The organism is Rhizobium skierniewicense Ch11 (assembly GCF_023757665.1).
In the GTDB taxonomy this organism is placed as follows: domain Bacteria; phylum Pseudomonadota; class Alphaproteobacteria; order Rhizobiales; family Rhizobiaceae; genus Agrobacterium; species Agrobacterium skierniewicense.
This window is the reverse complement of sequence record NZ_RXPG01000009.1, coordinates 1-53655: the sequence shown is the minus strand read 5'-3', so window position 1 is coordinate 53655 and position 53655 is coordinate 1. Positions and strand designations below refer to the sequence as shown.

Below are 53655 nucleotides of genomic sequence, written 5' to 3'. Positions count from 1 at the left end.
GTTGCGCACACCACGCCGGATTGTCGGTTCGCTCATGCCAGACCGCCTTTGCGAACCAGCGTCCGCATGAAACCGCGCATGGCGTTGACGTTGGTAACGACTTCCGCAGGCGGGTGTCCGTCCGCGCCGCGCGTGGCGACAAGCAAGGTAAACTCCATTTCAAGAAGCTCGACACCCTTGAGAAAACCCGAAGCGCGAAGGACGCGGCGGATATCCGTCTGACTGCGGTAGAATACAAAACTCGGCACCTGCAACAGCCATTGCGCCCGCTTTGCGTCCGTTTCGCAGTATTCCAATAGTTCGATAATCGGCAGCATCCCCGTCATGCCCGCCCCCTTTTCCATGTCTGAAAGTCGGCCCGCAGGTCGATAAACGCCGTCTGCGCCCGCTCTTGTCGGTTGAGTTGTGTTTTGCTGGTGATGCCGAGCAGCCGTTTTAAAACGGCGTCGGCCTGTTCCTGATTGTGGATGGCGGACCCGCCCCGGTTACGGCGCTCAAGAAACCGCTGAAACAGCGGTTCTGCGCACAGGATCGCCGCGTTGGCGGCAAAGTCGCCGTCGCGCATGCGTGTGGCCTGTTGCCCGTCCTGCGCTGGCTGTCCTTGCTTCAAGGCGATGATGGCGCGGCGACGAATATCGAGGAACATGAACACGTTTTCCAATGCGCCGCTGATCAGCTCGATTTCGTCCGGCGATGCGGTCCTGTAGATCGTGCAGATCACGTCTTGTTCACCAGACGACCGTTGAGCGATGATGTTCGTCTCGCCACCGTCGATATCAATTGCCCACCGGTCGCCGTGGCTGCGGTTGGCGATATCGATCAATCTGGAAACCCGTGCTTTTTCTCGGTCCCGCGCGCCTTGCGCCCCCGCCGTCATACCGCCACCTTCCTTGCCTTCTCATCCAGCAGATCGGCATAGCGAGCGTGAATTTCGTCCGGGTATAGAACCGAGCTTTCAAAGCCATAGAGGCCAGACACGTTGCGTCGGATGAACGAAAGGCGTTCCGCCTCGTCATTCGTCAGCATGCGTAACGGCCAGCCTTTGACGTATTTCATTTCGGGCGTGATATGGGCCTCAAGTTCGCGCCGGACCGCCGCGAGTCGCTTGGCAGACGCCAGCCGTTTTGAAAGATCACCCTCAAGCAGCTGCGGCGCGACATCGCCAAGCCAGCGCGCACCCTGAAATGCGAAACCACTGTCCGCCTCAAGTGCCACCATGCGGCGATACAGATCGTGGCTTTGAGGTTGAGCGGAAGCCGCCGCCAAATCCGAGACATTCGACATGATACAGAAGCGGCACGACACGCGCCCCATGCCAAACTCACGATAGGCAGGATGGGGCCGTAACCCACTGGCATCTATGGCTGCGAAGACTTCCTCTTCGCTCCAATCGAGAATAGGACGCCAGTTCCAAACCCGGCCTCTTGCATCACCGTCGCATACCGCCATGCGCGAGCGATTGCGGCTTTCGGCGCGGCGAATACCGGTTACGTTGATGATTTCCTGATCAGGATAACGCTTTTTTAGATCAGCAATGATGACGTGGGTTTTGAGTTCCGAAGTACAGAACCGCATGTCCGGGGTTGACCAGCATGGCACGAGGGTGACTGTTGATAGAAGCTCGTACCGAACTCTGCTGGATACCCAACGGCTTTCCCAGCGCTCCATCAATCCACCGGCCTTGCGCCGCACAACGATGAGGTCACACCGCAGATGGTCTGCAAGTTCTTCGCAAATCGGATGGCTTTCGTTCCATTCGACCAATCCAAGATCGGCATGGATAAGAATGCGAGGGCCAGTATGGCCGATGGCGTCGAGATGATGGAAAGTCGCCAGAGCCGCCGCTTGGCTGTCCTTGCCGCCTGAAACGCCGATAGCGACAGGACAATTGCGGGCAATCAATGCATCAATCTCGGTAGCTCGAGAGACGTACATTACGCCACCTCGCTTTCCGGCGATCCGGCTTGATTACCCCAAAAATCCCACATGCCGTTCAGGCGAATATCGCCTTCGGCGAGGCTGCCCTTGCGTTGGAAAAGTTCGAGCTTGCGCATTCCCGGCCACAGCCGGTCTATCTGTTCGGCATACCAAACCGGCTTGCGGCTATGCTCCGTCTTCGGTTCGGCGTGAACACTTTGCGGCTGCGTACCCGGCAAGGGTGCGAGCGAAATCGTGCCGCGCTTGCCGATCAGCAGGATTTCGTGGCGGTCGCGCGTCCACCGGCCCATGCCGATGTTCACCTTGTCCCAAACCAGCGACGTGACAAATTCGAAGCCCCATGCTTCCAGAACGGCGATGCCATCTGGCAGGCGGTTGGCAGTCACCCAAAGCAGAAGCACCGCGTCACGTGTGAACGGCGATTTGTCGCCAGCGCACAACGCCTTGATGGCCTCAACCGTCATGGACGGATATTTCAGCCCCTTGTCCTGCCCTGTTTCATCGCTCCAGGCCTCTTGTTGCCAGGGCGGGTCCGCATAACCGATGGGATAGGCGGCGCGCGGCATGGCATAACCGGACTTGCGTCCATGATCTGCAATCAGGTTGACCATGCGCATCCGCGATTCGCGGTTGCTGGCCTGTTCCGCCGTGCGCATTTCCTTCGTTTCGGCTTTTTTCGCACGGTCCGACGCGATAAGTTCGCGCGCAAACACCATTTGTGCTTCCGGCGTTTCCAATCGTTTGAGCTTGTCTAGGGTCACACCCTTATCGTGGACAGTTCCGCGCAGCATCTGGATTGCGGCGACGGAAATCTTTTCTCCGCGCTCGACATCGCGACGAATGGTGCGCTCGTCCTGTCCGGTTGCTTGCGCCGTCGCCGCCGTAAAGGTTTTGGCGTCACGGACAATTTGTCCGCCACGTCCTTGTGCTGCGTTCGAGGCGTTCGCCTGCGCCGCTCCCTTTGCCGTTTCAGGGTGCTTGATCAGATAGATTTCCTTGCGCCGCGCCAAAAACAGCGCCTTGTCGGATGGCGTTAGGTCCGCACGGATGAGGTTTTCGTCAATCTCGCAAAGCTGGCGATCCAGTTCGTCGCCATCGGCATGGAAGCAAAGAACCTTGATGCCGAGACGGCGGCTGGCTTCTAGTCTGTGCCCACCAGCACCGAGGCGAACCACGGCATCAGCCTCCCTGCCGTAGACTACAATAGGCTGTTGCTGGCTGTAGGCCTTGAAGGATTCCATCAGCGCGAGAACGGTGCCTTCATCCAGATTGCGCAGTCGGTTTCCGGCATCGACGGTTTGCGGATCGCGAACCGTCGCCACCTTGCGTTCCGGCAGGCTGGCAGCATCTGCATCAGGCAGTTTGCCGAGCGTCCGCGCCCGGTCCAGCAAATCAGCAGCATTGTCGCCGGGGCGGAACAGATTGCTGTCCTTTGCATCCCGCGTCAGATAACGGTGCGCCATTGCAGACGCAGCCGAAACACGGTCATTGTGGCTTTTGCAATGAAACTCGCCGTCGCGGACAGCTGCTGCAACAATGCTCAATCCATTCGCACCAAGCATAGGGTGGGTTTGAGCGGCCATCACGCACCACCCTTCCGGGCCATCAAGCCCAAATCAGTAATCGCGATCCGGGCCGCGCATCCCTGTTCGGTTGCGCCGCGCCGCAAGAGGCGTTCCGCCATGCCAGGGTGAAACTCGAATGACGCAGCGTTGATGGATTGACGAACGGCGGGCGGCAACGCGTCGAACCGCGACATGCGCGCATCACGGGTTTCGGGCTGGAACATCGCAGCGGTCATCTCGCACCGCCTTGCTTGGCATTGACGATCAACTCTTTCAGTTCGCGGATCGCCTCGTGCGCCTCTTTGGTGATGCGCTTAGCCACAGCCGCCGTTCCGAGCGTTCCGGTCTCTTCCGCTTCTTTCACCACGCGGATTACATCCATGACTTCGGTCATCAGGTCGATAGAATCGGACTGGCAGATGGCGCGGCGCTCTTGTTGGATTTCGTCATCGACGATCAGCCGGTAGCCAAGCTTCCGGGCCATAGCACTTATGATAACGGGGCTTTTCGCGCGGCGATCCGCTTCGATTGCGACATCAATCGGAATGAAGTTTTCCTGATTTTCGTCGTTGAAGCTGGCGTACTTCGAGAGCGTCGAAACATTGACGCGCGTGAGATGCGGGAAGTCGGTCACGCCACCACCCAACTTGTAGGCGGTTTCTGTCGCGCTTTTCAGCTCGCGTCGTTCTTCATCGGAAATAGTGCGCACGGAAACACCCCTGAAAGTTCGTCAAGGAAAGAAAATCGGAAAAGGATTCGGTGAACGGCAGATCAGTCAGCCGTAGAAAGGACCATCAACGCGAAACAGGAGGCCCACATGCAAAACGAGAGTTACCCGCGCCGGAATATGGCATCGCTACCGATCCGGCGCGGGTCGCAGCGGGCTGGAAGGAGTCCCCGCGCGAAGGAGAGAAGAGGCCAGTCATTCGGCGGCCTCCTGAAAATTGGATTGCTTTGGGCGAGGTATTTTATCCGGCCAAGCAGCATCCTCCGGCCAATTGTCTGAAAACCAGCTCATCGCCTTTTCAAAGGTCGCTGTGTTGATGTCACTGACGCCCTCAGCAATGCGATCAAGCGTTGATCCCCTATTCAGAACAATCGTCGAAACACGTTGTCGCCCAATCCGGCGCGATAGTCCGTAGGCATCGGAAACAGATATGAGTTGCGAGCAGAGCTTCGATATGATCATGAGGGCGGAAAATACGGAAAGATTTCCGCCTCGTCAACGGAATTGTTTCCGCATTCCCAACTTTCAAAATGCGGATAATATTCCGCATATGAGCGAAACTTTTCACGAACGATTCACACGGCTTGTCGAGGCTAGCCCGTTGAAACCCCAAGCAATTTCAAAAGCGGCGGGCCTAGATAAGGATACTGTTCGAAAGTTACTTGCTAACCCTGAACAGAAACCTTCGGTCAAATCGCTTTCGGGTTTGGCTGATGTTTTGGGGGTTTCAGAGCAATATTTACTCAAGGGGATCAATGACGGTGAGAGAAAACTGATCTCTAGCTTCGATCCAGATGCGCCCGAATCACGCGGGCAAGACGCAGATTGGGATGACGGTTTGCCCTCCATGGGCGTTATTGATGGTCGGTTGCAATATAAAGGCCGAGTAGCCGGGGCGTCACCCGAAGTCCCTGCCGCCGCTGGCGCTGGTCAGGGTCACATCATTGAGGATCGTTTAGCTCGTATCGAGACCAACGGTATTGCTTCTGGTCACCCAGTAAGCAGCGAATGGCTGATACCTGCGGATTTCGTTCGGCACGGGCTGGGTGCCCAACCTTCGCAGATAATTATCGTTCCGGTTGTCGGGCACTCTATGGAGCCCCGCCTATACGCTGGCGACCGGGTTATGGTCGATATTTCTCAAGCAGCCTATGTTGGTGATGCAATCTATGTGTTCAGCGACGGTGATGACGTACTGAAAGTCAAAACACTAAGCAAAATGTCCGGATCAAACCCAGCGAGATTTCGGATAATCTCTGAGGCATCCCCCGACCGCTATGACGAATTACAGCATGACGAATTCAGAATTTTAGGCCGCGTCGTCGGTCGCTTTTCGAGGATGTGATGATGAGGCAAGAATATGACTACGAAAAAATTCTAGTCAACGTTGAGAGCCTAACTCCTAAACTTAGAGAACCAGCCTCGGAGGGTGACTTACTTAAGGTTTACACCGCAATGGCACTACAACAAGAAGCAATACTCGATGCAATGGGCGCATTGAGCGCAATGGTATCAAACGTGTCCTTGGATGAAAAGCTCAGAAAATTTGGCGAGACATTCCAAAACTCAAGCAACTACATAAGCATACAGACACAGGAATTGCTTAAAAAAGCGAACGTCGAAGTCGCTGACCATGAGTGAAAACAATGTCGTGAACCTTTTTACCAGACTGCACGACAGCCAAGAAGCTAAGCTAAAGGAACTGACAGAGATAAAAACCTTGAAGTCGGGCGGTGGCGGTGGCACATTTGACGGCATGGAACCACGCGTAAGAGCCCTCGAAGATGACATGAAAAGGCTACTGCAAGACACTGCCGAAATTAAAGGCATGTTGCGGTCGGCTCCATCCGCCGTAGCTTTCGGGGAATTAAAAGGCCGAGTCGATAGCCTCCCAACTACTGCAAAAATGGCCGCAATAATTTCCTTAGCGGTCGGTGTATTGACACTACTTACGCGCTGGCACGACATAGTAATCTTCTTCAGCTAGAATTGAATGTTGAATATCTGAGTCAACCCCGTCTAACCAACGGGGTTTTTTCATACATTAAAGGCGGAAAGATTTCCGCTATTCGATATTGACGCGGAATTATTTCCGCCTTATGTTCGCTCCATCCCAAGCCAGAAAGCGGCATGGGATCAGCCGGGCGGCATCCTCCAGCAGAAGGTCCACACCCGCCCGGCTCCCTCAAAGGCGACGGAGACAGACATGCAGGAACGCACGCAGGACGAATTGAAGATCATCAGCAGCATGGCAGATACCATGTTGGACCTTGGTGAAGGCTGCACAGAAGAGCAGCTAGCCAACCGCTTTACCCGCGCAGAAATCAAAACCTACAGCGAAGAGGCCCGCACGGTCGCTTATCGCAAGGCTGACCGCATCGCGGCCTGACCTTCATCCGCTCCGGTTTCCGCCTCACGTGAGGCGGTTTCCCGAACGGTTGAACGGAGAACGAACCATGTTCCGCATTTCCCCCATGATTGAAACACCACCGAGCATCCATCAAATCCGCATGCTGCAAACCATTATCGGTGTCTGCTCTGCTGCACTGCTGTCCGCGCTTGTCGCCATGGGTGGCCTGTAATGGCTGGCCGCACAGCACATTGCCATGGCGGGAAACTGCCAGACGGTGAAACCCTGCAAAAGCTAGTCAATGATGGCTACGGCAAAAAGCAGATCGCCGAACGCTATGGCGTGACAGCTGATCACGTTCACCGCCGCCTGAAAAAGCTTGGCGTCACATCGCCAATGGACAGCAAGCCACAACCGGCCCGCACCTATCCCGTCATGCAGCTTCGCGGCCCGCAACGCCGCATCACCCTGCCGCATGTGTCCATCCTCGCGCAAATGGAGAAATACGCATGACCAAGGCATTTTCCAGAATAATCGAAATTGAAGGTACGTTGGTCGATCCCAGGTCCATTTCGTCAGAGGTCATACTCGCGGAGTATGCCCGGCGAGGGCTGGAAAGCCGAGTGCGGCCTACGCCAACCAGTGAGATCAACGAAGCCTATCGGCTGATCGCGGAAAACCGGAACAGCGATGCGATGGACGTTCTTGCCCGCGCATTCCAGCTTGCCCCCCCCGTCCCACGAACGCAGGATCGTGGACCTGCTGTCTTACGGTAAGGCGTAACAACATGGCTGAACTGTATTTCCGCGTCCATCGCACGGAATTGCTTGCAGCGCTTGGTGCTGTGAGCGGCGCGATCCCGCGCAAGGATGAAATCCCGATTCTGCAAAATGTTCTTTTGCAGCCGGACGGCGAACGGTTGATTGTGCGCGGCACCAATCTTGATCTTGAGGTTGAGACCCGCTGCGATCTGCTGGAAGCCGGGAACGGCGATGCGCTGACGATTGGATTCAAGGAGCTTTTCGACATCGCGAAGAACATGCCGGAAACTGCCGAGATTGCCATTCACGAGGGTAAAGCGCAGGGACAGGTGACGATTTCAAGCGGTCGTTCGCGCTACAATCTGCACGTCCTGCCTGCGCTGGATTTTCCGTCCATGGGAAAGCAGCGCCCGCCCCTGGCATTTTCAATTGTTGGAACGGTGCTGAACGCGGCGTTCAAGAAAACGCTCTACGCGGTCAACACCACCACGAAGGACCGCCCGCATCTTTCCGGCACCTACATTCACGCCTTGCCGGACGGAAAGCTGGCTGTCGTGGGTTGCAACGGCATCAAGATCGCGGTCGCGCGTATCAATCCGACAGAGATGGTGGATTTCGAGCCGCCCATCATTGCCATCGACACGGTGAAGAGCTTCTCGAAGCTGATGGGAGAGGCAAAGAACGAATGCCAGGTGTTCATCAGCGAGAACAAGATCGTCTTCGAATCCGGTGACACTATCATTGTTTCCAAGTTGATAGATGGCGTCTTTCCGAATTACGAACGCATCATACCGGAACGCCACGATATCAAGGTTCATGCAGACCGTGATGCCGTCTTGCGGGCCATCAACCGCGTCATGGCGATAGCTGGCGACACCAAGTCGCAGGCAACGAAGTTCCTGATGTCCCGTGGTCAGATGCAGATCGAATACGCCACCACAAACGGGCAGACTGCCGTTGAAGCGCTCGATATCCAGTATGACGGTGAAGACTTCTATCGAGGCTTCAACGGCGCGCTTGTCAAAGACACGCTGGAAAGCATTTCCAGCTCGTCATTCCTGATGTTCGGGGATGACCCGGAATCAGCGGGTCACTTCACACCAGCCAACGATGCAGATGAGGATTATATCCTCATGCCTATGAGGGTTAAATCATGACCACCCAATCCGCACCCATCCGCCGCATCGTCGGCCCCACCATCCTTCTCGGTTCCGGCACCTATTTCAATTTCGAGAACCCGGAGGCATCCGAGCTGACGATTGAGGACGTGGCCTACAGCCTCGCCTTTCAATCCCGCTTTACCGGCCAGTGCGTCAGTCGCAAAACCGGCAGGCGCGTCTATTATTCCATCGCCCAGCACTGCGTTATCATGGCTCACTATGCCGACCAGCCGCACAAACTGGCAGCGCTCATGCATGATGTGAGCGAGGCAACTTGCGGCGACCTCAACTCTCCGCTCAAAGCCATCTGCCCCGATTACAAGCGTGTGGAGAAGCGCTGCGAAGCCGCAGGCCTTGCCCGCTTTGGCGTCACGATGCCCGACCCGGCCTATATCAAGCATCTGGACACACGCATGCTCATCACCGAGCGCCGCGACCTGATGCCGTGGAATGGCGAAGAATGGGTGGAATCCGCAGAGCCGTTCGAACACGAGATTTTCCCATGGGAGAACCCGCACATGGCGGCAGATGTTTTCCTTTCCACGTATCGCGGACTGACGGAGCGCCGCCTATGACCAACACCTATCACCATGATCCGGCATTTCTCAAAGCCGTCGAAACCCTCATTCAAACGATCCAGTTCGATGTCAACGGAACCGCAGGCAAAGGCGGCAATGGTGGCCTGACCTCCGACAAGGCCATCCGCCAGTCCGGCGAACTCAACATCATGATGGACCGGATCAAGAAGCTGGAAGCAGCTACGCCCCCGGTCGACAGCTTACAGGACCGCGTTCAACCTTGGATGATGGCTTGCTTCGGCCCCGAAATATCAGCGGACAAGCTTGAGCGCGCCGACCGGCTCCTGGAAGAAGTGTTCGAGCTATTACAATCCGGTGAATACCCGCGCGAGCGCATCAGAGCGCTTGAAGAATACACATTCTCCAGAGAGCGCGGCGAACCAGCGCAAGAGGTTGGAGGCGTCATGATTACGCTTGCGGCTTATTGCTTAGCGCACGAGCTAGATATGCACCATGCAGGCGAAGTGGAGCTTTCTCGCATTTGGACGAAGGTCGAGAAGATCAGAGCAAAGCAGGCAGCTAAACCAACGGGTTCAGCCTTGCCAGTTGCCATGACCGCCCACTCCGCACGGGTGCAGGAAGTGCCGGTATTCGGACCCTTCGCGCACTTGAATGGTGTTCACGGCCTTTCAGAAGAATACTGGACCGTCGATAACGACCCCGGCACCGACGATGATGAGCTATTCTCCATTCCGCTCTATTCGCTTGTCGATCCCTTTACCGCAGCGCCCACGGCCATCCCAGAAATTGAAGTGGGAGAAGAGCCGGAATGCTGCGTTGCCTGCGACGTGCCGCTTGAGGTCGGTGACCTTGTGTATTGGTGCAGCAGTGACGATAGCGGCCACCTCCACGCAGACTGCTGCGGCCCGGATCGCGAAAGCTACGTGCACCCGGATGGCTCACCACTGAAAGACGATGAGCCGATCCCAGCGCCCTTCGCTTGGAAGCCAGACAATGTCGCGCCTTCCGACGCGCATGAGGATGGTCGCTTTGAGGAGGTGAAGTGATGCCGGAATCGCAAACAAACAGCGAAAACAAAGCATCTGTACCGACCGCCCTCACGCTAGACGAACTCAGGGAAGAAATGCGGCTAGCCGCAGCCTCAATCCGTCAATGGATGCCCGAGACGTTGCCAGCCAGCGATGACGGAAAAATCCATTTCGCCCGCTTGCTGGCGGAAAGCGCAGCCGAGTCGATTGAACAGTTCCTCGCCACCACGGGGGGCGCATGAGCCGCCGCCAATCCATCTTTGATAAGATCATGAGCCGCGTTGAGATCAACCCGGAAACAGGTTGTTGGACATGGACCGGCCCCAATTCCGGCAAGGAAGGGCGCGGAGCTGGTTATCCGCGAATGTCGCTGGGCGGGCAAACCGTCGCCGTGCACATCGCCATGTGGACCAACGAGCACGGGTACATTCCCGGCAAAAAAGAACTTGATCACAAATGCCGCAATCGCCTTTGCGTCAACCCCAACCCCGATCATCTGGAAATGGTGACGCGCAAGCGCAATGCGATGCGGCGCGAGGAAGCAAGGCGCATGCGCTGCGAAGAGGTGGAGCTATGACAACCACAGACCCACAAACCAGAAAGAGTCGCCGCCCGACACTCCGGGTGCGCGACGTGAACGCCACTCTGGAAGCTTTGAAAAAAGGTGGCATGACGCCGACTGCATTGGACACATTGCCAGACGGCACCTTTCGATGGCACTTTACGCCACCGACACAGAGTGACGACTCTGAATTAGATCGCGAGCTGGCGGAGTTTGATAAAAAGAATGGTTACAGTTGAGCTTAAAGGCATTCACACCGTAAAGGCCAAGGGCAGTACATATTACTATGCTTGGCGCGGTGGCCCAAGGCTCACAGGCGAACCCGGCTCACCAGCTTTCATGGCGTCTTATAATGAGGCCGTCGCCAGCCGTGCCGAACCAGAGAACGGTAAATTCCGCTCAATCATCACCCACTACAAAGCGACAGAATTCAAAAAGATTGCCGACTCCACCAAGCGCGTCTGGACGCCTTGGATAGATCGGATTTCAGCGCACTTTGGGGATTTAAGTATCTCTCAGTTTAATAGGGCCGAGAAAATCAGGCCGCGCATTCGCCAGTGGCGCGGGCAGTACAGCGACACACCGCGCGCAGCTGACACCGGAATGCAGGTTCTCTCTCGCATTCTGTCCCATGGTGTAGACCCGATGGGCAAACTCAATTCGAACCCCGCCGAGGGCATCAAGCACCTTTACACCAGCGACCGATCCGAGATCATTTGGACAGACAGCGATATCGCCCAGGTCAAGGTTGGTTGTTCGCAAGAGGTTATGTGGGTTATCGACCTAGCTGCGCACACGGGCCTGCGCGTAGGCGACCTGCTTAAACTCTCATGGTCCCATGTTGGCGAGGACGCCATCATCATCTCGACCGGCAAGAGCAAACAAAAGCGCGAAGCGATCATTCCCCGCTACGACGCCTTGAACGAGGTACTTGCGCGAATTCCAAAGCGGTCGCCTGTCATCCTAACTAGCACCAAGAAAAAGCCGTGGAAGCAGGACGGCCTCAACACGATGTTCTGGCGCGCTAAAGAACGAAACAGCATGCTTGAACGCGATCTGCACTTTCATGACCTGCGCGGGACAGCCGCAACCAAGTTCTACAATGCTGGTCTATCCGTTCGCGTCATTGCTGAAATCATGGCTTGGGAAGAGGAAGCGGTTGAGCGGATTATTCGACGCTATGTAGGTCGCAATTCGGCCACGAAGGAGATGATCAAGCAACTGAACGAAGCGCAAAAAAATAGGCGACGCTGAAGTCGCCTATCTGATAGCTAAACTTAATATCTACTATTCTACGATCTGCTTCCATATCGGACCGGCGACACTTACATGATAGTAACTGTCCAGCGCTCTCGAAATCATTGCCGTCGGCACACGATGATAACTTGCTATTTTGATGAGTGATGTCTCTTTTTTGGCAAGTCGAGCAATGTCATGTTCGCGACACTCATAGGGGTAGAGCAGCTCGAGAGCAGCAATTTCAGCCAGCATCTCTGACTGTGATACACCCTTGGCAACGTCTCCGATGTTGGCAAAATATTCAATCAGGAGATCTTCAATGGTTCGAACTCCATCGACAGACCAATCTTCACGCTCGTCAATTATGACGTGGCACAATTCCTTAACAGCGGTAAACCGCAGCCAATCGTCAGTTTGATTCATCCGCACACGGATGATGACTTCTTTGGCATAGCGCTCCATGAGGCCACGTAAGAAGTTACCTTCGAAAGTAACGCCCTTTTTAGTGATTTTGATCTCATACATAGTCGATACGACTGAATACAAGTCTTCAACTGAGATGCAGTTGAGATTAGCTCCATTAACGTAGGTCGCATACTCTTCACGCACGTGATGGATTTTCTTAAACGCTTCATGCGCTTTGTCGCCGCTAATGATCATTTTGATTTGCCCACAAAAGAAAAGCCCCGGAATTTCTTCCGGGGCTTGATGCTGACCGTTATGAAACTGTCACATCTTATGCGTGAAGTGAATCACGGAAGTCAAGTTCAACTTCTTCACCGCGGTCGACGGCTTCATAAAGACGGTTCACTTCTTCACAAACCGACTCAGCAGAAGCCTCATCTTGGTTACGAACAAAGAACTTAACATCTAGAAGCCCGCCTGCGGCCATCTTTTCGAATCGCGCAGCGAGCTGGTTGCATTGCAAATTAGTTTCCATAACTCGCTCCTTCTATACGACGAGAACCAATCAAGTCGTCATCTGTTCCGTATGTAGGTTACAGATTTGTTTTTTGTATGTCAGCGCGCCGATATACGAAAATTAAATCGTGTCAACCCCTATTCCTGTGTGTTGCCGCCATTATGCGTACATTTGCCCTCAGGTCTATAGCTTGCTCTAACAATTTTGATAATTAATTAATAAGCACGCTACAAATGTAAATCACTGCCACAAAATTGCTACAGTTAACGCAGTGCCACTATCCAAATTTCTTAGTCGCCAAAGTCCACACTAATTAAGCATAATAGATCACACAGGGAACACTACCCTGTAAAACTACCTGTAAAACTTTACTCTTCGATATAGTGGGAAGCACACGAAAAGCTAGAATTTGAAGGCTGAGCGGGTGAAGGGAATCGAACCCTCGTATTCAGCTTGGGAAGCTGCTGCTCTACCATTGAGCTACACCCGCGTGAACGTAAGGGTCCGACAGTTCCGGAGAACTGTCAAGACACCGTTATGATTACCCGGCGCGGAAATGTTTTGAAAGCTTGAGGCCTTGAGCCTGATAATTGGACCCGAGACCTGCCCCATAAAGGCCTTCCGGCTTGGTCAGCATGTGTTCATAGACCAGACGGCCGACGATTTGGCCGTGCTCGAGGATAAAGGGAACTTCGTGGCTTCTGACTTCCAGAACGGCCCGGCTGCCGGTGCCACCGGCGCTGGCATGGCCGAAGCCCGGGTCGAAGAAGCCGGCATAGTGAACGCGAAATTCACCGACCAGCGGATCGAAAGGTGTCATCTCCGCTGCATAAAGCGGCGGTACGTGGACGGCTTCTTGGGAGACGAGGATGTAGAATTCATCCGGATCGAGAATAAGTTCGGCGCGGCCGCGGGCGTAGATTGGCTCCCAGAAATCGAGCACATCGTGCGCGGCCTTCTCATCGACATCGACAACGGCTGTGTGATGCTTGCCGCGATAACCGATAAGACCTTGCTCGCCAAAGCCCTGAAGGTCGATGGACAGGGCTATGCCGCCGCCTGACACGTTGGGGGTTTCACTGGCAACCAGCGTTTCGCTCTCATGCAGGCTCAGCAATTCGGCCTCGTTCAAAACCGCATGACCGATCCGAAAGCGAATTTGCGACAGGCGCGAGCCCTGACGCACGACGATGGGGAAGGTGCGCGGACTGATCTCGAGATAGAGTGGACCCTTGTAACCCGTGGGTATCTTGTCGAATTCCTGCGCATAGTCAGTTATGACGCGGGTAAAGATATCCAGACGGCCAGTCGAGCTTTTGGGGTTAGCAGAGGCAGACATATCGGCTGGAAGAGCAACAGCCTCCATCAAAGGTACGATGTAGACGCAACCGGTCTCCAGCACGGCACCTTCGCCAAGGTCGATCTCATGCAGGCTGAGCCTTCTCAGCTTCTCGATCACTTTTGTGGATGGGCCGGGCATGAAGCTTGCACGCACACGATAGGCCTTGGCGCCGAGCCGCAGATCAAGGCTCGCGGGCTGGATCTGATCCGAATCCAGAGCCCGTTCGCTCGTCAGTTGGCCGGAGGCGAACAGTTCCCGGATTGCACCATCCGCCAATATGCCCGTCGTTCTCGTCATGTTTTGGTCATCCCGTTTCACGGCGACAAAACCAAAAGCAAGGCATTGACGCAAGTCGTTAACGGGGTTAAGCCAAGCTTATCCCGTGGTGATTTGGCCGGTCGGCTTGCAGCCACGTTAAACAAGTGGCTAAAAAGACCGGGTGCGCTTGTAACCGGTCTGCTTTTGCGGCCGGTTTTTTTGTTTGTAAGGTGATGACATGAGCAAGAAATGGCGCCCGGCAACACAGCTGGTACATGGCGGCACACTGCGTTCCGGCTACGGCGAAACATCTGAGGCGATCTACCTCACGCAAGGTTTCGTCTACGACAGCTCCGAGGCGGCCGAAGCCCGCTTCAAGGGCGAGACGGAAGGCTTCATCTACGCCCGTTATGCCAGCCCCACCAATGACATGTTCGAAAAGCGCATGTGCCTGCTGGAGGGCGCCGAAGACGCGCGCGCCACGGCCTCGGGCATGGCTGCCGTCAGCGCCGCCATTCTCTGCCAGCTGAAGGCAGGCGATCACATCGTTGCCGCCCGCGCCTTGTTCGGCTCCTGCCGCTGGGTTGTCGAGACGCTAGCACCAAAATATGGCATCGAATGCACGCTGGTCGATGGACGTGATCTGGCCAACTGGGAAAAGGCAATTCAGCAGAACACCAAGCTCTTCTTCCTGGAAAGCCCCACCAATCCAACACTGGAAGTGGTCGATATCGCAGGCGTTGCAAAGCTGGCCAACCAGATCGGCGCAAAGCTGGTCGTTGACAACGTGTTTGCAACACCGCTTTTCCAGAAGCCGCTTGAACTGGGCGCCCATATTGTCGTCTACTCCGCAACCAAGCACATTGATGGTCAGGGACGTTGTCTCGGTGGCGTCGTTCTCTCCGACAAAAAGTGGATCGAGGAAGAGCTTCAGGACTACTTCCGCCACACAGGCCCGGCCATGTCTCCTTTCAACGCATGGACGCTGCTGAAGGGCATTGAAACGCTGCCGTTGCGCGTGCGCCAGCAGACGGCGAATGCCGGAAAGATTGCCGATTTTCTTGCCGACCAGAACAAAATCGGCAGGGTTATCTACCCAGGCCGCGCCGACCATCCTCAAGCCGATATCATCGCCAAGCAGATGACCGGTGGCTCGACGCTGGTGTGCTTTGAATTGAAAGGTGGCAAGGAAGCGGCCTTCAAGCTGCAGAATGCGCTTGAGATCGTCAAGATTTCCAACAATCTGGGTGATGCGAAAAGCCTGATTACCCATCCTGCCACAACAACGCACAAGAACCTGACCGACGAGGCCCGTGCTGAACTCGGAATTTCCGGCGGCACGCTGCGTCTTTCCTGTGGGATAGAAGATACTGACGATCTGGTGGAGGATTTTGCAGCCGCGATCGCCACGGTATCTGCCTGATGCTAGGGCCACGGCCCGGACATGTGCCGGGCCATGTCTACCCGTTCCTCCACCGCGAAACAGCGCCCGGAGACGCCAAAAAAGTGGGTGTGGTAACCGGATATTACCCTAAAGGTGATATCTATCGGAAAAGCGTGCGTCCTGTTCTTCAAAATCCAGCGGTAACCTGCAGTTTCTTGACGATGATCCACGCCTTTGGTGTAGAATATTTAACAAGCAATGACTTAGGGCCGCATTATGTATCGAGCAGTGACAAGAGACATCGAGGTCACCGTCGACCCCTATTACCTTGAAGAGCAGTCCGACCCGGATGACAGCCGTTACGTCTGGGGCTACACAGTGGTGATTTCCAATCTGTCGAATGTGGCTGTCACTCTCGTCAGTCGCTACTGGAATATTACGGATGAAACCGGACAGGTGGACGAAGTATCGGGCCCCGGTGTGATCGGTGAACAGCCGCAGCTGAAACCCGGTGACACCTATGAGTACTCCTCCGGCTGTCCGCTGGATACGCCATCCGGCATGATGTTCGGCCATTATGAAATGAAGGCGGATACCGGCGAGGTCTTCAACGTCGCTATCCCCGCATTTTCTCTGGATAGTCCCGGCCTGACAAGAATCCTCAATTAAAAAAGGCGGGAGATCATCCCGCCTTTCCAACTCATCTTGCCGCTTCCATTTCCTCAACCGGATAATGGTAGGTGGTGGAGCAGAACTCGCAGGTGACGGAGATGACACCATTCTCCTGGCTTTCCTGGATTTCCGTTGCGGAAAATCCTGACAGGACCCCTTTGATCTTGTCGCGCGAGCAGTTGCAGCGATCGACGATCAGTTGCGGATCATAGACCCGCACGCCCTGCTCATGGAAAAGGCGAAACAACAGTTTTTCCGCAGGCACCTGCGGATCGGTCAGCTCATCCATGTCTACTGTGTCGATCAGAGCGACGGCTTCGGTCCAGGCATCGTCCTCCGCATATTCGGCAGCACCCTCGTCGCCATCGCCGCCGTGAAGGTCGCGTTGGCGAACACGCTCAGGCGCCTGTGGCAGAAACTGCGCAATAATACCGCCTGCGCGCCAACTGCGACGCGGATTGCCATCGCTGTCCCGGTCAAACAACTCGGCAACGCCAAGGCGTACGCGGGTCGGCAACTGTTCTGACTGACGAAAATAGACGCCAGCAATGTCTTCCAGTGAGGACCCGTCCAGGGGTACGATGCCCTGATATGGTTGCATGCCTACACCCTGGTCGATGGTGAAGGCAAGAATACCCTCGCCCAGCAACTGTTCCGGCGATGTTTGGCCAGCAGCGGTCGCCTCAGCCAGACGCTCCTCATCAAAACGGGCATAGGCACGCATGCTTTCAGGTGCAGAAAAATCAGCGACCAGCAAATCCACAGGACCATCGCTCTTCGTTTGAAGGGTCAGTTTGCCGGAAAACTTAAGGGAGGTGCCAATAAGCGACGTCAAAACCACCGCCTCCGCCAAAAGACGAGCTACGACCGGCGGGTAGTCATGCCGCGCCAGAATAGCATTGAGGAGTGGTCCGACCTGAACGGCGCGACCGCGCACGTCCAGTCCCTCTACCTGAAAGGGAACGACCTTGTCGTCGCCAGCCAATTTAAGATCGTCCAGCTGTACCGTTGCGTCTGCCATGTCCTAACTCCTTGACGTCCGTTGCCCGAGCTTGCGCGCAAAATGATCGAAACCGCGACAGCATCGACCAACGGGCATGATGTTCGTATCGCACAGATAGACCGGGGACGATGAAAACGGAACCACCGTGCCACCTTAACTTTCGCAAAGGAGCGGTTTATCCGAGAACAGCGTATCCGTTCGGACCGGGCCTCCTGCGAGACGCGAACCTGCACGAAGCCACCGAGCGGCGAACGATTGATGAAAAGCTGCCGTTGTCAAAAACGGCAGCATTGAATTGCGCTAGAAGTAGGAACCCCGGCCTGAAATTCAAGTTACCCGGTTCAGCATCACCTGCAGGTGATTGGCTGACGCAAATCAGATAACGCCCATGCACCAGGCGATGATGGCCTTTTGCGCATGCAGACGGTTTTCGGCCTCATCGAAGACGACAGACTGAGGGCCGTCGATGACGTCATCCGTCACCTCTTCACCGCGATGCGCCGGCAGGCAATGCATGAACAACGCGTCCTTGTTGGCCTTGCTCATAAGGGCGGCATTGACCTGGTAAGGCTGAAAGATGTTATGGCCCCGCGCCTTGTGTTCCTGGTTCATGGAAACCCACGTGTCGGTCACGACGCAATCGGCACCTTCCACGGCGCGCTGCGCTTCGTGATAGAGCTTGACGTCGCCACCATTGTTGCGCGCCCAGTTCAGAAAGCGGTCATGGGGCTCAGACCCCATCGGCACGGCCATGTTCATGCGGTAACCGAAGCGTGCAGACCCTTCCACCAGCGAATGCAGCACGTTGTTGCCATCACCCGTCCAGGCAATGGTCTTACCTTTGATCGGGCCGCGATGCTCCTCGAAGGTAAGGATATCTGCCATGATCTGGCAAGGGTGCGTATCGTCGGTGAGGCCGTTGATGACAGGCACGGTCGCATGTTCGGCAAGCTCAAGCAGGCGCGAATGGTCGGTGGTGCGGATCATGATCGCGTCGACATAGCGCGACAGAACCTTGGCCGTATCGCCAATGGTTTCAGCGCGACCAAGCTGCATTTCCGTGCCGGACAAGAACAGAGTCTCGCCGCCCAGTTGGCGCATGCCGACATCGAAGGAGACACGCGTCCGCGTGGAGGGCTTTTCGAAGATCATTGCCAACATCTTGCCAGCCAGCGGCTTTTCCGCCGTACCGTTCTTGGTGGCAATCTTTCGCGCACGGGCGTCATCCATAATAACCCGCAGGTCTTCCGAACCAACGGCCGAAAGGTCTAGAAAATGCTTTGCTGATGCCATTTCAATATAGTCCCGTTGGTGCAGGCCGCGCTTGGCGCTTGCCTGAACAATGCGCGTTCAAGCGCTTTTTGCCATTTTCGTGGTGAGGCTTTCCGCCGCTCTTTCAAGCCGGGCCAGCCCCTCGCGCGCCTCTTCCGCCGTCACGACAAGCGGCGGCAGCAGCCGGATGACATTGTCACCAGCCGGAACGCCCAGAAGCCGTTCCGCACGGATCGCATGCAGCAGATCCGATGACGGCACCTTCGCCTTGACGCCGATCAGAAGACCCTCGCCTCTGATCTCCTCGATCACATCAGGATAGCGATCCTTGAGCGATGCGAGCCCTTGACGGAATACCAGTGCAACGTCTCGCACATGCGGAAGAAAGTCGTCGGCCAGAACGATATCCAGCACCGCGTTGCCGCAGGCCATGGCCAACGGGTTGCCGCCATACGTCGTACCATGCACGCCAGCCGTCATGCCGGATGCGGCCTCTGCCGTGGCAAGGCATGCGCCGAACGGAAAACCGCCGCCGATACCCTTGGCCACCGCCATGATATCCGGCGTCACGCCCGACCACTCATGCGCAAAGAACTTGCCCGTGCGGCCGACGCCGGTCTGTACTTCATCAAAAATCAGCAGCAGGCCATGCTCGTCACACAGCGCCCGTAGTGCCCGCAGAAACTCCGGCGACACGGGGCGCACACCGCCCTCACCTTGAATCGGCTCGATCAGCAGCGCTGCCGTTTCCGGAAGGATCGCCGCTTTCAGCGCGTCGAGATCGTTGAACGGTACCTGATCGAAGCCCTCGACCTTGGGACCGAAACCCTCGATGTATTTCTCCTGTCCACCGGCAGCAATCGTTGCCAGCGTGCGCCCATGGAAAGCGCCTTCAAAGGTAATGATACGGAATTTTTCCGGATGACCATGCGTGTAATGATAACGGCGCGCGGTTTTGATAGCGCATTCCAGGGATTCCGCACCCGAATTGGTGAAGAAAACCTTGTCCGCAAAAGTTGCATCCGTCAGCCGCTTGGCGAGCACTTCCTGCCCCTCAACCTCGTAGAGATTGGACAGGTGCCAGACCTTTTCTGCCTGCGACTTTAACGCGTCCACCATGTGCGGATGGCTGTGACCAACCGATGTGACCGCCACGCCCGCACCAAAATCCAGGTATCGCTCGCCCTTTTCCGTAACGAGCCAAACGCCCTCTCCTCGTTCAAAGCGCAGGGGAGCTCTGGAAAACGTATCGAACAATGGCCCAGTTTCGAGCACAGTGTCGGCCATGGCAGTGTCACTCCTTGCGCGAAAGGCGCTGTCATAAGGGCTTACCGGTCATCCCGTGCCTGAAAATCAAAAATGCCGCCTCGCGGCGGCTTCGGGTCGTCTTCCTCTTACGCAATCACTATTGTCACTTCACCTGGCGATGTCAACAAATGTCCGTATTTTCCGGCTGTCTCAAGCCATGGTAGAAGATTTGGGACACCATACGAGGTGTTGCTTTTCTGACTCACAAATGCAGCAAGTTGGGGAAAACCGGAAAATCGATTCCAGATGATTCCCACGACTCTTGTCAGAGAGTCACCCGACGATTAGGTTAATCTTCAATTACTAGACTGCAAGCGGCGGAACTAGTCACCTACAATCTGGCGGACACTCTGCGCGTGGTTCACTCCACGGCATTAGAGAATGATTCGGCCTGCGCGACGAGCGGAGAAGCGGCATGAACTGGACTGATGAACGCGTTGAGAGACTCAAAAGGTTGTGGGCCGAGGGCCTGAGCGCGAGCCAGATCGCGGCACAACTTGGCGGTGTCAGCCGCAACGCCGTCATCGGCAAAGTCCACCGCCTGAACCTTCCCGGCCGCGCAAAAGCGGGCGGCACTGTCGCTACGTCACGCCCGGCCACTAAGCGCCCGGCAGTCGCGACACCGTCTGCTGCACCACGCGCCGCAAATACCTTTCAGGCACGCGCTGCGACACCGCGTCCAACGGTGCGCACGGCAACGTTAAGCGATCAGGACACCGATACAGGCCGGGTTGTCGACTATGTACCGGTCAACACAGCGGTTCTGCCGACATCGCTTCGTCTGACCCTGACGGAACTCACGGAACGCACCTGCAAATGGCCGGTGGGTGATCCGCTGAAAGATGATTTCCACTTCTGCGGCTGCGACGCGTCTGAATCCTCGCCTTACTGCAAATTCCACGCAAAGATGGCTTACCAGCCTGTGAGCGAACGCCGCAGAGCCTGAAGGTTCGGGAAAAATCTGTGATCATAAATGAGCGGGTCATTGGCCCGCTTTTTTAATGGGCGAATGGCTCTGACGTCTTTGACCTCGGCAAGATTCGCTCAACGCGTCTACAATCACGGCTTCGGTGTGGTAGGTCAAAATGGTGCGCCACTCTTCGACTTCACGAGCCGTCATGAACTCGGGCAAGCGGAGACGCACCTGTTCATGGTCGGCCAGATGTTCAATGAAGCCAACCGCCGCAGCGGTGTTGATATCTGCATGTGGCGCTGCAAGACAATAGCGGGCGTAATCCATGATGCGACGGGCTTTATCTATCCTGTCGTTTTTCACGCAGGCTTCGAAAAAGGCGCGCAGCTCTATCCATGCAGCCATAGGCGACCAGGCGCGCTCGATCTCATCGCGCATCAGGTGCAGCCTCGATGGCCTTACGGCGCCAGACGCTCATATCAATTATCCACCATCATCCCAGGAACTCGTATAGAGCGTTGGGCTTGACGTTGGGCAAAAATATTCAGGAGAAGAATTATGGTGCGCGCGAAAAGCGTCCCAGACAGGGCTCTGCCTGAGCGGTGAGAATACCGTGTCCGGGTTATTGCCCCACGCTGCCAGCAGTCTGACAGGGCGCCCTGCCAGATCGCAGCCCTTCGGGTGAATGGCTGCTTGATCTTGGCGAATGGTTCAGCCCTGGCGGGCTTTGCGGTTGGCATAGCGGCGGTCACGCTCTGCCTTACGAGCGGCTTCGTCTTCGATGACGCGGGCGATGCGGTTCTTATCGGCCAGCTTGCGGGCGTCTTCTTCGGCGCTTGCCGCGGCTTCGAGTTCGGCCTGCTTTTGAGCAGCCTCTGCTTCAAGGCGGATTTTTTCTTCGCGTTTTTGCTGCTCACGCGCGGCCTGTCGCGCTCTGCGGGCCTCGGCAACGGCGATCTGTTCGGCCTGCTTGGCTTCAAGCATGGGTGCCGCAGCTTCCTTGGCTTCGCGATAGGCCTTCAAAAGAGCAGCCTTTGCTTCGGCAGCGGCGCCGCGCTGTTCGGAAACTTCGTTGTTCTTGATGTTTCTAGTGTTTCTCAAATCTCTATTCCAGTTGAGTGGTCATATTGATCCTGCGATCAGGTCTTCTTACCACGTTTCGTTGGGGCAGGTACAGGGTTCAGGCTGTCTTGCAATTCCTTGGCAAGACGCGCTTCGCGCAGTCTGATCGTCTTTTCGTCACGCGCCTGCGTAATCGAGTTGATCTCTTCAACCGCATGGCCACGGGCAAAAAACTGCGTTTGCGTGGCGCCAAATGCGATCTCGGCCTGTTTGCGAGATTTGCTGTGTGTTTCAGACATGAAATTTCCTTCCTGTCGCACCGGCCTGAAATCGGGATCGATTTGCTGGAAGTCCGATGCGGGGTGGATCGAGCAGCCTGGACCCTGTTAACGCCATAAAGGCACAGTACCCGAAGCTTGCGCCGCCAAGCGGCACAAAAAAAGGCCAGGCAAAGTGCCTGACCTCGGTTGGTCTCATGCTTTCAACAGTGCCAGTACATCCGTGGTCAAGGGAAAGCAGATCCCGTTATTTAAGCAGCCTGAAGGTTGCAAGCAGACATTTTGCCCGACTTGTTGTCGCGCTCAAGGTCGTAGCTCAGCTTCTGGCCTTCAACGATTTCGCGCATACCTGCACGCTCTACAGCGGAGATGTGTACGAATGCGTCTGTGCCGCCGTTGTCAGGCTGAATGAAGCCGAAGCCCTTGGTGGAGTTAAACCATTTTACTGTGCCTGTGGTCATAATGAACCCTTTCAAAGCATAAGAGATAGATCGCAGAACTGACGCCCTGCGTGCGATTATAGCGATTTTTTTGAAGAAAGGGTTAGTTCAAAACGCGGTGCTAATCGCGCGGCAACCAAAGCTCAGCAAGAAAAAATATCGACAACCAATAGATAGAGCCTTCCGGTCGGATAGTCAAACTTTAATTTTCAGATAATTTCAATCAACCCTTGTCGTCATATCAGTCACGATATGAGAACGTTTGTTTTCGTTGAGGATATTGAGCTCTGAAACAGTCTGGTATTCTGGCTGTTTATCAGCCCAGGTGCCGATCTATTCAACATATCATATCTTGATCGGGGCGTCGCTAGGCTCCCACCGTGTCGTGATGAGCCTACAAGAACCAAGCGACTTCAGACATGAAAAGCACGCCGCTGATATGCGCCGCTCACGGTGGCGCGTGCTCCTCAATGCGTTACGTCGCATCTGACTTCGCCGTAGACGTTAGGCCTCCATCGAATATCCAGCGCCGCGAACGGTGCGGATGACGTCCTGCATGCTGGAGAAGTTGAGCGCCTTGCGCAGACGGCCTACATGGACGTCCACCGTGCGTTCATCCACGTAGATGTCGTGCCCCCACACGCCGTCAAGAAGTTGCGAGCGGGAAAAAACGCGGCCGGGCGATACCATCAGGAACTCCAGCAAGCGGAATTCGGTTGGTCCCAGGCGCACTTCGCGGGCCTTGCGATGGACGCGGTGGGTTTCGCGGTCCAGTTCGATATCACCACATTTCAAAACGGATGACAGGACCTCCGGGCGGGCGCGGCGCAGCATCGCCTTGACGCGCGCCATCAGTTCCGGTGTGGAGAACGGCTTGACCACATAGTCGTCGGCACCTGTGGCCAATCCACGCACGCGTTCGCTTTCCTCGCCACGGGCCGTCAGCATGATGATTGGCAGGCGTTCCGTTTCCGGGCGCATCCGCAAGCGACGGCACAGCTCGATGCCGGAGACACCTGGCAGCATCCAGTCGAGAATGAGCAGATCCGGCGTACGTTCCTGCAAGCGGATTTCCGCCTCATCACCACGCGGGATCGTGTCCACGTCGTAACCTTCGGATTCGAGATTGTAGCGAAGAAGAACGCTCAACGCCTCTTCATCTTCGACAACAGCTATTTTCGGCACCATGACTAGTGACTCCGCCAGTCTTGTAGGACATTCACTCGGTGATCGCACCGAGCGTATTGGAACTGTCGTCCTTGGGACGCTCGCCTGCCGGCTGGCTGCCGGTGGCCATGTAGTAGATGGTTTCCGCGATGTTCGTCGCATGATCGCCCACACGCTCGATATTCTTGGCGCAGAACAGAAGGTGTGTGCAGGTGGTGATGTTGCGCGGGTCTTCCATCATGTAGGTCAACAGCTCGCGAAACAGCGAGGTGTACATGGCATCAATTTCCTCATCACGCTCGCGGATGGTCTGCGCCTTTTCCGCCGAACGGGTGGAATAGACATCCAGAACGTCTTTCAACTGGACCAAAGCCAGCTCTGACAAGTGTTCGAGACCACGGGCGAGCTTGCGGGGTACACCGGTTCCGGCAACCGCGATGACCCGCTTGGCCGTGTTCTTGCCAAGGTCGCCCACACGCTCCAGATCAGCGGCGATGCGCAGCGAGCCGATGATTTCGCGAAGGTCGGCAGCCATCGGCTGACGCTTGGCGATGGTCACGATCGCCTTGTCTCCGATTTCGCGCTCGGCATTGTCGAGGATCGTATCATCTGAAATGACCTTCTGGGCCAAAGCGGCATCGGAGTTGACGAGCGCGCGCACCGCATCGCTGCACATCTGCTCCGCAAGACCACCCATTTCAGCGATACGGCGGCTGAGGAACTTCAGTTCCTCGTCGTACGCGGACATGATGTGCGAGTTTGTCGGCATGGTCGAATTCTCCAGTTTCGATGCGGCTGGCCGCAAGCCCTGTCAGGCTCAAGCGGTTCAACGCGATGGGTTGCAATCAACGACAGGATCAGCCGAAGCGACCCATGATGTAATCCTGCGTGCGCTGGTCATCCGGGTTGGTGAACATCTTGTCGGTGTCGTTTTCTTCCACGAGATGACCCAGATGGAACATCGCAGTGCGCTGTGAAACGCGGGCTGCCTGTTGCATGGAGTGGGTCACGATGACGATGGTGTAGTTCGAGCGAAGTTCGTGGATCAGTTCCTCGACCTTGGCCGTTGCGATAGGGTCGAGCGCCGAGCAGGGTTCGTCCATCAAAATGACTTCAGGGCTGACGGCAATCGCGCGGGCGATGCACAGACGCTGTTGCTGACCACCCGAAAGGCCCGTCCCGGATTCCAGCAGGCGATCCTTGGCTTCGTTCCACAGACCTGCCTTTTGAAGGCTGGCCTCGACGATCTGGTCCATATCCGCTTTGTTGCGGGCAAGACCGTGAATGCGCGGGCCGTAGGCGATGTTCTCGTAGATCGACTTCGGAAACGGGTTCGGCTTCTGAAACACCATGCCGACACGGGCGCGCAGTTCAACCACATCGATGTTGCTGTCGTAGATATCTTCGCCATCGAGCGTGATCTTACCCGTGACGCGGCAACCGTCGATCGTGTCGTTCATGCGGTTCAGCGTTCGCAGGAATGTGGATTTGCCACAGCCCGATGGACCGATGAGCGCGGTCACGGTGTTTTCGCGGACGTTGAGGTTCACATCGTACAGCGCCCTTTTGTCGCTGTAGTAGACGGATACGTCCTTGCCAATCATCTTATGAGAAACGTCATTCATTTTCTTGTCCAGCGCCTTTTCCATTGCTGCTTCCGACAACATATTCATCGTTCTAAGCTCCTTTTACCAGCGCCGCTCGAAGCGACGCCGCAAGAGAATTGCGCCAACATTCATGACAACGAGGAAAATCAGCAGGATGATGATAGCGCCGGATGTCCGTTCGACAAAGGCGCGCTCTGCCTCGTTTGCCCACATATAGATCTGGACCGGCAAGGCCGTGGATGGGTCCATCGGCGTTGTCGGGTAGTTTGCGACGAAGGCGACCATGCCGATCAACAGCAGGGGAGCGGTTTCCCCCAGAGCATGGGCCAGGCCGATGATGGTGCCGGTCAGAATTCCCGGCATGGCCAGCGGAAGAACATGGTGGAAGATCGTCTGCATCTTCGAGGCGCCCAGCCCCAAAGCCGCAGCGCGGATCGATGGCGGAACGGCCTTGAGCGCCGCACGGGTCGCAATGATGATCGTCGGCAAGGTCATCAGTGTCAGCACGAAGCCGCCGACCAGAGATGCCGAGCGCGGGAAGCCCATGAAGTTGATGAAGACCGACAGGCCGAGCAGACCGTAGACAATCGATGGCACGGCTGCGAGGTTGTTGATGTTCACCTCGATCAGATCGGTAATGCGGTTCTTGGGCGCGAACTCCTCCAGATAGATCGAGGCTGCCACGCCTATCGGCAGGGACAGCACGAGAACGATCATCATCATGTAGAAGGAACCGATGAGCGCAACGCCCACACCGGCGGCCTCCGGACGGCTCGATGCGCCATTCACGAAAATGCCGGTGTTGAACTGCTTGGCAAGCTGGCCGCTTGCGACGAGCTGATCCATCCACTTGACCTGCTGGTCGGAGACGCGGCGGTTTGCCTCTTCGCCGGTCATGTCAAACTGGCCCTTGAAGGCCGAGTCGATATCGCCGGACGCCAGAAGCGCGACATTGCGCGTCGTACCAATCACGCTTGGATCCGTTGTCACGATGTCGCGCAGCTGGGTGCGAACACTATCGGACACCATGGTCCCGATGGTGCGCAAGGCGGTGCGGTCGTCCAGCGACACGCCCAGCGCCCTGGCCACCGCGTTGCGCGCCAGAACCGGGTAGTTCGCCGTCACAAGCTTGTTCGGATTTGTGGCACGTTGATTGTCGGGATCGATGATCTGTTCGGAAAACTCCACCGGAACCGTGATCGTCGTCTGTTGAAACGCCGTGTAGCCTTTGCCCACAACCGACCAGATCAGGAGGAAAAGGAACAGCAGCCCGAAGGAGATCGCGGCAACGCCGTAGGTGCGGAAGCGACGCTCGGCTGCGTAACGGCGCTTGATGCCGATATCGCGACGGGCCGTCTTTGGCGCGACTGGCACACCAGCCGCCGAAGAAACAACGTCGATCATTCGTACTGCTCCCGGTATTTGCGCACAATGAAGAGCGCGTAGATATTAAGGCATAGCGTGATGGCGAACAGCGTGATGCCGAGCGCAAAGGCAACCAGCGTCTGCGGCGAGGTAAACTCAAGGTCGCCCGTCAACTGGCTGACGATCTTTACCGTCACCGTCGTCATCGGTTCAAACGGGCTGATCTGCAAGCGTGCGGCAACACCTGCCGCCAGAACCACGATCATCGTTTCACCGATGGCGCGCGATGCCGTCATCAGAATGGCCCCGACGATGCCTGGCAGGGCAGCAGGCAGGAGAACGCGCTTGATGGTCTCGGAGCGCGTGGCCCCCAGACCAAGCGACCCATCACGAAGCGTGCGTGGCACCGCTGTAATGATGTCGTCCGACAGCGAGGACACGTAGGGAATGAGCATGATGCCCATCACGAAGCCAGCCGTCAGAACGCTCTGCGCCTGGATGAATGAGGTGTAATCGCCGGTCGTCAGACCATTGATCTGCGAGGAGATGTCTCGCAGGAAAGGGCCAACGGTAGTCAGCGCGAAGAAGCCGTAGACGATGGTCGGAATACCGGCCAAAACTTCCAGCAGCGGCTTTGCGATGGAACGGACACGCCGAGAGGCATATTCTGCCATGTAGATGGCCGAGAACAGTCCCACCGGAACCGCGACCAGCATGGCGACGAAACCGATGTAGAGTGTACCGGCAAGAAGCGGAATGAGACCGAACTGACCGACCGATTCCGTTGCGCCTGCGGCTGCAAACCGCGGATCCCAAACGGTGCCGAAGAAGAACTCGTGGGCTGGCACCATGTTGAAAAACTGAATGGCTTCCGTCAGCATCGACATGACGATGCCGATGGTCGTCAAAATAGCAAGCGACGACGCCAGCAAAAGCGCACCGAGAATGACGCGCTCAACTTTGTTTCTGGCCCGAAACCGCGGCGCAATGGCGCGGATCGCATAGAGGGCGCCGATCAACGCGACACCCAGCACAACGACGATCATGCCGATGCGGCTGGACGTCGTCATCGTGTTCAGCGTCTGGGCTGCTTCCACCATATAAGGCTCTGGGTCACCGGCAATCGCGACACCCTTGGCGGCAAGCAGAGGACGGACAGGCGCACCGGCTTTGACGGCCTCGTGCTCTTCCGGTGTGAGGCGCTGAAGACCACGGGCAATGGAGCCGACCATGCCGTAGTTCAGGCTCTGTTGCGCCTCCGACTGCGCGCGAATATCTTCAGGAAACTCGGCGCGAACCGCAGCCGTGATGACCATCGGGCTGACGATGAGCCAAACAGCCAGAATGAAGGCCGACGGCAGGATGGCCCAGACCAGTGCGTAAGAGCCATGGTAACCGGCGCGAGAATGCATGGATGATGGACGACCACCTGCCAGCGCGACAGCGCGGCGCGTGCCAAGCACGTAACTGGTGATGCCGATCAACGCCAGTATCAACAAAATGATAGGTGTGTTCATGAAACTTTCCTCGACACGCCACATGGCGCGATGCGGTATCGGGCACTTTCAAAGGCGATAAAAATTCTGGCCTTTTGACCGAAGATGTCATCTGTTCGGACAAAACCAACGCAGTCCGGCTTGATACACAAAGCGATCAACGGATTTAAGCGTTTCGATCAACGTTAGACGACAATCCACAGAAGGATGGATGCGCGACGCCCCGCCGCGCATCCCGCTTTGTTACATCGTGGTACCAGCTTCGAACTTCGCACGGATTTCCTTGCGCTCTGCATCTGGAGCAGACACCAAGCCGTAGTTTGCCAGCGGAGAGTCAGGGCCGATCATTTCGTCGGACAGGAAGAAATCGACATATTCCTTCACGCCTGGAATGACGCCGACATGTGCCTTCTTGACGTAGAAGAACAGGGGGCGCGACACGGGATACTTGCCGCTCGCAACGGTTTCGGTCGATGGAACAACGTCGCTGACGGTCGCAACCTTCAGCTTGTCCTTATTGTTTTCGTAGAATGCGAGACCAAACACGCCGAGGCCACCCTTGTTGGCATCGATGCGGGCAAGCGTTTCGGTGTAGTCACCGTCGATATCGACAGCAGCGCCGTCTTTACGAACGGCAATGCACTTGGCGGCAGCCTGCTTGGCATCGGTCACGAGGGTCTTGAGAGCCTCGGTTGCGCCAGCTTCCTTGCAGCCGTCAGCCATGATCTTCTCTTCGAAGACTTCGCGCGTGCCGTGCTTGGAGCCAGGGATGTAAGCGGCAATCGCAACATCCGGCAGGTCCTTGTTGATTTCCGTCCACTTCTTGTAAGGGTTGGCAACAAGCTTGCCGTCCTTGACGATTTCAGCGGCGAGACCGAGGTAGAGGTCCTTCGGCACGAGCTTGATGTCCTTGTTGGACTTGTCCATTGCGAACACGATGCCGTCGTAACCGATCTTGACTTCCTGAACGTCAGCAACGCCGGCTGCCTTACAGGCCGCAAGTTCGTCAGCCTTGATAGGACGCGAAGCATTGGCGATATCGATCGTGCCTTCACCAACGCCCGAGCAGAACGCCTTCAGACCGCCGCCCGTGCCGCCGGACTCCACAACAGGAGCCTTGAAGTCAGGAAAGGTTTCAGCAAACGTCTCAGCAACGATCTTTGCATAAGGCAGAACGGTGGACGAACCGGCAACCTGGATCTGGTCGCGCGCAGCAGCAGCACCTGCAAAGGCAACCGAAGCCACCAAGGCTGCGGCGGACAATTTAACGATGTTCATGTAACTCTCCCGTATGGGGCCCGTGGCGGGCATGTGTGGACGCTGCCGGCAGTATCTTTTACCCTCTGCCCAGTCTGGGCTGCCCCGGCGGCCTCTTCATAACCAGTCTTGCCACACCCTTTTATGTCATTTCGATGAAGTATTTGTGACATATCAAGAGTTTGATTTTATTACGTATTTTTTATAACATCACGATCTATTCGAGTCTTGTGTTAAAAACGCACCGTGAAGTCCGTGCCCACGTCAAGCTCGGAGCGGATAATCAGCCGGGCTCGGTGACGGGTGAGGATGTGTTTGACGATGGCAAGCCCAAGACCCGTTCCTTTTTTTGAGCGGCTGTCTGCCACACTGACACGATAAAATCGCTCGGTCAGACGCGGCACATGCTCGGCTGGAATGCCCGGCCCTTTGTCCAACACGCTGACTTCGACCGGCTTTCCGGCATCCGAACGCAGCGCGACGTCCACGACCTTGCCGTCTTGTCCGTATTTGCAGGCGTTTTCGACGAGGTTCTGGAACACCTGCACCAACTCGTCACGGTCCCCCGTCACCTCCACCTTACCATCCGGCATATGCAGGTTGATGGAAACATCGAGGTCCTGTGCCAGCGGCAACAGAGAATCCCGCACATGACCCAGCAGCGGCACAAGATCCACCTTCTGGTCCGGCGCGATATTGGCCCGCAACTCCAGCCGAGACAGTGACATCAGGTCATCCACCAGACGGCTCATACGGGTGGCCTGATCCAGCATGATGCCCAAAAATCGCTCGCGTGCCTTCGGATCGTCGCGGGCCGGGCCCTGCATGGTCTCGATAAAACCGCGCAACGATGCCAGGGGCGTGCGCAATTCATGGCTGGCATTGGCAACGAAATCGCTGCGCATGCGGTCTATGCGGCGCAACTCGGAAATGTCCCGGAACGACAAGACATAAAGCGGGGCGCCTGCCTTGTCCTTCGTGACCACCTTGGCGATGCGAACGATGAAGACGCGTTCGGACGGCAACCGCTCGGAATGTTCCACCTGATTGGCCTCACCTGTCGTGATGGCTTCACGAATGACGTCGAGGAGACCGGGTGAGCGCATGCGACCGGAAATGTGCGAACCGACCGGCAGCAAACCGAAGGCGCGTTCAGCGGCGGCATTTTCGAAGAGAACGCTGGCGTTGCGATCCAGAATGAAGACCGGCGTATCGAGTGCGGCAAGCCCCGAGCTTACGCCGGCAAGCAGGCTTTCGCTGACAGTTTGCGCGTCATCGGCTGAGGTCGACACTTCCACACGCGCCTGAGCCTTGAAAGACGGTCCGGAATTGAGGCCAAGAATGGCCAGAACGGCCGCGACCCACAAAACGGCGGGAACGTAAGGAGACAGAAGTTCGAGAGAGGCAACGACAGCAAGCACCGAAACGACCAGGATAGGCAACCAGCCGCGGCGAAGTCTGTTCAGATATCGCGTCGATGTGCTGACTTCATTCCCCACCATCTCAGGTTACCTTCACCTTTCGCCGCAAATCGCGCATCGAAACCTTCTATCGCTCTTTCATGACAGAGATTCATCACTATGTCTTTTTCAACAGTTTGATATCCATACGGGACGCGGGCTCGTTTTTTGAGAGCACCGTCAAATTCTTAAAGCAGCACCCAGGGAGCGATGATGAGCGAAACCGCCAAGGACCGTTCGGTTGAACTTCAGATCAACGGAAAAACCCGCATCTTCAACATCGATGACCCGGTTCTGCCGGACTGGGTGGAAGACCATAAGCTGTCAGCCGGTGGCTTTCCCTACGACAAGAAGATGAAGCGTGAGGAGTATGACGAGACGCTTGAGGCGCTGCAGATCGAACTCGTGAAGGTGCAATCGTGGCTTCAGGCCACCGGTACGCGTGTCATGTCGGTTTTCGAGGGACGCGATGCTGCCGGAAAAGGTGGCGTTATCTCCGTCATCAAGGAATACCTCAATCCCCGTAGCGCGCGCGTCGTCGCACTTACCAAACCGAGCGAAACCGAACGCGGCCAATGGTATTTCCAACGTTACATCTCTCATTTCCCGACAGCTGGCGAATTCGTCATGTTCGACCGCTCCTGGTATAACCGGGCCGGTGTCGAGCCGATCATGGGTTTCTGCACACCCGACGAACACAAGCGTTTCCTGAAAGAAGCCCCTCGTCTCGAAAAGATGGTAGTCCACGAAGGCACCTATCTCTTCAAATTCTGGCTGGATACCGGTCGCGAAACGCAACTCGACCGTTTTCACGACCGCCGCCATAGCCCTTTGAAGGCCTGGAAACTCTCGGATATGGACATCGCCGCGCTGACAAAGTGGGACGACTACACGGCCATGCGCGATCTGATGCTGGAAAAAACCCACAATGACGAAGCGCCCTGGACCGTCATTCGCGCCAATGACAAACGCCGCGCCCGCATCAATCTCATCAAACACATTCTGAAATCACTGGATTACGAGGGAAAAGACAAGGCGGTGATCGGTGATATCGATCACAAAATCCTCGGTTCCGGGCCCGATTTTCTGAAGTAGGACTGTGGACCCGCTCTGACGCATCACCATGTCGAGAGTGTGATGACTTCGCGTTCCCGTTAACGTCAGTTCTTCAAAGCGTTCCCTTTTTCCAAGGGAACGCAATATCAAGGCCGACCTGTTGAACGGTCACTGCCCCGGCAGAATGCGTGCCGAGTAAAGATTGACGGGGCGTCCGTTGCCGTCGATATCGCTGTTGATAATGATGGTGCCAGGGTTGCTTGGCGCGAGCGTGCGGTCAAACGTGACATTGATCAACATATCGGCACGTTCTGGGGTTGCCGTGAAGCGGTGGCGGGCGCAATTCCCAAGGCTGCCAAAATCGCAGCTGATGGACAGCTGGGTCTGGCGGTCGCTGGAAGACTGCAGGGTGATGGCGATGGTCGAGGACTTGCCTGCCATTTCACGCAGAACATCAGCCGGAACCGTGATGGCGATATTACCATCGTCCTCCGAAACCCGCGACGTGAGACGAACGGCCTTGCCGGCCGCCGTCGAAATCGGCTCAAGGGCCGCAAGCGAACCTGCCTGAAGTCCCTGGCTACCCCTCTCTGCGTTGAAGACCTCTTCCCATGCATCGGAAAAGCCACGTCCTGCTTCAAGGCTAGGCTGGGGTGCTGCCTCGGTGCCGGTAAAATCTTCCGAATGCACTTCCGGTGGCGGGTTGGGGACAGCGGTGTCGCGCTCCGACGGGCTCAGCAATATGCCGGAACTGTAGATCCACCACGCGCCGAAACCGAAAAAAGCGATAAGCGTAAAAGAGATGAATAGCCGGGCGACGACACCTTTCTTGCGGCGGGCTTTTGCGGTGCGCTGCGGCGTAAACGACAGGGATGCCGCATCAGCAGCAGGCGCAGTCCGCGCGTCCGGTGCGATCACTCCCCGTTCGGCATGAAAATCATCGCCGCTGCGGCTTGTTGTCGTCGCGTCGACTGGCGCTTCGGCGCGAACTGGCGCGTCAACCGGCAGCACATCGTCTTCGTCCGGGCGTGGTGAAGGCGGCGCAACTTGCGGGGCGGCGCGCGACACGGGCTGTACGGGTGCCGATGTGCGAGATGCTTCACGCCGGACATGATCTTCCACCACGCTCAGCAGCCGATTTCGCTCTTCGGCCTCAATCGTGTGAACAAGCACCTCTAGGCGCTGGCGTTGCTGTGCCACGACCTCGGGGTCGTCTATCCCCTGTTTGCGCAATCCAGCTTCCAGCGCCTGGCGCGAAGACTGGTAAATCCGTGCCCGAACTTCGGCACTGGATCGGTCCGATTTTTCCAGGGCATTTCTGATTGCCGTTTCCAGTCCGCTCACTATCGGTCCTTTTCTCGCCATCCGAAAGGCTTTTGCGGCATTGCGCCATATGTTTACGATTCGGTAACCTCTCGCTTGCCCAACCGCAAGAGACGTCTTGGTCAAATATGGGGATGGAATGGGGAAAACGTGCTGAGCGGGTGCGCCGAGCGGCCGGTTTGGCCGTCGGGCGAACATCTCACTCCAGCAAACCCGGTATCGCAAAGGCATGACGGTCGCGGGGTCAACGGCCTCAAGGCTCCCACCACCGCCCTCCTCTTTTTCGCTTTTCATATCCTGCTGGCTTCGCTACATCTTACGTGCGCGTAAACGTCATTCATGGGAGGAAACATGCTGCCGTCCGTACTCAGGGACAATCTTCGACTGCCGGTCATTGCCTCGCCACTGTTCATCATCTCGCATCCCGAACTGACGCTGGCGCAATGCAAGGCGGGTGTCGTCGGTGCATTTCCGGCGCTCAACGCGCGTCCCGAAAGCCAGCTGGACGAATGGCTGGCGATGATGACCGAGGACCTCGCCAACCATAATGCGGCGAACCCTGATCGCCCGGCAGCCCCCTTTGCCGTCAACCAGATCGTCCACACGTCCAACAAGCGTCTCGAGCACGACCTCGGTTTGTGCGTCAAATACCGGGTGCCGATCGTCATCTCTTCACTTGGTGCGGTTCCGGAGGTGAACGCGGCGATCCATTCCTATGGCGGCATCGTGCTGCACGATGTCATCAACAATCGCCACGCCAACTCCGCCATCCGCAAGGGTGCCGATGGGCTGATTGCCGTGGCTACAGGCGCTGGCGGCCATGCGGGCACGCTCTCACCCTTTGCTTTGGTGCAGGAAATCCGTGAATGGTTTGACGGCCCCCTGCTTCTGGCAGGTGCCATCGCCAATGGCGGTGCAATCCTCGCAGCACAGGCCATGGGCGCGGATATGGCCTATATCGGCTCCCCCTTCATTGCCACGACAGAAGCGAGGGCGAACGACGCCTACAAACAGGCCATCGTTGATGCCCAGGCCAGCGATATCGTCTATTCCAACTATTTCACCGGCATTCACGGCAACTATATGAAGGCCTCCATTGTCGCCGCAGGCATGGACCCGGACAACCTCCCGGTTGCCGACCCATCCAAAATGGATTTCGGAGCCGCAACCAGCGGCGCCAAGGCATGGAAAGATATCTGGGGTGCCGGTCAGGGCGTCGGTGCGGTGAAGGCGGTCGAACCCGTTTCCGCACTGGTGGGTCGCCTTGCCAAGGAATACGACGCCGCCAAGGCTCGCATTCTGGCTTGATGGCGCCGACAAGGAGTGGGGACGCGGGATTTTTGGTCGAAGCCTTATTCAAGACTTGAAATCCCTCCCCAATGCCTGTATCAGCCCGCCATACACCGCGCGGACACCTGTTCGACGCTTGGCAAGCCGCTTTAGCTCAGGTGGTAGAGCACATCATTCGTAATGATGGGGTCGCAGGTTCGAGTCCTGCAAGCGGCACCACTTTCAAGATTATAAATCCAACCACATGTCTTCGTTCATCGCAGTCTGATGACCGTCATTCGAATATAGGTTCGTGCCAGTTTGACGATCTATAAGGTCAACTCCACTGGTCGATAGGCGCAGAGAATAGGGAGTTTGCAAGCGTGTTTTTACGACGGGCAAGACAGCGCGTTATTGGTTTTTTGAGCAGGGGAAAGGTTCAGTTCGGACCCAAGTGCGACATTAACTTCGGAACCCAGTTTCTCGTCCGAACTGGCACCATAAAGATAGGCCGACGAGCGCATATCCGCAGAGGCTCCATCATTCACACCTATGGCGGCGACATCACCATCGGGAACAACTTCAGTCTTAACCCGTATGCGATTATCTACGGGCCCGGTCGCGTCGTCATAGGGAATGACGTTCGGGTCGCGGCGCACGTGACAATCGTCGCTTCCAATCACAATTTCGACGACCCCACGAGAACGATAAAATCCCAGGGCAACTCTTCAATCGGCATCACGATCGGAAACGATGTCTGGATTGGTGCCAATTGCGTCATTCTCGACGGTGCCAAGATCGCTGACGGATGCGTTATTGCGGCCGGCTCCGTGGTGCGCGGAGAAACCGTGACGATGGGAATATACGCAGGCGTTCCGGCCAAGCTGAAACGCCTGCGGGGTCAAGAAAGATCGGTCTCGATGTAGGATTAGCCGATACGAGGGCAGCCTTCTCGGTTGGCCAGTCGAAGTCGGGTATATTCGTTTCTGCGACCGTAGCCCTCAATCACGATGCGCCGCGAGTCGGCTTCGATGATCTGCGGATCGGTCATACCCCGACGAAGGGCATTTCTTATCGCTTCCCTGGGGCTGCAACCCCGATCGTAGCGCTCTTCACGGTAGTCCCGCTCAGGCCGGTAATCTCTGTTTCCGCCTTCACGGTAGTCGCGATCGGGCCTGTAGGCCCTATCTCTGCCTTCGCCGATATATAGTTCGAAGTCCTGCGCTTGCGCAGCGAACGGTCCATGGCCGACAGAAAAAATCGTCGTCACAATAAGCAGAGTAAGGCTTGCCAGTTTCATGATGGTTCTCCTGCGTTATGTGGCAAGTGTACATCCCTTATGATGAACGCCAGCAGAACAGTTTTCTCAACGCTGACGCTGCCATCACTGTTGGGTCTGCGGCTGAACCGTCGTCCTCGGTATCAACGTCCCATCCTGGCTTTGCGGTGAAAGCTGCCGATCGCCGTTCAGAAACGCAATGCTTACGACGATGCCCACAAGCACTAACAAGAGCGCGACGAAAATCAGGCCTGATCTGTCTATTGGTTGTTTCATAACGCCCTAACATAAACGCGAATGTGAAGATGATGGGGCGAAAAACACGATTCTTTAATGGCGGACATATTTGGTTACAAATGCATGAAGGCACGCTCTCGCATGCCTTCATGTGTTAACGTTTGCCGCATCGGTGGAGCGCCTCAGATGATGCCGCCACTGCCGCCTTTCGATTCAGGGCGTTCCGCTGCCACCTTGGCGCGATAGCCGCTGGCGCGGTAGGTGGCGACAGGATCGATGGCTCCGCCTGCCCGTCTCCGGACCTCTGCCAGAATAGGTTCCACATCGGTCCGATACGCGCGTTTCAGCGTGTCTGATGCCATGAGGGCATCGTTGTCCTGCTGGAAGCCATCGAGTGCCATCCGGTCAACCAGCAGCGCCTGCGCGTAGGCGCGGCGGATTTCGTTGGCGCTGGAGATCAGGCTTTCGATGGGGTCGGTCACATTGTGCGATTGGTCGATCATGTGGGCCGGGTGGAAGCCCTTGACGCCGCGATGGTCGGCATCCACCAACTCGTTAAAGACGAGGAACAGGCGGTAAGGATCGATGGAGCCTGCATCCAGGTCGTCATCGCCATATTTGCTGTCGTTGAAGTGGAAACCGCCGAGTTTGCCGAACTGGATGAGGCGGGCGACGATCATTTCGATGTTGGTATTGGGCGCGTGGTGGCCGAGGTCCACCAGGCAGAATGCCTTTTCACCCAAAGTATTGGCAATGAGGTAGTTCGTGCCCCAATCCTGCACCACTGTGGAATAGAAGGCAGGTTCGTACATCTTGTGTTCGGAGAAGATGCGCCAGTCATCCGGCAACGCTTTGTAGATCTCTGCCATTCCGGAGAGATAACGCTCGAAGCTCTTGGTGAAATTGCTCTGCCCTGGGAAATTGGAGCCGTCTCCCACCCACACCGTCAGCGCCTTGGAGCCGAGCGCAGTGCCGATTTCGATGCATTCGATGTTGTGGTCGACGGCCTGTCGACGCGTTGCCGCATCGGCATGGCTCAGCGAGCCGTATTTGTAGGAATGGGGCTGGTCCGGCGCATCGGAAAACGTGTTGGAATTCATGGCATCGAAGCCAAGGCCCAGCGCGCTCGCATGCGCCTTGAGCGCTTTCGGATCTTCCTTATCCCATGGAATATGCAGGGAAACATTGGGCGTGGCAGATGTCAGCTGGTTGATGACGGCGCAATCATCCAGCTTGTCGAAAATGCCGCGCGGCTCACCCTTTCCGGGAAAGCGGGCGAAACGGGTGCCGCCGGTTCCAACACCCCAGGACGGAACGGCGACGAAAAACTCGGACACTTTCTTCGCGACAACATCGATGTCGATATTGCGGCGCGAGAGATGCTCGCCCAAAGCGGCGTAATCCGCATCGTGCGCCTCACCGTGCTTTTGGTTTTCCGCCTCGACAATATCTGCCGCAATCCTCAATTCCATCATCTCTTCCTCCCTTTGCGTGCCCCGCCGATTGAACCAATTCCGTGCTCCCCACGTTATGTCGTCGAAAACAATCAGACGGGGTATTCAATCGTGGACGTCATTCGCATCATTCTTGCCATTTTCCTGCCGCCAGTCGGCGTCTTTCTCCAGGTTGGCCTCGGCCTTCACTTCTGGCTGAACATCCTGCTGACACTCTGTGGCTATATCCCCGGCATCATCCATGCCATCTGGGTCATTCTGCGCAAGTAAGCGCATGGTACGACAGAGCGCCTGCGAACAAACACGCAGGCGCTTTTCGTTGTTCAGCGCGTGAAGCTCTGCGCATTTCCGGCATCGACATTGATGATGTTGCCCGTGGACTTGGCCGAAACATCCGAGGCAAAGAAATAGATCGCCTCGGCAATATCTTCCGGCAAGACATTCAGTTTGAGCATGGAACGCTTCCTGTAATGCTCTTCCAAATCATCGATTTCGATCTTGGACGATGCAGCGCGTTGTTCCCGCCACTCCCCGTTCCAGATTTTCGAACCGCGCAGAACTGCGTCAGGGTTGACCGTGTTGACGCGAATACCGGCGTCAGCACCTTCAAGCGCCAGGCAACGTGCGAGGTGAATTTCCGCAGCCTTGGCCGTGCAGTAAGCGGACGCATTGGGTGACGACGCCAAGCCGTTCTTGGAGGCCACGAAAACGACGTTGCCACCAAGATTCTGGCGACGGAACAGGCGGAACGCCTCCCGCGACACAAGGAAATAGCCGGTCGCAAGAATGTCGATATTCCTGTTCCACATGGCAAGCGTCGTGTCTTCCACAGGGGCGGATGAGGCAATACCGGCATTCGATACCAGAATATCAACACCGCCAAATTCAACGCTGGCTCCGACAAAGGCCGAAAGCACCGCGTCTTCCTTCGTCACATCCAGCGTGACACTGCGAACGGCGTCCATGCTGTAGCGCTTCTCGAAATCACCCTTCGTGGCTGCAAGTGCCGCTTCATCAATGTCAGCCAGCACAACGCAGGCGCCTTCGCTGGCCAGACGCTCGGCTGTCGCACGGCCGATGCCACCAGCGCCGCCGGTAATGAAGGCCACGCGGCCTGCAAGGCTTTTCGGCTTGGGCATACGCTGGAGCTTTGCTTCTTCCAGCAACCAGTATTCGATATCGAAGGCTTCCTGCTCGGGAAGACCCTGATACTCCGAAACGGTCGATGCGCCGCGCATCACGTTGATGGCGTTGACGTAGAACTCACCGGCGATGCGTGCGGTCGCCTTGTCCTTGGCGAAGGACAGCATGCCGACGCCGGGGATGAGAAAAATCACTGGGTTCGGATCACGGATTTTGGGTGAATTGTCGTGTTTGCAGGTCTCGTAATACCTGACGTAATCGGCGCGATAATCCTCCAGCGCCTTGTCCAGACCGGCCACCACGCCGTCCACATCCGGGTTAACGGTGTCGAGATCGAGGATCAGTGGACGGATCTTGGTGCGCAGAAAGTGGTCCGGGCAGGACGTGCCGAGCGCACCGAGTGGCTTCAATTGCACCGAATTGACGAATTCCAGAACGGCGTCCTGATCATCGAAATGGCCAAGCTTGCGTTCATCGCGACCGATGCGGCCACGAATTTCCGGCATCAAGCGCGCCGCAATGGCGCGGCGTTCTGCCTGTGGCAGCGCGTTAGCAACCGCGCCGCCGAAGATGGTCTTGCCTTCGGTCTTCGCAGCGAACCATTCGATCGCCTTGTTGATGATGGCGAGCGTCAGTTCGTAACACGTCTTCGCATCATTATCCCAGGTGAAAAGGCCGTGGCTTTCCAGCACGACGCCCTTGGAATTGGGATTGGCCTTCACGAAGGCTTCGAGATCGAGACCGAGCTGGAAGCCGGGACGACGCCATGGCAGCCAGCCAATGTCAGCCCCGAAAATCTCTTGCGTCAATTCTTTCGAATTCTTGGAGGCGGCAATGGCGATGATGGCATCCGGGTGCATGTGATCGACATGGTCGAACGGCACGAAACCGTGCAGAGGGGTGTCGATGGAAGCCGCGCGCGGATTGAGATTGAAGGTGCAATGGGGAAGAAACCCGACCATCCGGTCCTCGTCTTCCACACCCTTGTAGATACCCTTCAATGCTTCCAGCTTGTCCATGTAGAGCGTGGCAAAGCCATCCAGCTTGATGGTGCCGACATCGCCGCCGGAGCCCTTGACCCACATGACGCGGGCCTTCTCGCCGGTTAGAGGATCGGTTTCCAGCACCTTTGCGGAGGTGTTTCCGCCACCGTAATTGGTGATGCGCTTGTCCGCGCCCAGCAGGTTGGAGCGATAGAGCAGTTTGCCCGGCTCATCGAGCTTTGCAGCGTAAGCATCGTCCCAGCGGCTTTCGAGAAGACGGGTCTGTCCCATCGGCATATCCTCCCATATCGTTTATTCGCAGACTTTCGAACCAGCCCGCCTCCTGTTAAAGGCAGATATCGCGCAATCAAAAGCGCAATGTCAATCATAAACGATCATATATTTTCATTGTGCGATGCAACATTATTTATTTTGATTGAACTTGGTTGACAACATCAGAAGTTTACGGAAGATTACGATCAGGAGGACCCCATGCACGAAAGCGAACGCCATCGCATCATCTTGAGCGCCATACAGGAAAAGCCTGTTGTGACGGTGCAGGATATTGCCGAATTGACGGATGCTTCCGAAGCAACAATCCGGCGCGATATCGCCTCTCTGCATGTTCAGGGAAAGCTGAGGCGCGTGAGAGGTGGGGCAGAGGCGGTACACCCGCCACAGCTTGGAAATCTGGCTGCACGGCCATTTCGCGTGTCGGAATCGGTCAATATCGACAAGAAACGCGCAATTGCACGCAAGGCCGTCGATCTCTGCGAGGAAGGCGACGCGATCATCATCAATGGTGGCACCACCACCTTCCAGATGGTGCACTACATGTCGGCCCGGCGTTTGCAGGTCATGACGAACTCCTTCGCCATTGCCGAACATCTCGTCAAGCATTCGAAATGCAATGTCAGCGTTCCCGGCGGCGCGATCTACCGCGACCAGAGCCTGATCCTGTCGCCTTTCGAGAATGACGCGATCCGCAATTTCTATGCGCGGCGCATCTTTATCGGCGCGCAAGGTGTCGGTGCGCTCGGCATCATGGAGTCGGACGCGCTGGTCATCCAGAGCGAACAGAAATTGATGCGGCAGGCGGAGGAACTGATCGTGATGGTCGATAGCTCCAAGTTCCGCAAACGCTCCAGCCTCATTCTCTGCCCCTTGGATAATGTCTCGACCATCATCACCGATGACGGCATTTCGGACGAGGCAGCGCGAATGGTCGAGGCAGCGGGCGTCGCACTTGTTGTCGCCGGATCGGTTGCGGGCGCTCAGGCGCCCCCATCGGCGGATGAAGAGGGTTCTGCTTCGGTTGCTTGAGGGGCGCCGGAGGGGAGTGGTTTTAACGGGAGGAAACAGAACATGAAACTTACACGCAGAAAACTGACCCGCGCCTTGGCGCTCAGTGTTGCCATCGGCGTTGCCGGTTTTGGCAACATAGCGCAGGCAAAAGACATGAAAATCGCGCTGGTCGTCAAGTCGCTCGGCAACGGCTTCTTCGAGGCCGCCAACAAGGGCGCGCAGGAAGCTGCCAAGGAGCTCGGCGGCGTAGAGATCATCTACACCGGCCCCACGACGACCACGGCGGAAGGTCAGATCGAAGTCATCAATTCGCTGATTGCGCAGGGTGTGGACGCCATCGCGATTTCCGCCAACGATCCGGATGCGGTGGTGCCAGCCCTCAAGAAAGCAGCACAGCGCGGCATCAAGGTCATCTCCTGGGATAGTGGCGTTGCACCGGCGGGCCGTATTCTCCAGCTCAACCCTTCATCCAATGCGCTGATTGGAAAGATGTGCCTGCAACTGGCAGCCGCGCATCTGGAAGGCGGCAAGGGTGAATTTGCGATCCTGTCTGCCACGACCACCTCGACGAACCAGAATATCTGGATCGAAGAGATGAAGAAGCAGTTGAAGGACTTCTCCGGCCTCAACCTCGTCACCACCGTCTATGGCGACGATCTGGCCGACAAGAGCTACCGTGAAGCGCAGGGCCTGTTGACCTCGCAGCCGAATGTGAAGGTTATCGTCGCGCCGACCACCGTCGGTGTGCTGGCTGCATCGCAGGCGGTGAAGGATGCAGGCAAGATCGGTCAGGTCTTCGTGACGGGCCTTGGCCTTCCTTCTGAAATGGCCGGCGCTATCAAGTCCGGTGCCACCAAGGAATTCGCCATCTGGAATCCGATCGACCTAGGCTACTCCGCAACCCAGATCGCCTATCACCTCGTCAAGGGTGATGCTGACGGCAAGCCGGGCACCGAGATCGAGGCCGGACGCATGGGCAAGATCAAGGTTGGCGAAAACAGCGAAGCGGCCATGGCCGATCCGTTTATCTATGACGCCAAGAACATCGATCAGTTCTCGAAGATTTTCTGATCTGACGGACGGTAGTGGGTGGGGCTTACCCCCCTCTGCCCTGCCGGGCATCTCCCCCACGAGGAGGGAGATTGGCTTGGCGCACGCTGCCATTTCACATTCAAGGTGAGAGTTTGGCGAGAGATAACCGCGACTCGATCTCCCCCCTTGTGGGGAGATGTCCGGCAGGACAGAGGGGGGTAAGCCCACCCACAACCAAAGAAAATAGATAATGCGTGCTGAAACAAAAATCGCAGATGCGCCAGGGGCTTCGCTACTGGAGCCCATTCTCGAAATGCGCGGCATCAGCCAGATATTCCCCGGCGTCAAAGCGCTGGATGGCGTCAACATCCAGCTCTATCCCGGCAAGGTTACGGCGCTGATCGGTGAAAACGGTGCAGGCAAATCGACACTGGTGAAAATCCTGACCGGCATTTACCGGCCCAACGAAGGCGAGATCCTGCTGGATGGCCAGCCGGTGACGTTTCACAGCGCGCAGGATGCTCTCGATGCCGGTGTCACCGCCATTCATCAGGAAACCGTGCTGTTCGATGAACTCTCGGTCGGCGAAAACATCTTTCTCGGCCATGCGCCAAAAACCCGTTTCGGGCTGATCGACTGGAAGACGATCAACGATCAATCGCGCACGCTTCTAGAGCGGCTGGAAAGCAAGATCGATCCAACGATCCGGTTGAAAGACCTGTCGATTGCGCAGCGGCATCTGGTGGCGATTGCCCGTGCGCTGTCTGTCGAAGCGCGCATCGTCATCATGGATGAGCCGACAGCAGCGCTTTCCCGCAAGGAAATAGACGACCTGTTCCGCATCGTGGAAAACCTGAAGCGGCAGGGCAAGGCCATCCTCTTCATCAGCCACAAATTCGATGAGGTCTATGAAATAGCAGAAAGCTATGCGGTTTTCCGCGATGGCAAGATGGTCGGTTCGGGCGATCTGGCGCAGACCCCGCAGGATGAAATCGTACGCCTGATGGTGGGGCGCGACGTCAAGGACGCCTTTCCGAAACAGGCTGTCAACATCGGCGCGACGACGCTTTCCGTCGAACGCTATTGCCACGAGACGGAGTTTCGCGACATTTCCTTCGACCTGCGCAAGGGTGAAATTCTCGGTCTTTACGGGTTGATCGGCGCTGGCCGCTCGGAGCTTTGCCAGTCGCTCTTCGGTATCACCCGCCCCGCATCCGGCGCGCTCACATTGAATGGCGAAGCGCTGGCCATCCGCTCACCCGAAGATGCGATCCGCGCGGGCATCGTCTATGTGCCGGAAGAGCGTGGACGGCACGGGCTGGCGCTCGATATGCCGATCTATCAGAATATGTCTTTGCCCTCTCTCTCGCGAACATCGCGAAAAGGCTTTCTCACAGCAGCAAACGAATTTGCGCTTGCCCGGAAATATGCCTCTCGTCTTGATCTGCGTGCGGCGGCCTTGTCCGTGCCGGTCGGCACACTGTCCGGCGGTAACCAGCAGAAGGTCGTCATCGGCAAATGGCTGGCGACGCAGCCCAAGGTCATCATTCTGGACGAGCCGACCAAGGGCATCGATATCGGCTCCAAGGCCGCCGTGCATGGCTTCATCAGCGAGCTTGCCGCCGAGGGACTATCGATCATCATGATTTCATCCGAGCTGCCGGAAATCCTTGGCATGTCCGACCGCGCCATCGTGATGCGGGAAGGCCTGATGGCAGGCACGTTCGAGCGGGCGGAATTTTCACCGGAAAAGCTGGTGCGCGCCGCTACGGGCAATGCGTGAGGGGAAGCCACAGCATGAAAAGATTACTCAAGAACCGCGAATGGCTGCTGGCAGGCATCATCATCCTGTTGATCGCAGGCTTTTCCTGGCGCTCTCCGGGCTTTGAGCGACCGGGCAATCTCGTCAACATCTTCAACGATACCTCGATCCTCATCATTCTGGCACTGGGCCAGATGGCGGTGATCCTGACGAAATCCATCGACCTGTCGGTGGCCGCAAACCTTGCCTTTACCGGCATGGCGGTGGCCATGACCAATGCTGCCTTTCCCGGCCTTCCCCTGCCCGTCCTCATCGTCTTGGCAGTGGCCATCGGTGCGTTCCTGGGCTCGATCAACGGCATTCTTGTCTGGTGGCTGGGACTTCCTTCCATCGTCGTCACGCTGGGTACGCTCACCATCTATCGCGGCATGGCCTTCGTCCTGTCAGGCGGCGCCTGGGTCAATGCACATCAGATGTCGCCCACGTTTCTCAACGTCCCGCGCACGCCAATCCTCGGCATGCCGGTGCTGTCATGGGTGGCGATCCTCATCATCGCAGGCGCATGGCTGGTGTTGAGCCGCACCTCGTTCGGGCGTTCCGCCTACGCTTCCGGCGGCAATCCGGGAGCGGCTGTTTATGCCGGTATCGACGTCGGACGAACGCGCTTCCTGGCCTTTGTCCTCTCCGGTGCCTTGGCGGGTCTGGCAAGCTATCTCTGGGTCTCCCGATACGCAGTGGCCTATGTCGATATCGCATCCGGCTTCGAGCTGGATAGCGTGGCTGCCAATGTCATCGGCGGCATTTCGATTGCGGGCGGCATCGGCTCCGTCGCGGGGGCCGTGCTCGGTGCGCTCTTCCTCGGTGTCATCAAGAATGCGCTGCCGGTCATCGGCATTTCGCCCTTCGCGCAGATGGCGATTTCGGGCGTCGTCATCGTGCTGGCGGTCGTCTTCAATGCCCGTGCGGAGGCCAAGAAAGGCCGCATCATCCTGCGTGACAGAGCCAGGACTGAAATCACCAAGGAGGCTTCGGCATGAGCGTGACCGCATCTGACACCTCGACGCCGCGGGTCATTCCAGACAAGCTCGGCACACCATTCAAGCGCATCATGGCCAGCTGGGAGGTGCTCCTGCTCGGCGTCGCCATCCTCATCTTTATCGTCAATTCCTTTGCGTCGCCCTACTTCCTCGATGCCTATAATCTCTCGGACGCCACCTTCAATTTCACGGAAAAGGCGCTGATCGCCTTCGCCATGGCGCTGCTCATCATTGCAGGTGAGATCGATCTTTCGGTCGCCGCCATCATCGCGCTCGCCTCCACCGCCATGGGCTATGCGGTGCAACTGGGTGTCGGCACGCCGGGGCTGGTTGCCATCGGCATCGGCACCGGCCTTATCTGCGGGGCGTTCAACGGCTTTCTGGTGGCCGGATTGAAACTGCCATCCATCGTGGTCACCATTGGCACGATGAGCCTGTTTCGTGGCATTTCCTACATGGTGCTCGGAGATCAGGCCTTCGGCAAATACCCGGAAGACTTTGCCTATTTCGGCCAGGGTTATGTCTTCTGGGTCATCTCTTTCGAATTCCTGCTGTTCGTGGTGATGGCCGTGGTTTTCGCCATCCTGCTGCACGCCACGAATTTCGGGCGGCAGGTCTATGTTATCGGTACCAATCCGTTCGCCGCACGTTTTTCCGGCATCCCGGTGGAGCGGGTGAAGTTTATCCTCTTCCTGTTGACCGGCCTGATGAGCGGCATCGCCGCCGTATGCCTCACATCCCGCCTCGGCTCCACCCGCCCCTCCATCGCGCAAGGATGGGAGCTGGAAGTGGTGACGATGGTGGTGCTGGGTGGCGTGTCTATCCTCGGCGGATCCGGCACCATCGGCGGGGTGGTCATCGCCGCTTTCGTCATGGGCCTCGTCACCTTCGGGTTGGGTTTGTTGAACGTTCCCGGCATCGTCATGTCGATCTTCGTCGGCCTGCTTCTCATCATCACCATCGCCATTCCCATTGTCGTTCGCCGCCTGCGAGCCATGAGGTAGACCATGCCGGACCTTGAAAAACACGCCTTCAAGATGAAGCTCTTTCCCGGCATGGAAGCCGAGTACAGGAAGCGCCATGACGAGATATGGCCCGAACTGGTTACGCTGCTGCATGAGGCGGGCGTGAGCGATTATTCCATTCATCTCGATCACGAAACAAATATTCTATTTGGTGTTTTGACCCGCCGCCAGAACCACGGAATGGCCTCTTTGCCCGACCATCCGGTGATGAAAAAATGGTGGGCGCATATGTCCGACATCATGGAAAGCCATCAGGATCATTCCCCCGTCGCGACCAACCTCACCCTGTTGTTTCACCTGCCATGAGCGCGCCGGTCCGCAATGTCGCCATCATCGATATCGGCAAGACACACGCCAAGGTGATCGTCGTTGATGGGCAGAGCGGCGAGGAAATCGCCTCTCGTAAGGTCGCCAACCGGGTTCTGAGTAGCCCACCTTACCCGCATTACGATATTGACGCGCTGTGGACGTTCATCCTTGAGGGGCTGGCTGCATTTTACAGGGAGCCAGGATATCAGGCCATTTCCATCACGACCCACGGTGCCAGTGCCGCTCTGCTGAATGGCGAGGGTAATCTGGCGCTGCCGGTTCTGGATTACGAACACAGCTATCCCAATGACATCCAAAAAGCTTATGCCGTTCTGCGCCCTCCTTTTGAGGAAACCTTCTCGCCGGCTCTTCCCATGGGGCTGAATGTCGGCGCGCAACTGCATTATCAGAAAACAGAATTTCCCGAAGCCTTCGCCGATGTCGCCGACATCATGACCTATCCGCAATACTGGGCTTATCGACTGACCGGTGTTAAGGCCAACGAGGTAACGTCGCTTGGCTGTCACACCGATCTCTGGCAGCCGGGCAAGGCTGCATTTTCAAGCCTCCCGGACAGTCTGGGCATCACCGAACTGATGGCACCCGTGCGCTCGGCCTTCGATACGCTCGGATCGCTTTTGCCCGATATGGCGAAGCGTATCGGTGCCGGGGAAGCCATACCGGTCTATTGCGGTCTTCACGATTCCAACGCCTCGCTGCTGCCGCATCTGATGGTGCGTAAAGGTCCGTTTTCGGTGATCTCGACCGGTACATGGGTCGTCTGCTTCGGCGTCGGGGCACCGTTGGAAACGCTTGATCCGGCACGCGATACGCTGGTCAATGTGGATGCGTTCGCAAAGCCCGTGCCCTCGGCCCGCTTCATGGGCGGGCGGGAGTTCGAGCTGCTGACTGCGGGCGTCACGCCAGGTGATCCTTCGGCAAGCGCGGCAGCACTCGGTCGTGTCGTAACCGACATCATTCTTTATTGTCCCAATGCGGTCGAAGGTTCCGGACCGTATCCCGGAATGAAAGGGCATTGGATCAGGGAGCCACGAGATGATGATGAACGCTGGGTGGCTGCGTCTCTCTACGCTGCCATGATGACGGCACGTTGCCTTGAGCTTATCGGCAAAGCTCCCACGATCATCGTTGAAGGGCCGTTTGCGAGAAACACGCATTTCACCGCTGCACTGGCTGCGATAACCGGTGCGGGCGTCATGGTCACCGATGGGAACAGCCCATCAGGCACGGCTTTGGGTGCTGCACTGCTCGTGACGCGACAGGCGCCGCCTCAGTCCTATCACACGGTCCAACCGCTCTTGGGCCTGGAGAGCACTTATCGAAAGTGGCGCGAGCTCACCGATACGGCTTACAGGACAAGCTGAACCAGCCAATATCCGCCGACGGCAGCGGCGCCCGTCAGCACGGTGCCCCAGATAATATCGACAACACACATTTTCAGGGACCAGCCTTTGAGCGTCGAGAGGTTGGTCATGTCGTAGGTGCCGTAACTGATAAAGCCAAGGATGGCGCCGGACACCAAAGCCGACTGCCAGCCATCGCCATTGAGTGCAGGCACGACGGCGAAATAGACGATACCCGCGATGTAGAAGAGGTAGAAGATACCGGCAGCCGCAAAGTTGGGCTTTGCCAGCATCAGACCGCCGATTTCACGCCTGTAAAAGCCGATGGCCAGCTTTGACAGCCACAGGAAATCAAATCCGAAAAAGACGATGGCTGTACCGACATAGGCTAGGAGATAGTCCATCGTCCGCTCTCCTTATATGCCCAGAACAGGCTGAACGAGGCGAACCAGCCAGCTTTTGAATTTCAGTGGCGCGTCGGTTACGGCCAGACAGATGCAGTCCTGGCCTTCACCTGCAACGGGCTGGTGCATCAAATCTTCGTCTGCTTCCTCGAAGTCACCGCGACGGAAGACGTCGTTGCCGTCTTTAAAGTAACCGGAGAGAACAACCGTCAGTTCCCGCCCACCATGCGTATGTTCCGGCACCGGTTTGCCAGCCGGTATGCGCAGCAGCCGGACATTGGCCTCGCCATCGCGTGTAGGGATGGGGAAATGGTAAGCACCGGGTCCGAGCTGTTTCCATTTGAGCTTGTCCACATCACCACCGGCATAGGAGCGCAAAGGCTCAGGCAGCACTGCGTCGTCTCTGGCCTGCGCGACCGAACGGGAGGTTGCAGATGATCTGTCGGCGTGCAGAAGGGTGCGTATCTTCTCCCAGTCTGCATCCACGTTGCCCTGCGTCGGCTCGATGTCCGTTAAAAGCGCGCCGCCGGTCATTTCCAGCGCTTCGAGCCTCTGCCTGCTTTCGGGACACAAGGCGAGATGCGTCGAGACTGCAAGGCTCCAGCTCTCCCCAAGGCTTCCCGATGCGTAATCCAGAAGCAATTCGTCACTGACCTGATGCCGTACACTCATGTGCGTGACTCCAGTGCTGCGCGCAGCTTGGCAAAGGCCAGCCGGATGCGCGATTTGACCGTTCCGATGGGGAGGCCGAGTTGCTCGGCAATGGTGCTGTGGGACGCCTCATCGAAGAACGAGCGCTTCAGCAAGTCGAGTTGCTCCTGCGGCAATTGCGCCAAAGCGCGGTGCAGACGCTGCGCATCCTGGACCTCTTCCAACTGTGTGTCGGCGGCAGGTGCGTCGTCCTTCACGAAAGCCGGATCGTTGATGTCGAATTCCGGTCGCTTGTCCTTGCGGTGCGCATCAATTCTCAAGTTTCGGGCAATTCTGAAAATCCAGGCGGACACGTTGCCGCGGGCCGGATCGAAAAGGGCGGCCTTGTTCCAGACCGTCAACATGGTTTCCTGCATCAGTTCCTCAGCGGCTTGCGCATCACGCACCTGCCGTAACATATAGATCCGCACGCGCGGCCCGTAATACCGAAAAAGCACCTCGAAAGCCTCGACACTGCGCTCGGTTGCAACAGCTTTGATGAGGCCAGGACATTCACTCTCGATCGTATTCTTGACGGTATCATTCATGCGGATCGGCTTCACTCCGCGTCCATACGGCTTGGCTGCAACCGGGCTGTTCCGGTTGCTCCTAATATACTGGCACGCAGGTCCAGTTATGGAAACGTTTATTGTCATGAAACCAATTACGCCAGCGATGTTCCAGTGGATCACCAGCGACAAAAAAATGAACGGTGAGCAATCCAGTTGCCAACCGGGTGCGTAATGGCTGACATGGGAATATGGAATCAACGGCAATGGACATGATGACGGGCGAGAGCAATCGACACACAAGACCCCGGATTGCCGTCATCGGCTCAGGCATTTCCGGCCTTTCCGCTGCATGGATGCTGGATAAATCTGCGGATGTGACCCTGTTTGAGGCAGATAGCCGGTTGGGCGGCCATGCCAACACGGTGTTTGCCGATGTTCCCGGATCGGACCCAATCGCTGTCGACACCGGTTTTATCGTCTATAATGAACGCAACTATCCAAACCTCGTCGCCCTGTTCAAACATCTGGGCGTCGAAACCGACGAATCCGATATGTCATTTGCCGCGTCCCTGCGTGGCGGCTCTCTGGAATATTCCGGCTCGGGCATCGACGGCCTGTTCGGTCAGCGTTCCAACATTTTACGGCCCCGTTTCTGGAGCATGGTGCGAGACGTCCTGCGTTTTTACAAAAAGGCGCCGGAGCTTCTGAACGATCCGTCTTTGCAGACGACAAGTCTTGGCGAATATCTGGATGCCAACGGTTACTCGCTGAGCTTCGTGGACGATCACCTGCTACCGATGGGGGCCGCGATCTGGTCGACAACAGCGGCCGATATGCGCGCCTATCCCCTGCAAGCCTTCATCCGCTTCTTCGTCAATCACGGGCTGGTGCAACTGTCGGACCGGCCGCAATGGCGAACCGTCAGAGGTGGCAGTCGCGAATATGTCGCACGCATCATGGCGCAATTTAAAGGTACTGTTGTTCTCAACAGCCAGATCGAAGCCATCCGGCGTGACAACAGTGGCATCACCCTGCTGGACCGATCCGGTCAGGCATCCCATTTCGATGACGTGGTGATAGCCACCCATGCTGATCAGGCGCTTTTGCTTCTGGCCGATGCTGATGAGCGGGAGCGCTCGCTGCTCGGGGCGTTCGAATATACCCGCAATGCCGCTGTGCTGCACCGTGATGAAACGCTGATGCCGAAGCGCCGCAACGTTTGGTCCGCCTGGAACTATCTGAGCGAACCCAACGCGACCGGCACCGAGCAGCTCTGCGTCACCTATTGGATGAACCGCCTTCAGAACATCGATGAGGCAAACCCGCTTTTCGTGACGCTCAATCCTTCCAGACCGATAGATCCCGCCAAACTCATTCGCAGCTTCGACTATGCCCACCCACTCTTCGACGCCAAGGCGCTCGAAGCACAGAAGCAGCTGTGGAGCCTGCAAGGCCGTCGAAACACGTGGTTCTGCGGCGCGCATTTCGGTAGCGGTTTCCATGAGGACGGATTGCAATCAGGTCTGGCTGTTGCAGAGGCTCTTGGCGGTGTGAAGCGTCCGTGGACCGTCGCGCAGGAATCGGGACGGATTTTCCTCAGCCCCGACAAGGCTTTGGCGTCATGACGTTTCGCTCAGCCATCTACGCAGGACACGTCGTGCATGCGCGCCACCGCCCGCATGCACACAAGATGCGATACCGCGTCTTCTCGCTCCTGCTGGATCTGGATGAGCTTTCCATTCTGGACAAGGGGCTACGCCTGTTCGGTTATAACAGACGCGCCATCTTCAGCTTCCGCGACACCGACCATGGCGCCGGTGAAAAAGGTCAATTGAAGCAATGGGTGGAGCGCCATCTGGCGGCTGCGGGCTTGAACATACCGCCCGATGCCCTGCGCGTCGACATGCTCTGCTATCCGCGAATCTTCGGGTATGTCTTCAATCCGCTGACGGTTTATTTCTGCCATGACCGGCACGACCAGAACCGCCTCGTGGCCATTCTCTATGAGGTCTGCAATACCTTTCACGAGCGCCATACCTACATCATTCCGGCTGTCGTGAACGACAACGGCACAGTGCAGCATTCCTGCGCCAAGGAAATGTATGTTTCGCCTTTCGTGCCGATGGAATGTACCTACGAGTTCCGCATCCGTCCGCCGGATGACAAGGTGCTCGTGACCATCAACGAACAGGACGGCGAAGGCGATTTGCTGTTTGCGTCTTTTGCCGGAACGCGCCGCGCGTTGAGCGATGGCACACTGGGGCGCGCACTCCTGACCTACCCATTGATGACGCTCAAGATCATGGGCGCCATTCATTGGGAAGCGCTTCGCCTCTGGGCAAAAGGCAATCCGATTTATCGACACAAGGCCGCGAAGCAACGCATCGCGAGTTCTGTCAGCGTCAATGACCGTGACGCGGCGGGCGCAACAACGGGAGGTATCAGAAAATGAGTCACGCCGAGGAGGAAACCATCCCGTTTTTGATGGATCGCGCCCCTTTATGGCAGCGGATGATCTGCCGCCGGGTGAGCAACATGACCCATGGTCGCCTGACTCTGGTCTTTCCCGGTGGATGCGAATATGTCGTCAGCGGGCCTGAACCCGGGCCGCACGGCGTGATCAGCCTGAACCGCGGCCGCGTGGTGCGAAGACTGGTCATGGGTGGAAGCCTCGGCTTTGCGCAATCCTATATGGATGGCGATTGGGAGAGCCCCGATCTGGTCAGCCTTTTGGAGCTCGCCATCGCCAATGAGAAAAACTGGCAGGCCGTTTCCGAGCCATCCCGGCTGGTGTCCGCCTTCGCGCTTCTGCGCCACCGCCTTCGCCGCAACTCAAAGGCAGGCAGCCGTCGCAATATCTCGTTCCACTATGATCTGGGCAATCGTTTCTATTCCGCATGGCTCGATGAGACCATGACCTATTCGTCGGCGCTGTTTGAAACGCCGGGCCAGAGCCTGGCGGAAGCACAGAACGCCAAATACGACCGCATTGTCGAACAGCTGAAGATCGGACCCGACGACCACGTGCTGGAGGTGGGCTGCGGATGGGGCGGCTTTGCGGAATATGCCATCGCCAAGACCGGCTGCCGTGTGACAGGCCTTACGCTCTCGACCGAACAGGCGGATTTCGCGCGGGCGCGGCTTGCAAAGGCAGGTCTTGCAGACCGTGCCGATATCCGACTGGAAGATTACCGTGATTGCCAGGGGCAATATTCGAAAATCGTCTCTATCGAGATGTTCGAAGCCGTGGGCGAAGAGAACTGGCCGACCTATTTCCGGCGCCTGCGCGAGCTTCTGGCAAAAGGTGGGGAAGCCATGGTGCAGGTCATTACCATCCATGAAGACCGATTCGATGAATATAGTCGCAACGCTGACTTCATTCAGACCTACATTTTCCCCGGCGGCATGCTGCCCTCGATCACCAAGTTCCGCGATGCGGCTGCACTGGAGGGTTTTGCCAACACCGACACGCTCCAGTTCGGCAAGGATTACGACCGCACCCTGATGCTGTGGGACCGCGCGTTCCTCGCCAATTGGCACCGCATTGAGCCGCTCGGATTCGATGAGCGTTTTTTCCGCATGTGGCGCTACTACCTGCATTATTGCTCCGCCGGTTTCCGTGCCGGGACCATAGACGTCGTTCAGTTCAAGTTGAGCAACAGCTAAGGCTGGCAATTATGCCGAGAGGGCAATCCCCTCGTGCGCAATGAAATTGCTTGCATGGATGGAACTTCCAGAAGGCATTCACGTTACGGTGAGTGTCTTGTTTTAGCATCGAATACTTTAGCGCCGGCAAAATGGCCCATTCGATGCGCAACCTGGAGTGTCTCCCATGAATCAGATTATCTACATCGTCGGCCTGGTCGTCATCGTTCTCGCTATCCTGTCGTTCTTCGGCTTCCGTTGAGATTTAAATTTCCGATTGTAAATTTAAGCATTCGCAAATATTCTCTTTCGTGGGAACCATGTCGGCGAGACACTCGTTGACATCGGCTGATAGGGAGGTGTCCGAATGAAGCGAGCAATATGGACGGAACCTGTCGAAGTGAGCTTCGACAAGAATACCAGAAACGTCATTGCCGGGCCGTTTGATGCCCTGGCACTTTTGACCGACAACTGGCCGCACGTGCGTGGATTGACGTTCGTCAGAGCCCGGAGCGCATGCAGAGCGGCACTGGATGGACGCAAAACCGTCGAGGAAGCGCGCCGCTGGTTTGAAGATGCCGTTTCAGAGGCCGGCAAGCAGAAAAAGCACTGACGATGTGATGTTCAATTTGACGTAAATCAAGCTTAAAAAAATGGCCCCAGTCGGGGCCATTTCAGACTGCTGACAAACCCGCCGATTTTTGTCGGTGGGTTTTTGCGTTTTTGGGCTTCTCGTTCAGGTGGTGTTTTC

64 protein-coding genes, 2 tRNA genes and 1 riboswitch (1 of these 67 only partly in view) are annotated in these 53655 nt (G+C 56.8%); of the genes, 33 read left to right on the top strand and 33 right to left on the bottom strand.

Annotated features, from left to right (window positions below):
• The 7 genes in view from EKM04_RS08690 to EKM04_RS08660 are tightly spaced (each overlapping or abutting the next) and all read right to left on the bottom strand, a layout consistent with a single transcriptional unit that may run on beyond the window.
• On the bottom strand, window positions 1-36 hold the start of the coding sequence (locus tag EKM04_RS08690; protein WP_183893879.1) for a helix-turn-helix domain-containing protein. 1182 nt of this gene lie to the left of the window's left edge; the window shows 36 of its 1218 coding nt (coding positions 1-36); it begins with the start codon at window positions 34-36; its stop codon lies beyond the left edge, outside the window.
• Window positions 33-326 carry a hypothetical protein gene (locus EKM04_RS08685; protein ID WP_183893876.1) on the bottom strand — a complete coding sequence of 98 codons (294 nt, stop codon included), beginning with the start codon at window positions 324-326 and terminating at the stop codon, window positions 33-35. The genes EKM04_RS08690 and EKM04_RS08685 overlap by 4 nt, the downstream gene beginning before the upstream one ends.
• Window positions 323-877, bottom strand: coding sequence for a hypothetical protein (locus tag EKM04_RS08680; RefSeq protein WP_183893874.1), 555 nt, complete (start codon window positions 875-877; stop codon window positions 323-325). Before EKM04_RS08680 ends, EKM04_RS08685 begins: the two co-directional genes overlap by 4 nt.
• Window positions 874-1935 carry a phosphoadenosine phosphosulfate reductase domain-containing protein gene (locus tag EKM04_RS08675; RefSeq protein WP_183893872.1) on the bottom strand — a complete coding sequence of 354 codons (1062 nt, stop codon included), beginning with the start codon at window positions 1933-1935 and terminating at the stop codon, window positions 874-876. Before EKM04_RS08675 ends, EKM04_RS08680 begins: the two co-directional genes overlap by 4 nt.
• A complete protein-coding gene (locus tag EKM04_RS08670) occupies window positions 1935-3521 on the bottom strand; it encodes an MT-A70 family methyltransferase (protein WP_183893870.1) in 1587 nt (528 codons plus the stop codon). Before EKM04_RS08670 ends, EKM04_RS08675 begins: the two co-directional genes overlap by 1 nt.
• A complete protein-coding gene (locus tag EKM04_RS08665; protein WP_183893868.1) occupies window positions 3521-3739 on the bottom strand; it encodes a DUF6525 family protein in 219 nt (72 codons plus the stop codon). The genes EKM04_RS08670 and EKM04_RS08665 overlap by 1 nt, the downstream gene beginning before the upstream one ends.
• Complete coding sequence (locus EKM04_RS08660; protein ID WP_183893866.1) at window positions 3736-4212, bottom strand: phage regulatory CII family protein; 477 nt, start codon at window positions 4210-4212, stop codon at window positions 3736-3738. The genes EKM04_RS08665 and EKM04_RS08660 overlap by 4 nt, the downstream gene beginning before the upstream one ends.
• A 448-nt stretch (window positions 4213-4660) precedes the next feature.
• Here EKM04_RS08660 and EKM04_RS08655 point away from each other — a divergent pair, with 448 nt between their 5' ends.
• The 14 genes from EKM04_RS08655 to EKM04_RS08595 all read left to right on the top strand — a co-directional run bounded on the left by EKM04_RS08655 (window position 4661) and on the right by EKM04_RS08595 (window position 11884).
• Window positions 4661-5575, top strand: a complete 915-nt coding sequence (locus tag EKM04_RS08655) for a S24 family peptidase (protein WP_183893864.1) — start codon at window positions 4661-4663, stop codon at window positions 5573-5575.
• Between the two features lie 2 nt (window positions 5576-5577).
• On the top strand, window positions 5578-5871 hold the full coding sequence (locus EKM04_RS08650) for a hypothetical protein (protein WP_183893862.1): 294 nt from the start codon (window positions 5578-5580) through the stop codon (window positions 5869-5871).
• A complete protein-coding gene (locus EKM04_RS08645) occupies window positions 5864-6217 on the top strand; it encodes a hypothetical protein (RefSeq protein ID WP_183893860.1) in 354 nt (117 codons plus the stop codon). Before EKM04_RS08650 ends, EKM04_RS08645 begins: the two co-directional genes overlap by 8 nt.
• A gap of 219 nt (window positions 6218-6436) precedes the next feature.
• On the top strand, window positions 6437-6619 hold the full coding sequence (locus tag EKM04_RS08640) for a hypothetical protein (protein ID WP_183893858.1): 183 nt from the start codon (window positions 6437-6439) through the stop codon (window positions 6617-6619).
• A 67-nt stretch (window positions 6620-6686) separates the two neighbouring features.
• The gene (locus EKM04_RS22915) at window positions 6687-6812 is read left to right on the top strand and encodes a hypothetical protein (RefSeq protein ID WP_268842292.1); all 126 of its coding nucleotides are present in this window, start codon (window positions 6687-6689) and stop codon (window positions 6810-6812) included.
• Window positions 6812-7093, top strand: a complete 282-nt coding sequence (locus EKM04_RS08635) for a helix-turn-helix domain-containing protein (protein WP_183893856.1) — start codon at window positions 6812-6814, stop codon at window positions 7091-7093. Before EKM04_RS22915 ends, EKM04_RS08635 begins: the two co-directional genes overlap by 1 nt.
• Complete coding sequence (locus EKM04_RS08630; protein WP_183893854.1) at window positions 7090-7356, top strand: hypothetical protein; 267 nt, start codon at window positions 7090-7092, stop codon at window positions 7354-7356. Before EKM04_RS08635 ends, EKM04_RS08630 begins: the two co-directional genes overlap by 4 nt.
• Before the next feature lie 11 nt (window positions 7357-7367).
• On the top strand, window positions 7368-8498 hold the full coding sequence (gene dnaN / locus EKM04_RS08625) for a DNA polymerase III subunit beta (RefSeq protein WP_183893852.1): 1131 nt from the start codon (window positions 7368-7370) through the stop codon (window positions 8496-8498).
• A complete protein-coding gene (locus EKM04_RS08620; protein ID WP_183893850.1) occupies window positions 8495-9076 on the top strand; it encodes an HD domain-containing protein in 582 nt (193 codons plus the stop codon). The genes dnaN and EKM04_RS08620 overlap by 4 nt, the downstream gene beginning before the upstream one ends.
• Entirely contained in the window at window positions 9073-10086 is a 1014-nt protein-coding gene (locus tag EKM04_RS08615) for a hypothetical protein (protein WP_234910867.1), read from the top strand. The genes EKM04_RS08620 and EKM04_RS08615 overlap by 4 nt, the downstream gene beginning before the upstream one ends.
• On the top strand, window positions 10086-10310 hold the full coding sequence (locus EKM04_RS08610) for a hypothetical protein (RefSeq protein WP_183893848.1): 225 nt from the start codon (window positions 10086-10088) through the stop codon (window positions 10308-10310). Before EKM04_RS08615 ends, EKM04_RS08610 begins: the two co-directional genes overlap by 1 nt.
• Window positions 10307-10645, top strand: a complete 339-nt coding sequence (locus tag EKM04_RS08605) for an HNH endonuclease signature motif containing protein (RefSeq protein ID WP_183893846.1) — start codon at window positions 10307-10309, stop codon at window positions 10643-10645. Before EKM04_RS08610 ends, EKM04_RS08605 begins: the two co-directional genes overlap by 4 nt.
• Window positions 10642-10869 (top strand): hypothetical protein, encoded by a 228-nt coding sequence (locus EKM04_RS08600; RefSeq protein ID WP_183893844.1) that lies wholly within the window; start codon window positions 10642-10644, stop codon window positions 10867-10869. The genes EKM04_RS08605 and EKM04_RS08600 overlap by 4 nt, the downstream gene beginning before the upstream one ends.
• The gene (locus tag EKM04_RS08595) at window positions 10856-11884 is read left to right on the top strand and encodes a tyrosine-type recombinase/integrase (protein WP_183893842.1); all 1029 of its coding nucleotides are present in this window, start codon (window positions 10856-10858) and stop codon (window positions 11882-11884) included. Before EKM04_RS08600 ends, EKM04_RS08595 begins: the two co-directional genes overlap by 14 nt.
• A 33-nt stretch (window positions 11885-11917) precedes the next feature.
• Here EKM04_RS08595 and EKM04_RS08590 read toward each other — a convergent pair whose 3' ends face one another.
• From EKM04_RS08590 to EKM04_RS08575, 4 genes are all read right to left on the bottom strand, one after another.
• Window positions 11918-12529, bottom strand: a complete 612-nt coding sequence (locus tag EKM04_RS08590; protein WP_183893840.1) for an ImmA/IrrE family metallo-endopeptidase — start codon at window positions 12527-12529, stop codon at window positions 11918-11920.
• Window positions 12530-12605: 76 nt separating this feature from the next.
• Window positions 12606-12809 (bottom strand): hypothetical protein, encoded by a 204-nt coding sequence (locus EKM04_RS08585; protein WP_183893838.1) that lies wholly within the window; start codon window positions 12807-12809, stop codon window positions 12606-12608.
• Between the two features lie 401 nt (window positions 12810-13210).
• A tRNA-Gly gene (locus EKM04_RS08580) sits at window positions 13211-13281 on the bottom strand.
• 51 nt (window positions 13282-13332) lie between these two features.
• Window positions 13333-14430 (bottom strand): 2'-deoxycytidine 5'-triphosphate deaminase, encoded by a 1098-nt coding sequence (locus tag EKM04_RS08575; RefSeq protein WP_183893836.1) that lies wholly within the window; start codon window positions 14428-14430, stop codon window positions 13333-13335.
• A 75-nt stretch (window positions 14431-14505) separates the two neighbouring features.
• Window positions 14506-14584, top strand: a riboswitch (SAM riboswitch).
• 45 nt (window positions 14585-14629) lie between these two features.
• On the opposite strand from EKM04_RS08575, the gene EKM04_RS08570 reads away from it, so the two are divergent.
• Both EKM04_RS08570 and apaG read left to right on the top strand, forming a co-directional pair.
• Window positions 14630-15814: an O-succinylhomoserine sulfhydrylase gene (locus EKM04_RS08570; protein ID WP_183893834.1), complete on the top strand. Its 1185-nt coding sequence runs from the start codon at window positions 14630-14632 to the stop codon at window positions 15812-15814.
• Window positions 15815-16051: 237 nt separating this feature from the next.
• Window positions 16052-16444, top strand: coding sequence for a Co2+/Mg2+ efflux protein ApaG (apaG, locus tag EKM04_RS08565; RefSeq protein WP_183893832.1), 393 nt, complete (start codon window positions 16052-16054; stop codon window positions 16442-16444).
• Window positions 16445-16475: 31 nt separating this feature from the next.
• Here apaG and EKM04_RS08560 read toward each other — a convergent pair whose 3' ends face one another.
• The 3 genes from EKM04_RS08560 to EKM04_RS08550 all read right to left on the bottom strand — a co-directional run bounded on the left by EKM04_RS08560 (window position 16476) and on the right by EKM04_RS08550 (window position 20009).
• Entirely contained in the window at window positions 16476-17468 is a 993-nt protein-coding gene (locus tag EKM04_RS08560) for an Hsp33 family molecular chaperone (protein WP_183893830.1), read from the bottom strand.
• A gap of 357 nt (window positions 17469-17825) precedes the next feature.
• Window positions 17826-18743, bottom strand: a complete 918-nt coding sequence (argF, locus tag EKM04_RS08555) for an ornithine carbamoyltransferase (RefSeq protein ID WP_174152022.1) — start codon at window positions 18741-18743, stop codon at window positions 17826-17828.
• A gap of 57 nt (window positions 18744-18800) precedes the next feature.
• Window positions 18801-20009, bottom strand: coding sequence for an aspartate aminotransferase family protein (locus EKM04_RS08550; protein ID WP_174152021.1), 1209 nt, complete (start codon window positions 20007-20009; stop codon window positions 18801-18803).
• Between the two features lie 436 nt (window positions 20010-20445).
• On the opposite strand from EKM04_RS08550, the gene EKM04_RS08545 reads away from it, so the two are divergent.
• Window positions 20446-20976: a GcrA family cell cycle regulator gene (locus EKM04_RS08545; protein WP_183893827.1), complete on the top strand. Its 531-nt coding sequence runs from the start codon at window positions 20446-20448 to the stop codon at window positions 20974-20976.
• A gap of 36 nt (window positions 20977-21012) precedes the next feature.
• Here EKM04_RS08545 and EKM04_RS08540 read toward each other — a convergent pair whose 3' ends face one another.
• The 11 genes from EKM04_RS08540 to phoR form a co-directional block, all read right to left on the bottom strand.
• A complete protein-coding gene (locus tag EKM04_RS08540) occupies window positions 21013-21381 on the bottom strand; it encodes a DUF7674 family protein (RefSeq protein ID WP_183893826.1) in 369 nt (122 codons plus the stop codon).
• 273 nt (window positions 21382-21654) lie between these two features.
• Window positions 21655-22044 (bottom strand): DUF6481 family protein, encoded by a 390-nt coding sequence (locus tag EKM04_RS08535; protein ID WP_174152018.1) that lies wholly within the window; start codon window positions 22042-22044, stop codon window positions 21655-21657.
• A 38-nt stretch (window positions 22045-22082) separates the two neighbouring features.
• Window positions 22083-22304 (bottom strand): hypothetical protein, encoded by a 222-nt coding sequence (locus EKM04_RS08530; RefSeq protein WP_183893824.1) that lies wholly within the window; start codon window positions 22302-22304, stop codon window positions 22083-22085.
• A gap of 230 nt (window positions 22305-22534) precedes the next feature.
• The gene (locus EKM04_RS08525) at window positions 22535-22744 is read right to left on the bottom strand and encodes a cold-shock protein (RefSeq protein ID WP_045229895.1); all 210 of its coding nucleotides are present in this window, start codon (window positions 22742-22744) and stop codon (window positions 22535-22537) included.
• A 483-nt stretch (window positions 22745-23227) separates the two neighbouring features.
• On the bottom strand, window positions 23228-23911 hold the full coding sequence (gene phoB, locus EKM04_RS08520; protein WP_174152016.1) for a phosphate regulon transcriptional regulator PhoB: 684 nt from the start codon (window positions 23909-23911) through the stop codon (window positions 23228-23230).
• Between the two features lie 31 nt (window positions 23912-23942).
• Window positions 23943-24659, bottom strand: coding sequence for a phosphate signaling complex protein PhoU (gene phoU / locus EKM04_RS08515; RefSeq protein WP_174152014.1), 717 nt, complete (start codon window positions 24657-24659; stop codon window positions 23943-23945).
• An 88-nt stretch (window positions 24660-24747) separates the two neighbouring features.
• On the bottom strand, window positions 24748-25563 hold the full coding sequence (gene pstB, locus EKM04_RS08510) for a phosphate ABC transporter ATP-binding protein PstB (protein ID WP_045229898.1): 816 nt from the start codon (window positions 25561-25563) through the stop codon (window positions 24748-24750).
• 15 nt (window positions 25564-25578) lie between these two features.
• Window positions 25579-26901, bottom strand: a complete 1323-nt coding sequence (gene pstA / locus EKM04_RS08505) for a phosphate ABC transporter permease PstA (RefSeq protein WP_183893822.1) — start codon at window positions 26899-26901, stop codon at window positions 25579-25581.
• On the bottom strand, window positions 26898-28379 hold the full coding sequence (gene pstC, locus EKM04_RS08500; RefSeq protein WP_174152012.1) for a phosphate ABC transporter permease subunit PstC: 1482 nt from the start codon (window positions 28377-28379) through the stop codon (window positions 26898-26900). The genes pstA and pstC overlap by 4 nt, the downstream gene beginning before the upstream one ends.
• A 222-nt stretch (window positions 28380-28601) precedes the next feature.
• Window positions 28602-29636: a substrate-binding domain-containing protein gene (locus tag EKM04_RS08495; RefSeq protein ID WP_174152011.1), complete on the bottom strand. Its 1035-nt coding sequence runs from the start codon at window positions 29634-29636 to the stop codon at window positions 28602-28604.
• Window positions 29637-29848: 212 nt separating this feature from the next.
• On the bottom strand, window positions 29849-31117 hold the full coding sequence (phoR, locus tag EKM04_RS08490) for a phosphate regulon sensor histidine kinase PhoR (protein ID WP_183893820.1): 1269 nt from the start codon (window positions 31115-31117) through the stop codon (window positions 29849-29851).
• Between the two features lie 171 nt (window positions 31118-31288).
• Between phoR and ppk2 the strand changes: the two genes are divergently transcribed.
• On the top strand, window positions 31289-32170 hold the full coding sequence (gene ppk2 / locus EKM04_RS08485) for a polyphosphate kinase 2 (protein WP_174152009.1): 882 nt from the start codon (window positions 31289-31291) through the stop codon (window positions 32168-32170).
• A 129-nt stretch (window positions 32171-32299) separates the two neighbouring features.
• Here ppk2 and EKM04_RS08480 read toward each other — a convergent pair whose 3' ends face one another.
• Complete coding sequence (locus EKM04_RS08480; RefSeq protein WP_183893818.1) at window positions 32300-33475, bottom strand: hypothetical protein; 1176 nt, start codon at window positions 33473-33475, stop codon at window positions 32300-32302.
• A gap of 330 nt (window positions 33476-33805) precedes the next feature.
• On the opposite strand from EKM04_RS08480, the gene EKM04_RS08475 reads away from it, so the two are divergent.
• Window positions 33806-34762 (top strand): NAD(P)H-dependent flavin oxidoreductase, encoded by a 957-nt coding sequence (locus EKM04_RS08475; RefSeq protein WP_174152007.1) that lies wholly within the window; start codon window positions 33806-33808, stop codon window positions 34760-34762.
• A gap of 125 nt (window positions 34763-34887) precedes the next feature.
• Window positions 34888-34963 (top strand) — tRNA-Thr (locus EKM04_RS08470).
• A gap of 149 nt (window positions 34964-35112) precedes the next feature.
• Here the strand turns inward: EKM04_RS08470 and EKM04_RS23030 are convergent.
• A complete protein-coding gene (locus tag EKM04_RS23030) occupies window positions 35113-35382 on the bottom strand; it encodes a hypothetical protein (protein WP_183894481.1) in 270 nt (89 codons plus the stop codon).
• Here EKM04_RS23030 and EKM04_RS23025 point away from each other — a divergent pair, their 5' ends adjacent.
• Window positions 35383-35649, top strand: a complete 267-nt coding sequence (locus EKM04_RS23025; RefSeq protein ID WP_252094050.1) for an acyltransferase — start codon at window positions 35383-35385, stop codon at window positions 35647-35649. It begins immediately after the preceding gene.
• A 2-nt stretch (window positions 35650-35651) separates the two neighbouring features.
• Here EKM04_RS23025 and EKM04_RS08455 read toward each other — a convergent pair whose 3' ends face one another.
• Window positions 35652-36023, bottom strand: coding sequence for a hypothetical protein (locus tag EKM04_RS08455; protein WP_183893817.1), 372 nt, complete (start codon window positions 36021-36023; stop codon window positions 35652-35654).
• 398 nt (window positions 36024-36421) lie between these two features.
• Window positions 36422-37714, bottom strand: coding sequence for an L-rhamnose catabolism isomerase (gene rhaI / locus EKM04_RS08450; protein WP_183893815.1), 1293 nt, complete (start codon window positions 37712-37714; stop codon window positions 36422-36424).
• Between the two features lie 90 nt (window positions 37715-37804).
• Between rhaI and EKM04_RS08445 the strand changes: the two genes are divergently transcribed.
• Window positions 37805-37963, top strand: a complete 159-nt coding sequence (locus tag EKM04_RS08445; RefSeq protein ID WP_042618061.1) for a YqaE/Pmp3 family membrane protein — start codon at window positions 37805-37807, stop codon at window positions 37961-37963.
• 53 nt (window positions 37964-38016) lie between these two features.
• Here the strand turns inward: EKM04_RS08445 and EKM04_RS08440 are convergent, their stop codons facing one another.
• Window positions 38017-40110 carry a bifunctional rhamnulose-1-phosphate aldolase/short-chain dehydrogenase gene (locus EKM04_RS08440; protein WP_183893813.1) on the bottom strand — a complete coding sequence of 698 codons (2094 nt, stop codon included), beginning with the start codon at window positions 40108-40110 and terminating at the stop codon, window positions 38017-38019.
• A gap of 201 nt (window positions 40111-40311) precedes the next feature.
• Here EKM04_RS08440 and EKM04_RS08435 point away from each other — a divergent pair, with 201 nt between their 5' ends.
• The 7 genes from EKM04_RS08435 to EKM04_RS08405 all read left to right on the top strand — a co-directional run bounded on the left by EKM04_RS08435 (window position 40312) and on the right by EKM04_RS08405 (window position 47674).
• Window positions 40312-41142, top strand: coding sequence for a DeoR/GlpR family DNA-binding transcription regulator (locus EKM04_RS08435; protein ID WP_183893810.1), 831 nt, complete (start codon window positions 40312-40314; stop codon window positions 41140-41142).
• A 42-nt stretch (window positions 41143-41184) separates the two neighbouring features.
• Window positions 41185-42195 carry a rhamnose ABC transporter substrate-binding protein gene (rhaS, locus tag EKM04_RS08430; RefSeq protein WP_183893808.1) on the top strand — a complete coding sequence of 337 codons (1011 nt, stop codon included), beginning with the start codon at window positions 41185-41187 and terminating at the stop codon, window positions 42193-42195.
• Between the two features lie 211 nt (window positions 42196-42406).
• Window positions 42407-43939, top strand: coding sequence for a sugar ABC transporter ATP-binding protein (locus tag EKM04_RS08425; RefSeq protein WP_210290026.1), 1533 nt, complete (start codon window positions 42407-42409; stop codon window positions 43937-43939).
• Window positions 43940-43953: 14 nt separating this feature from the next.
• Entirely contained in the window at window positions 43954-44955 is a 1002-nt protein-coding gene (locus EKM04_RS08420; RefSeq protein WP_183893806.1) for an ABC transporter permease, read from the top strand.
• Complete coding sequence (locus EKM04_RS08415; RefSeq protein WP_174151997.1) at window positions 44952-45959, top strand: ABC transporter permease; 1008 nt, start codon at window positions 44952-44954, stop codon at window positions 45957-45959. Before EKM04_RS08420 ends, EKM04_RS08415 begins: the two co-directional genes overlap by 4 nt.
• A 3-nt stretch (window positions 45960-45962) precedes the next feature.
• Window positions 45963-46286, top strand: a complete 324-nt coding sequence (gene rhaM / locus EKM04_RS08410; protein ID WP_183893804.1) for an L-rhamnose mutarotase — start codon at window positions 45963-45965, stop codon at window positions 46284-46286.
• A complete protein-coding gene (locus EKM04_RS08405; RefSeq protein ID WP_183893802.1) occupies window positions 46283-47674 on the top strand; it encodes an FGGY-family carbohydrate kinase in 1392 nt (463 codons plus the stop codon). Before rhaM ends, EKM04_RS08405 begins: the two co-directional genes overlap by 4 nt.
• Here EKM04_RS08405 and EKM04_RS08400 read toward each other — a convergent pair.
• The 3 genes from EKM04_RS08400 to EKM04_RS08390 are packed head-to-tail and all read right to left on the bottom strand — an operon-like array spanning window position 47659 to window position 49295.
• Entirely contained in the window at window positions 47659-48057 is a 399-nt protein-coding gene (locus EKM04_RS08400; protein WP_183893800.1) for a DUF2177 family protein, read from the bottom strand. The genes EKM04_RS08405 and EKM04_RS08400 overlap by 16 nt on opposite strands.
• A 12-nt stretch (window positions 48058-48069) precedes the next feature.
• On the bottom strand, window positions 48070-48729 hold the full coding sequence (locus EKM04_RS08395; RefSeq protein ID WP_183893798.1) for a ChrR family anti-sigma-E factor: 660 nt from the start codon (window positions 48727-48729) through the stop codon (window positions 48070-48072).
• The gene (locus EKM04_RS08390) at window positions 48726-49295 is read right to left on the bottom strand and encodes a sigma-70 family RNA polymerase sigma factor (protein WP_174151991.1); all 570 of its coding nucleotides are present in this window, start codon (window positions 49293-49295) and stop codon (window positions 48726-48728) included. Before EKM04_RS08390 ends, EKM04_RS08395 begins: the two co-directional genes overlap by 4 nt.
• A gap of 236 nt (window positions 49296-49531) precedes the next feature.
• On the opposite strand from EKM04_RS08390, the gene EKM04_RS08385 reads away from it, so the two are divergent.
• From EKM04_RS08385 to EKM04_RS08370, 4 genes are all read left to right on the top strand, one after another.
• Window positions 49532-50884, top strand: a complete 1353-nt coding sequence (locus EKM04_RS08385) for an NAD(P)/FAD-dependent oxidoreductase (RefSeq protein ID WP_183894425.1) — start codon at window positions 49532-49534, stop codon at window positions 50882-50884.
• Complete coding sequence (locus EKM04_RS08380; protein ID WP_183893796.1) at window positions 50881-51711, top strand: DUF1365 domain-containing protein; 831 nt, start codon at window positions 50881-50883, stop codon at window positions 51709-51711. The genes EKM04_RS08385 and EKM04_RS08380 overlap by 4 nt, the downstream gene beginning before the upstream one ends.
• Window positions 51708-52925: an SAM-dependent methyltransferase gene (locus tag EKM04_RS08375; RefSeq protein WP_174151989.1), complete on the top strand. Its 1218-nt coding sequence runs from the start codon at window positions 51708-51710 to the stop codon at window positions 52923-52925. The genes EKM04_RS08380 and EKM04_RS08375 overlap by 4 nt, the downstream gene beginning before the upstream one ends.
• A 346-nt stretch (window positions 52926-53271) precedes the next feature.
• The gene (locus EKM04_RS08370; protein WP_174151987.1) at window positions 53272-53517 is read left to right on the top strand and encodes a DUF982 domain-containing protein; all 246 of its coding nucleotides are present in this window, start codon (window positions 53272-53274) and stop codon (window positions 53515-53517) included.
• The last annotated feature ends 138 nt before the right edge of the window (window positions 53518-53655 follow it).

What these genes read in the sequence shown, in the direction of transcription:
- EKM04_RS08685 (WP_183893876.1), bottom strand. Translation starts at nt 326, where the DNA reads ATGACGGGGATGCTGCCGATTATCGAACTATTGGAATACTGCGAAACG.
- EKM04_RS08680 (WP_183893874.1), bottom strand. Translation starts at nt 877, where the DNA reads ATGACGGCGGGGGCGCAAGGCGCGCGGGACCGAGAAAAAGCACGGGTT.
- EKM04_RS08675 (WP_183893872.1), bottom strand. Translation starts at nt 1,935, where the DNA reads ATGTACGTCTCTCGAGCTACCGAGATTGATGCATTGATTGCCCGCAAT.
- EKM04_RS08670 (WP_183893870.1), bottom strand. Translation starts at nt 3,521, where the DNA reads ATGGCCGCTCAAACCCACCCTATGCTTGGTGCGAATGGATTGAGCATT.
- EKM04_RS08665 (WP_183893868.1), bottom strand. Translation starts at nt 3,739, where the DNA reads ATGACCGCTGCGATGTTCCAGCCCGAAACCCGTGATGCGCGCATGTCG.
- EKM04_RS08655 (WP_183893864.1), top strand. Translation starts at nt 4,661, where the DNA reads ATGAGTTGCGAGCAGAGCTTCGATATGATCATGAGGGCGGAAAATACG.
- EKM04_RS08650 (WP_183893862.1), top strand. Translation starts at nt 5,578, where the DNA reads ATGAGGCAAGAATATGACTACGAAAAAATTCTAGTCAACGTTGAGAGC.
- EKM04_RS08645 (WP_183893860.1), top strand. Translation starts at nt 5,864, where the DNA reads ATGAGTGAAAACAATGTCGTGAACCTTTTTACCAGACTGCACGACAGC.
- EKM04_RS08640 (WP_183893858.1), top strand. Translation starts at nt 6,437, where the DNA reads ATGCAGGAACGCACGCAGGACGAATTGAAGATCATCAGCAGCATGGCA.
- EKM04_RS22915 (WP_268842292.1), top strand. Translation starts at nt 6,687, where the DNA reads ATGTTCCGCATTTCCCCCATGATTGAAACACCACCGAGCATCCATCAA.
- EKM04_RS08635 (WP_183893856.1), top strand. Translation starts at nt 6,812, where the DNA reads ATGGCTGGCCGCACAGCACATTGCCATGGCGGGAAACTGCCAGACGGT.
- EKM04_RS08630 (WP_183893854.1), top strand. Translation starts at nt 7,090, where the DNA reads ATGACCAAGGCATTTTCCAGAATAATCGAAATTGAAGGTACGTTGGTC.
- dnaN (WP_183893852.1), top strand. Translation starts at nt 7,368, where the DNA reads ATGGCTGAACTGTATTTCCGCGTCCATCGCACGGAATTGCTTGCAGCG.
- EKM04_RS08620 (WP_183893850.1), top strand. Translation starts at nt 8,495, where the DNA reads ATGACCACCCAATCCGCACCCATCCGCCGCATCGTCGGCCCCACCATC.
- EKM04_RS08615 (WP_234910867.1), top strand. Translation starts at nt 9,073, where the DNA reads ATGACCAACACCTATCACCATGATCCGGCATTTCTCAAAGCCGTCGAA.
- EKM04_RS08610 (WP_183893848.1), top strand. Translation starts at nt 10,086, where the DNA reads ATGCCGGAATCGCAAACAAACAGCGAAAACAAAGCATCTGTACCGACC.
- EKM04_RS08605 (WP_183893846.1), top strand. Translation starts at nt 10,307, where the DNA reads ATGAGCCGCCGCCAATCCATCTTTGATAAGATCATGAGCCGCGTTGAG.
- EKM04_RS08600 (WP_183893844.1), top strand. Translation starts at nt 10,642, where the DNA reads ATGACAACCACAGACCCACAAACCAGAAAGAGTCGCCGCCCGACACTC.
- EKM04_RS08595 (WP_183893842.1), top strand. Translation starts at nt 10,856, where the DNA reads ATGGTTACAGTTGAGCTTAAAGGCATTCACACCGTAAAGGCCAAGGGC.
- EKM04_RS08590 (WP_183893840.1), bottom strand. Translation starts at nt 12,529, where the DNA reads ATGATCATTAGCGGCGACAAAGCGCATGAAGCGTTTAAGAAAATCCAT.
- EKM04_RS08585 (WP_183893838.1), bottom strand. Translation starts at nt 12,809, where the DNA reads ATGGAAACTAATTTGCAATGCAACCAGCTCGCTGCGCGATTCGAAAAG.
- EKM04_RS08575 (WP_183893836.1), bottom strand. Translation starts at nt 14,430, where the DNA reads ATGACGAGAACGACGGGCATATTGGCGGATGGTGCAATCCGGGAACTG.
- EKM04_RS08570 (WP_183893834.1), top strand. Translation starts at nt 14,630, where the DNA reads ATGAGCAAGAAATGGCGCCCGGCAACACAGCTGGTACATGGCGGCACA.
- apaG (WP_183893832.1), top strand. Translation starts at nt 16,052, where the DNA reads ATGTATCGAGCAGTGACAAGAGACATCGAGGTCACCGTCGACCCCTAT.
- EKM04_RS08560 (WP_183893830.1), bottom strand. Translation starts at nt 17,468, where the DNA reads ATGGCAGACGCAACGGTACAGCTGGACGATCTTAAATTGGCTGGCGAC.
- argF (WP_174152022.1), bottom strand. Translation starts at nt 18,743, where the DNA reads ATGGCATCAGCAAAGCATTTTCTAGACCTTTCGGCCGTTGGTTCGGAA.
- EKM04_RS08550 (WP_174152021.1), bottom strand. Translation starts at nt 20,009, where the DNA reads ATGGCCGACACTGTGCTCGAAACTGGGCCATTGTTCGATACGTTTTCC.
- EKM04_RS08545 (WP_183893827.1), top strand. Translation starts at nt 20,446, where the DNA reads ATGAACTGGACTGATGAACGCGTTGAGAGACTCAAAAGGTTGTGGGCC.
- EKM04_RS08540 (WP_183893826.1), bottom strand. Translation starts at nt 21,381, where the DNA reads ATGCGCGATGAGATCGAGCGCGCCTGGTCGCCTATGGCTGCATGGATA.
- EKM04_RS08530 (WP_183893824.1), bottom strand. Translation starts at nt 22,304, where the DNA reads ATGTCTGAAACACACAGCAAATCTCGCAAACAGGCCGAGATCGCATTT.
- EKM04_RS08525 (WP_045229895.1), bottom strand. Translation starts at nt 22,744, where the DNA reads ATGACCACAGGCACAGTAAAATGGTTTAACTCCACCAAGGGCTTCGGC.
- phoB (WP_174152016.1), bottom strand. Translation starts at nt 23,911, where the DNA reads ATGGTGCCGAAAATAGCTGTTGTCGAAGATGAAGAGGCGTTGAGCGTT.
- phoU (WP_174152014.1), bottom strand. Translation starts at nt 24,659, where the DNA reads ATGCCGACAAACTCGCACATCATGTCCGCGTACGACGAGGAACTGAAG.
- pstB (WP_045229898.1), bottom strand. Translation starts at nt 25,563, where the DNA reads ATGAATATGTTGTCGGAAGCAGCAATGGAAAAGGCGCTGGACAAGAAA.
- pstA (WP_183893822.1), bottom strand. Translation starts at nt 26,901, where the DNA reads ATGATCGACGTTGTTTCTTCGGCGGCTGGTGTGCCAGTCGCGCCAAAG.
- pstC (WP_174152012.1), bottom strand. Translation starts at nt 28,379, where the DNA reads ATGAACACACCTATCATTTTGTTGATACTGGCGTTGATCGGCATCACC.
- EKM04_RS08495 (WP_174152011.1), bottom strand. Translation starts at nt 29,636, where the DNA reads ATGAACATCGTTAAATTGTCCGCCGCAGCCTTGGTGGCTTCGGTTGCC.
- phoR (WP_183893820.1), bottom strand. Translation starts at nt 31,117, where the DNA reads ATGGTGGGGAATGAAGTCAGCACATCGACGCGATATCTGAACAGACTT.
- ppk2 (WP_174152009.1), top strand. Translation starts at nt 31,289, where the DNA reads ATGAGCGAAACCGCCAAGGACCGTTCGGTTGAACTTCAGATCAACGGA.
- EKM04_RS08475 (WP_174152007.1), top strand. Translation starts at nt 33,806, where the DNA reads ATGCTGCCGTCCGTACTCAGGGACAATCTTCGACTGCCGGTCATTGCC.
- EKM04_RS08455 (WP_183893817.1), bottom strand. Translation starts at nt 36,023, where the DNA reads ATGAAACTGGCAAGCCTTACTCTGCTTATTGTGACGACGATTTTTTCT.
- rhaI (WP_183893815.1), bottom strand. Translation starts at nt 37,714, where the DNA reads ATGATGGAATTGAGGATTGCGGCAGATATTGTCGAGGCGGAAAACCAA.
- EKM04_RS08440 (WP_183893813.1), bottom strand. Translation starts at nt 40,110, where the DNA reads ATGGGACAGACCCGTCTTCTCGAAAGCCGCTGGGACGATGCTTACGCT.
- EKM04_RS08435 (WP_183893810.1), top strand. Translation starts at nt 40,312, where the DNA reads ATGCACGAAAGCGAACGCCATCGCATCATCTTGAGCGCCATACAGGAA.
- rhaS (WP_183893808.1), top strand. Translation starts at nt 41,185, where the DNA reads ATGAAACTTACACGCAGAAAACTGACCCGCGCCTTGGCGCTCAGTGTT.
- EKM04_RS08425 (WP_210290026.1), top strand. Translation starts at nt 42,407, where the DNA reads ATGCGTGCTGAAACAAAAATCGCAGATGCGCCAGGGGCTTCGCTACTG.
- EKM04_RS08420 (WP_183893806.1), top strand. Translation starts at nt 43,954, where the DNA reads ATGAAAAGATTACTCAAGAACCGCGAATGGCTGCTGGCAGGCATCATC.
- EKM04_RS08415 (WP_174151997.1), top strand. Translation starts at nt 44,952, where the DNA reads ATGAGCGTGACCGCATCTGACACCTCGACGCCGCGGGTCATTCCAGAC.
- rhaM (WP_183893804.1), top strand. Translation starts at nt 45,963, where the DNA reads ATGCCGGACCTTGAAAAACACGCCTTCAAGATGAAGCTCTTTCCCGGC.
- EKM04_RS08405 (WP_183893802.1), top strand. Translation starts at nt 46,283, where the DNA reads ATGAGCGCGCCGGTCCGCAATGTCGCCATCATCGATATCGGCAAGACA.
- EKM04_RS08400 (WP_183893800.1), bottom strand. Translation starts at nt 48,057, where the DNA reads ATGGACTATCTCCTAGCCTATGTCGGTACAGCCATCGTCTTTTTCGGA.
- EKM04_RS08395 (WP_183893798.1), bottom strand. Translation starts at nt 48,729, where the DNA reads ATGAGTGTACGGCATCAGGTCAGTGACGAATTGCTTCTGGATTACGCA.
- EKM04_RS08390 (WP_174151991.1), bottom strand. Translation starts at nt 49,295, where the DNA reads ATGAATGATACCGTCAAGAATACGATCGAGAGTGAATGTCCTGGCCTC.
- EKM04_RS08385 (WP_183894425.1), top strand. Translation starts at nt 49,532, where the DNA reads ATGACGGGCGAGAGCAATCGACACACAAGACCCCGGATTGCCGTCATC.
- EKM04_RS08380 (WP_183893796.1), top strand. Translation starts at nt 50,881, where the DNA reads ATGACGTTTCGCTCAGCCATCTACGCAGGACACGTCGTGCATGCGCGC.
- EKM04_RS08375 (WP_174151989.1), top strand. Translation starts at nt 51,708, where the DNA reads ATGAGTCACGCCGAGGAGGAAACCATCCCGTTTTTGATGGATCGCGCC.
- EKM04_RS08370 (WP_174151987.1), top strand. Translation starts at nt 53,272, where the DNA reads ATGAAGCGAGCAATATGGACGGAACCTGTCGAAGTGAGCTTCGACAAG.